The sequence below is a fragment of the Nocardia sp. CA-135398 genome (assembly GCF_050955845.1).
Taxonomy (GTDB): domain Bacteria; phylum Actinomycetota; class Actinomycetes; order Mycobacteriales; family Mycobacteriaceae; genus Nocardia.
This window is the reverse complement of the sequence record NZ_CP192084.1, coordinates 803588-859629: the sequence shown is the minus strand read 5'-3', so window position 1 is coordinate 859629 and position 56042 is coordinate 803588. Positions and strand designations below refer to the sequence as shown.

Below are 56042 nucleotides of genomic sequence, written 5' to 3'. Positions count from 1 at the left end.
GGGATTCCGTTTCGATTTCTTTACTTTGACGTTCCGAGCATTGATTTGCGAAAAAACTGACCGGTCAACGGCGGCCCGCCTCGGGGCCGAAGCGAGCAAGCACCAGATTTTCGATGACACCGACGATGGCGTACAGCAGCACCGAGACAATGGTCACGATCACGATCGAGGCCCACAGCTTGCTGTATTGGAAGGTCGGAATGGCGCGAATCAGACTGGCCCCCAACCCCGTTCCACTGCCCAGCCATTCACCGAGCAATGCGCCGATCAGCGCACCGGGCACCGAGATGCGCGCCGCCGCGAAGACCGAGGGCAGCGCGGCGGGCACGGCGACCATACGCAGTCCGGTCCAGCGGGAGCCGCCGTACGCGGCCACCAGATCCATCGCCTGCCGCGGCGCATTGCGCAAACCGGCCATGATCATGACCAGTGCCGGGAAGAACACCACGATCGCCGCGAGCACCGTCACACCGGCCAGTCCGCGTCCGAATACCAGCACGATGATCGGGGTCAGCGCCACCAGGGGCACCGAACGCAACAGCATGGCGACCGGCATGAACGTCTGCTCGACCACCGAGAACGAGACGAACAGCGCGGCGACCACGAGTGCCGCCAGCATGCCGACGCCGAAGCCGATCGCGGCGTCGCGCAGGGTGATCTGCAGGTCGTCGAAGATCGCCTGACGTGCCGTATGTGCGCCGGCGGAACTGAACAGGTACTTCCAGATATCGCTGGGTGTTTTGCCTACTCGCGGGCCGACTTGGGGGAAGGCCTTCAGGAAGACGTACCAGATCACCAGCATCAGCAAGAGTGCGGTGACCAGGGGGAACAGGAAGCGGCCGATGCGGGTGAGGAGATTGAGCATTCCGGCGGCGGCGCTGCGCTGGGGCCGCGTGCTCGCCTCGACGGGCGGCGGCGCGGCGGCGGTCATGTTGTCCATCGGCACAAGTTCGTCAGTCATCGCACTCCTCCAACCCGGCCGCGCGCGGTCTCGCCCGGCGCGCACTGCTTTGCCCGACGCACACCAACTCGCCGCCCACTACCGGGCGACTGCGCACGCGGACGTCGAGTGCCGCGATAGCTTCGGCCGTATCGAGCTCGGCCCAGGCAGTTCCCCCTGAGCGGAGTCGAATGGTGGTCGCCAATGCCGCATTCGACCGCCCTATCACTACCCTCGGCGAGCAAGCTGTCCGCATGAGAGGCGCGGCTCATGTCGGCTCCTGCGCGGTCCAGGGGGTGACCAATCGGGCGATCAGGGCGACGATTGCGTAGCCGAGTCCGGCGAGTGCGGCCGCGGCCAATGCCATCCCCCAGGTACGCGGCACGTTGTAGGCGGTCTGCGCGGCGGTCAGCGCGACGCCGATGCCGCTGTCGACACCACCGAGGTATTCACCGATGATCGCGCCGAGCACGGCGGACGGCGCGGCAATCTTCAACGCCGCGAACATATTCGGCAGCGCGGCGATCGCCTGCACCCGGTAGAGCTGTTGCCAGCGGCCGCCGCCGTAGGCCCGCACCAGATCGAGGCTGGTGACATCGGCCGAGCGGAGTCCGGTGACCGTGCCGACCATGGTGGTGAAGAAGCAGTACATCGCCGCGAGGAAGACCGTCGGGGTGCGTCCGCCGAAGACCACCAGAATGATCGGCCCGAGCGCGAGCAGTGGGATGCAGTAGCTGAGGATGGCCAGCTGGGTGGCGAGCGGTTCGATCCACGGGATCAGCACGATCAGGAACGCCAGACCGATGGCCAGCGCATTACCCCAGATGAATCCCTTCAGCGCGCCGAGCGCCGTGATCCGGAAGTTGGGGCCGTACAGATCCCAACCGTCGCTGTACATGTTGTGCAGGACAGTCCACGGACTCGGGATCGTGCCACCCGCGACCTCCAGCGCCGCCAGCACCCACCAGATCGCGATCAATCCCAGTACGCCGATCAGTCCGCCGATCCGTTTCATGCCGCATCCCCTCGACGTCGGCGGCATGCCACCGACGGTCGCGGCTGATCCTGTCCGCTGACCCGCCGGTACCCCTGGCGTGTGATTCGCTCGCTCATGCGACACCGCCCTTGCCGGACTTTCCGAACAACAGCTCGGAGAGGTAATCGTGCAACTTGTGGAATTCCGGTGTGCGCATCATCTCCGGCGTGCGCGGGCGCGGCAGATCGATCTTCACCAGTTCCAGCACCCGGCCCGGCCGCGGACTCATCACCGCGACGACATCGGAAAGAAATACGGCCTCCGCGATGCCGTGCGTGACCATCAGTGTGGTCGCTGGTTTCTCGGTCCAAATCCGCAGCAATTCCAGATTCAGCCGCTGCCTCGTCATATCGTCGAGTGCGCCGAACGGCTCGTCGAGCAGCAGCACGGTCGGCTTCACGACCAGGGCGCGCGCGATCGAAACACGTTGGCGCATACCGCCGGATAGCTGCGCCGGTTTGGCCTTCTCGAAGCCTTCGAGGCCGACCAGCCGGACCAGATCCGCGATCAGTCCCTGATCCGGCGAAATGCCCGCGACCTGCAGCGGCAGCTTGATATTGGATTCCACCGAACGCCACGGCAGCAGCGCCGAATCCTGGAAGGCGATGCCGAGTTCGTGGCGGCTGCGCAGTTGGGCCGGGGTCTCACCGTCGATGAGCGCCCTGCCGGCGGTCGGTGTCTCCAGTCCGGCCAGGATGCGCAGCACCGTCGATTTGCCGCAGCCCGATGGGCCGAGCAGGGACAGGAATGCGCCCTGTTCGGTATGCAGCTCCACTTCGTCCAGCGCCTGCACCGTCTTCCGGCCGACCCGGAATGTCTTCGTCAAACCGCTGATGTGGATGCCCGTCCCGCCGGTGGGCTCCTCGGTACCGCTCGCCGTCATGACCAAAACACTAGGAGCAGGTCGTTGCACGGATATTGCGAATCGCGATCCCAGATTGCGCAATCGTTACGCGGCCCGCTTCGCAGACCTTTTTCAGACCTCGCAGATCGACTCGCCGCGCGAAACGCCGTCGCCGGAACGCGAAGGTATGCGTGAAGGGCAGTGGCTTGGGATGAGAAGCCGGGGTGGGCGGGTTGTAGCGGGGGTGAGCCCTTTGGTTGCGTTGCTCGACGCCAAGTTGGATGTCGGGGGGTCGGAGATTCTCTGGCGGGAGGTCATCGGCAATGGGTTCGGGCTGGCGTCCGCGGTCGGCGGTATGCGGCGGCGGGTGTGGGCGTGGCCGATCGGGATCGCGGGCAATGCGCTGTTGTTCACCGTTTTCGTCGGTGGGATCTTCAACACGCCACAGCATTTGAATATGGCCGGACAGGCCGGCCGTCAGCTGATGTTCATCGCGGTCAGCGTGTACGGCTGGTGGAGTTGGTATCGGCATGCGCGCACCGAAACCGGACTCGAGCACCGCGGTGTCGCGCCGCGCTGGGCGAGCGGGCGGGAACGGCTGGTACTGGTGGCCGCCATGTTGGTCGGCACGGCCGCATTCGCTCGATTGTTCGCGTTGATCGGTTCCTACGGGCCGTGGGCGGAGGCCTGGATCTTCACCGGATCGGTGCTGGCGACCTACGGGATGGCGCGCGGGCTCGCCGAATTCTGGCTGATCTGGATCGCGGTCGACCTGGTCGGCGTGCCGCTGCTGCTGAAAGCAGGCTATTACCCATCCGCGACGCTCTATCTGATCTACGCGGGCTTCGTAGCGTGGGGCTTCGCTGTCTGGGTTCGCACCCTGCGCAAGGCTCCGATCGTCGCTGATCTCGCGCCTTCGCGTCCCTAGAAACTTTTTTCGCAACCTCCGATGAATCGGCACGGTGACGCCGGTATGTACCCGCACAACCCATCGGAGGAAGCAATGAAAATGACCACGGGGCAGCGCTGGGTGCTGGCGCTGACGTCACTGGCGGGCTTGATGATCGTGCTCGACGCGCTGGTCGTCACGACCGCGATGCATGCGATCCAGCTCGATCTGCACGCATCGATCGGCGAGCTGGAATGGACCATCAACGCCTACAACCTGAGTTTCGCGGTGCTGTTGATGGCGGGCGCGGCACTCGGTGACCGCTACGGTCGCAGACGGGTGCTCGTCGGCGGGCTGGCATTGTTCAGCGCGGCATCGGCCGGATGTGCACTGGCACCGAATCTGGGTCTGCTGATCGCCGCCAGGACGGCGCAGGGCATCGGGGCCGCCGCCATCATGCCCGTCGCGGTGGCCTTGCTCTCGGCGGCGTTCCAGCCGGAGCAGCGGACCAAGGCGCTCGGATTATTCGCGGCGGCAACCGGATTGGCCACCCTCGGCGGGCCACTCGTCGGCGGTGCGGTTGTGCAAGGACTGGCCTGGCAGTGGATCTTCTGGCTGAACCTGCCGATCGGTGCGGTACTCATCCCGCTGGTGCGCACGCGGCTGGCCGAAAGTGTGGGCGAGGCGCGCAGATTGGACTTTCGCGGGATCGCGTTGGTGAGCGTCGCCGCGTTCGGCATTGTCTGGGGACTGATTCGGGGCAATGAATCCGGCTGGGCCAGTGCCGAAGTCGTGGCCGCCTTCGTTGCGGGGGCGGTGGCACTGATCGGATTCGTGCGCTGGGAACTGCGCACCACCGCGCCGCTGATTCCGATGCGCTTCTTTGCCTCGCGCGCGTTCTCCGCGGGCAATGCGGTCGGATTCCTACTGGCCGCCTCGATTTTCAGCGGTGCGTTCTTCTTCGCGCAGTTCCTGCAGATCGTGCAGCAGCAGGGTCCGCTCGGCGCCGGACTGCGTTTGGCGCCGTGGACGGTCACGCTGTTCCTGGTGGCGCCGATCGCGGGCAAACAGGTCAACCGGTTCGGTGAACGTCCGCTCGTTATCACCGGCTTGCTCATGCAGGCCGTCGGCTACGGGTGGATCGCCCTCACCGCAGGACCGGACCTGTCGTACGCCGCGATGATCGCACCCTTCGTCATCTCCGGCGTCGGTGTTTCGATGGCGATTCCCGCCGCGCAGAGTGCGGTACTGCGGGCCGTTCCGATGCCGGCCATCGGGGCCGCATCCGGGACCTACAACACTCTGCGCCAACTCGGTGGCGCCTTCGGAATCGCCGTACCGGCAGCTGTTTTCGCGGCCGTGGGCTCCTTCGCAAATCCGCGGGCGTTCAGTGACGGTTTCGCCGCCGCCATCGGGACCGCGGCCCTGCTCGCGCTCCTCGGTGCTGCGATCGGCTTGCTGATCCCGGCCGGGGCGCCCGTACCCGCGCCGAACACCGCCGAGCCGGTTTCGACCGACCCGGCGGAACCAGCGAGCGACTGGTTGGCTTCAGCCCCTGCGGTCACACCGAGCGACGGGTTGACCTCCGACTCGGCAAGTCGTGACGACCGCACCGGGGTGCAGGCATGACCAGCGCAACAGATTCCTCGGTAGGTTGTGCACCCATGACGGTCAGTGCGGATTTCGCGGCGCGCACCGCGCCCTACCGGCCCGAACTGCTCGCGCACTGCTATCGGATGCTTGGGTCGATCCACGATGCCGAGGATCTGGTGCAGGAGACGATGCTGCGGGCCTGGCGCTCGGCCGACCGTTATGACGAGGACCGGGCGTCGCTGCGCACCTGGCTGTATCGGATCGCCACCAACGCCTGCCTGACCGCGCTCGAACAGCGCGGCAGGCGGGCGCTGCCCACCGGACTTGTCGGGCCGAGCGATACCGTGGTCACCAAACCGCATCGTCATCCCGAAATCCCTTGGCTGGAACCGATTCCCGACGCGCTGCTCGGCACCGCCTCCGACGATCCGGCAACCGTGGTCGCAGCCCGCAGCGGCATTCGACTCGCATTCATCGCGGCCCTGCAATACCTACCCGCCCGTCAGCGCGCGGTATTGATCCTGCGCGACGTACTCGCCTGGTCCGCGGCCGAAGTCGCCGACCTGCTCGAAACCTCCACCGCCGCAGTCAATAGCGCACTGCAACGCGCCCATGCCCAATTGGAGAAAGACGCCCCCATGCTCGACCGCATATCGGAATCGTTGAGCCCGGACGAACGCGCGATGATCGACCGATACGTCAGCACCTTCGGCAACGCCGACATGGCTTCTTTCGCCGAGCTCCTGCGCGACGATGTGGTCCTCGAAATGCCACCCGCCCTGCTCTGGTTCGCGGGCCGCGCCCACGTCGTCGCCTTCTTCACCGACAAATGCGGGTCCACCCCCGACATCTGGCGCGCAATCCCGACCTCCGCAAACACCCAACCCGCCATCGCCTACTACCGCCGCGACGAAACCGACACCTACCAGGCACATTCCATCCACCTCCTCACCCTCCGCGACGCCGCGATCGACCGAATCACGGTCTTCCTCGACGCCACCCTCTTCCCCGGCTTCGGGCTCCCCGCCTCCCTCTGAACAGGGACGCGAAGAACTGAGGGGTAAGCGGGTGCGAAATTGGTGGTGGCAAACGGTGACCGTCAAGCGGTGCATCTCGCACGGTCGCGAAGCGCCGTAACAGCAGGAAGGACGCGAGTCGCGGTATTGCGCAGCGCGATTCCCGCCTTTGTCGCCGGAATGAGCATCGATGCCGCGGTGGCAACGCCGTTGAGTTTGGGGTCGACCAGCACGCGGTGCCGCGTCTCGTAGCGCTGGAACGCCGTTTCGTGGTCCTCGGGTGTAGCCGCCAGTTCCTCCGCCAACGTGTACGCCCCCGCGATCGCGAGGGTGGAGCCGTCGCCGAACAGTGAGACACAGGATGCGGCGTCACCGAGCAGCGCGATGCGTCCGTCCGACCAGCTCGGCAGTTCGCCCTTGCTGACAGAGTCGAAGAACAAGTCGTCGGTATCGCGCACGCGGTCCAGCAATTCGGGGACCCGCCAGCCCTGGTCGGTGAAGGCCTCGATGACCAGGCGCTTGTGCAGTTCGGTGTCGCGATGGTCGAAACCGGGAACACCGTTGTGGCGGAACATGAATGCCGCGAGGGCGCGACCCTTCGTCGGGTGCACCGACAGTGCCCGTCCCGGCGTGTTGTAGATGAGGACTTCGCTGTCGCTGCCGAATGGTGCATCGATCCGAATGGTGGCGATGTAGATGCCCATATGCCGGACGAATTCGGATTCATCGCCGAAGGTCAGGCGGCGCACGACGGAATGCAGTCCGTCCGCGCCGATCACGAAGTCGAAGCTGCGCGGATCGGCGTGTTCGAAGGCGACGTCGACGCCGTCGGTGTGCTGGCTCAGGCCGGTAATGGTGTCGCCCCACAGGAATTCGGCGCTCTCACGGCTGGCGTCGAGCAGGATCGCGGCGAGATCGGCCCGGGGGATCTCGACCTCGCGGTCGCCCGCCGATCCCTGGAAGGCCTTCAGATCGACCCGCGCGACGCGGCGGCCGCTGGCGTTGACGAAATTCATCTGGGACACAGCGGAGTTCGCGGCGCGCAGCTGCGGCATGATGCCCATGCGCTCGACCACATCGATGGCAGGTCCCTTCACGTCGACCGGGTTTCCGCTGGAGCGTTTGTCCCTCGCCCGCTCGACCACCGTGACTCGGAAGCCACGGTCGGCCAGCCAGTACGCCAGGGTCGCACCGCCGATGCCCGCGCCGGAGATCAGCACCGTCTTGTTCATGACAACACCCTTCGACTAAGTGGACGAATTTCGTCCGGTTAGAGGGAGGGTACAGTAACCGGAAGGATTTCGTCCACTTAAATTGGAGGTGAGGACGACGACCGGTCCGAAGAGGGCTGATGCCAGGAACAACCGGGATCAGATCATTGCCGCGACGCTGGTGACCTTCCGTGAGCAAGGTGTCGATGTGCCGATGAAGGAGATCGCGGATCGGGCGGGTGTGGGTGTCGGCACGCTGTATCGGCACTTCCCGGATCGGGATGCATTGATCGCCGAAACTGCCCAGTCCTACCTCGCGGAGCTGGCTCAGTTGGCGGCGACCGCATTGGCGGAGGAGGGGGCGGCGTGGCCCGCGCTTTCGCGTTTTCTGCACGAGTGTGCGCAGCGGCGGGTCGGAGCGCTGGCATCGGCGATCGAGCCGAATCTGCATGCCGAGATTCAGGCCGATCCGCGGTTGCACGAGGTGCGGGGGCGGATTGTCGAATCGGTCTCGCGGATGACCATGCAGGCGCAGGAGGCCGGTGTCATGCGCGCCGATATCGAGCCGGGCGAGGTGGCCGCGCTGATGACCCTGCAGATCTATGCCCGGACCGGTGAGTCGTACGCGGACGCGGTCCGCCGGGTGGTCGATCTGGTGCTCGATGGATTGCGGGCGCGGTGATGAAGGTGTCCGACTTGGTAATACGGCGGCCGAATCTCTACGGTCGGGCACGTGCCTGTGCTCAGATTGTTCGCGTGCATGGAAAAACAGCAGGTCGCTCGCGTGGACGGGAAGGTTTGACATGACCGCACCGACGGACCGGCCGCAGCGATGGAACCGCCTGCTGGAACTGCTCGCCGACACCGGGCGGCTTTCGGTGGAGGAGGCCGCCGAACGCCTCGGGGTTTCCCCGGCGACGGTGCGCCGCGACTTCACCGCACTCGCCGAACAGCAGTTAGCGACCAGGACACACGGCGGTGTGGTCGCGACTTCGGTCGCCTACGACCTGCCCGCGCGCTACCGGCAGGGTGCGGATGAGCCGAAGCAGCGGATCGCCGAACACGCTGCGGGACTTATCGAACCGAGTGCGGTAGTCGGAATGAACGGTGGCACAACGACGACCGCCGTCGCACGCGCACTGGCCGGGCGAACCGATCTGGCCAATGCCGCCGGTGACCCACTGACCATCGTCACCAACGCGCTCAATATCGCGGGCGAGATGGTGTTGCGGCCACATATGCGCACCATCGTGCTCGGCGGGGTGGCGCGCCGGGAGTCCTATGAGTTGCATGGACCGTTGGCCGAGCGCGCGCTGGCCGAATTGCGTTTGGACGCACTGATTCTCGGCGTCAATGCGATATCCGCCGAGGGCGGCGCGCAGTGTCGGCATATCGACGAAGCCGGGGTGACCACCGAGATGGTCCGGCGGTCCGGTCAGGTGCTGGTCGTCGCCACCGCGGACAAACTGGAGCGCTCAGCACTGGCCCGGATCTGCGGGATCGAGCAGGTCGATGTGCTGGTGACGGATTCGGATGCGGATCCGAGTGCGGTGGCGACGATTCGGGCGGCCGGGGTTCGGGTGGACGTGGTTTAGCGCATATCAGAGGAACGCCAGGAGGTGGCGAGCGGTCTCCTCCGGGGCTTCCTCCGGTAGGAAATGTCCGACGTCGAGCGGTCCACCACAGACATCGTCCGCCCAGCGGCGCCATACCTCCAGCGGCCGATGCCAACTGCCGACAGCGCCTGTGGCACTCCACAATACGAGAACCGGACAGGCGATCCGCCGCTCCCCCCGGTCGGCTTCGTCATGCGCGTAATCGAGGGTCGCGGCGGCCCGATATTCCTCGCAGATCGCATGCACGGTATCCGGGTCGCGGAATTTCTCGATGTATTCCGCACGGATGTCATCCGAGAACACGCTGGGATCCTCGGCCCAGGTATCGAGCATATGGTTCACCAGAATCGCCGGGTCACCGGCAATGAGCTGTTCCGGAATCGGTTCCGGTGCGGCGAGGAACGACCACACCCAGAATCCGAGGCTGAAGTCCATATCCGCCGCACGGAAGCTGTCCGCGGTCGGCACGATATCCAAAACCGCCAACCGCGTGATGCTTTCCGGATGATCCAGCGCCATGCGATACGCGCACCGCGCGCCACGATCATGACCGGCCACGCTGAACCGATCATGGCCGAGGCTCGCCATCACCTCGACCTGTTCGGCGGCGATGGCTCGCATGCTGTGTGGACTGTGGTCCGGGCGACTCCGCGGCGAGGCGCTGTCGCCGAACCCCCGCAGATCCGTTGCCACGACGGTGAACCGCTCGGCCAATCGCGATGCGACCTTATGCCACATGAGGTGCGTCTCGGGTATCCCGTGCAGTAGCAGGACGGGCGGCCCGTCACCACCGCGCCGCCCATGCACGCGACCTTCGGCGGTCTCGATATCGAACTCGACGAATCCCTCGAACACCATCTCTCCCACCATAGCGTTTGGGCCCGAACCATTTCGGTCCGCCGGTCAGGTCAACGCAAGTCCGGAATTCACGAAATACGCGATCTCCTCGCATATTTCGTCGAGCGACACCTCGGCATCGGGATGTGTGGTCCGCACCAGCTCCTGGGCCAGCGAATTCACCGCACCGATTACCGCGAGCGCGAACAGATCGAACCGCCGCGATTTGGTCTCGCCGCGCTCAACAGCTCGCTCCGCCTCGCTGATCAGCAGCGATGACAGCAGGCGGCGCTGCTGACTGCGCCAATCCTCCACCGCTGGACTGACGCCGACCAGTTCGACGTAACACACTCGCGCCGACCGGTGATCGGCACAGGTCACCTCGAGATAGGCCCGGAAAGCATCGACTACCCGGATGGAAAGCGGTTGCCCCGCGGACTTCGCCATACTTTCCAGCGCACGTTCGACCGCGTGCGAGGTAATGCGATTGACCAGTGCGATCAACAGTGCCTCGCGGCTGCCCATATCCTCGTAGAAACTGCGCGTGGAAACATTCGCGACGGTACACAGCCGTTCGATCGAGGTGGCCGAATAGCCCTGGGTGCCGAATAATTCGAGCGCCGCATCGATGAGTCGTGCCTGCCGCTGGGCTACCCGCTGTTGCTTGGACAGCCCGCCGTAACTGCGGCCCTCCTTGGTTTCGTCATCCCGCCGTGCCACGGTTTCGATGCTACCGGTCGGAAGCGCCTACCCCGGGGCGCGGACATCCGAATGACCGCCACTGCTGTGCGCTGACTGCCTGCCCGGACCAGGGCTTGCGCCAAGGGCGGCAACAGTTTCGAGAGCGGGCGGCACCATCGCCACCCGCGTCTCCTGGGCGATTACTTGACGCTGCCCGCGGTAAGCCCCGCGACCAGGCGCTTCTCGATGAACGCGAACAAGATGACCACCGGAACGATGCCTACCGTCGAGATCGCGAAGACGTATTGCCATGCGGTGTCGTACTGCCCGACGAATTTGGTCAGCGCCACCGACAGCGGCTGATTCTCCGGGGTGGTCAGCACCACCAGGCTCGCCGCGAATTCGTTCCAGCAGGCCACCACCACGAAAATCGTCGCGGTGACGATGCCCGGCCAGACCAGCGGCAGACTCACCCGGACCAGGATCTGCCAGCGACTCAGACCGTCGAGCTGCGCGGCCTCCTCGATCTCTACCGGAATGGCCGCGAAGAAGCTGTGCAGAATCCACACCGCGAACGAGAGGTTGAACGCGGCGTTCACCAGGATCATGGCCAGCCAGGTGTCATTGATGCCGAGGGTGAAGAACTCCCGGATCAGGCCGGTCACCAAGACCGTCGGCTGCAACATCTGGGTGACAAGCACCAGCGCGAGGAATATCGCGCGGCCCGGAAACTTGTGCCGCGCCGTGTAATACGCGGCCGGAATGGCCACGAAGAGCACAAGCACGGTGGCACACACCGAGATGATGATCGTGCTCGCCAGGTTGTAGGGCAGCGGCGTCTCCGGGGTGTCCCACATGGTGGCGTAATTGTCCGGATGCCAGGTCTCGGGCAGATATGTCGGTGGGATGCGCAGGATTTCGGCGCGGCTCTTCAACGAGCCGAGCACCATCACCACGAACGGGGTCAGGAAGATAACGGCGAGCACCACCCCCACCGCGGTGAGTTCCCAACGCCGCCGCCGCGGTCGCCCGCTCGGCGGCTCGGCGACCGCCGTGTCCGGCGGGATCTGCACACCGTCGATGCGAATTTCGGCCTGCGTCGTCATGCGTCCACCTGCTGGGTCGGCTTGATGACCTTCACATAGATCGCGATGATGACCACGATCAGCGCGAAGTTCAACACGCTCATGGCGGCTGCGGTGTCGAGCTGCTGATTCTGCCGAATCAGCTTGAACGTCAACGTCGTTGTCGTATCCGCGCCGAAGCCCGCGATACTGCCGGTGATCACCTGGAGAATGGGCAGTGAATTGAATACATTGATGATGTTGATGATCGTGGCGACCGCGATCGCCGGACGCAATTGCGGCAGTGTGAGATGCCGATAGCGCTGCCACGCACTCGCGCCGTCGACCCGACCCGCCTCATCGATCTCGGCCGGAATAGATTGCAGTCCGGCCAGAATCGTGTAGGTGGTGAACGGGATCGAGACGAAGACCGCGACGCCGATCGCCACCAGGAAGGCGGGCGTCGGCTGTTTGGTGAAACCGTAGCCGCGGTCCAGCAGCCCGATATCGACCAGGAACCGGTTGGCGATGCCGACATCGGGATCGAGCATGTAATAGAAGATGGTCGTCGTCATCACCACCGAGGCCGCCCACGGCACCAGAATCGCCATGCGCACCGCGGTCCGTCCTGGGAAATCCTTGTTCAGGAACTGCGCGAGGCCCGCCGAGAGCACCAGGGTGATCAGCACGACGCTGACCACCCAGACCACGGTGTGCGCCAATACCGATCCCAATTCGCTGATATCGAACAGGTTTCGGTAATTGGCCAGTCCGGCGGGACCGCGGTCCTGGCCGTAGGCGCTCAGGTCCCGGGTGCTGGTCCAGACCATATAGCCGACCGGGAATGCGACGATGGCCGCGATCAGCACCAGGGACGGCCCGATCCAGGGGACGGCCCGCAGTGTCGAATTCTTCCCCGCTGATACCCGGGTCCCTGTGCGCCCCACGCTATTTCGCTGCTTCCTGGATCCGCTGCAATACCTGAGCCGGGTCCGCGCCCTGTGCGATGGTGCCCATCTGCTGATGCATGGCACCCTGCGCCGCGGCCCATTTCGGGTTGTTGCTCGGATAGAACTTGGCCACCGGCAGGGTCGCCGCGAACGCCTTGGTCACCGGATCGTCGGCGAGCACCGCGGTGGCACTGGTCGTGATCGGGATGAAATGCTCGTTCTTGACGAAGTTCGCGTATACATTCGCCGAGTAGAAGAAGTCGAGAAACTTTTTGATCGTCTCGGCCTTCTTGCCATCCTTCTTGAATGCCATCAGATGATCGGCCACGCCGAGCGTGACCGGCGCACCGTCCTTGGTCGGCGAGGGCGCGGTGGCGTACTTCAGACCCGGATTCTTATCGGCGATCTGGGCGATGGTGGGCGGCAGCCCCTCGATCATCCCGATCTTGCCCTGGATGAACGAATTGATGACGTCCTTGCGATTGGTCGCACCCGGATTCGGCTGGGTGACACCGGCATCGAAGATCTCTCGCATGGCCTTGACACCCTCCAGGTTCTGCGGGGTATCCACGGTGATCTTGTCGCCATCGGACCAGTTGCCGCCCGCGCCGAAGGTCCACAGCGACGTCTCGGCCTGCGATTCCTCACTGCCCAGCGGCAGACCGTAGCCGGAGACACCGCCGCCGAGTGCCTGGATCTTCTTGGCGGCATCGGTCAGCTCGGCCCAGGTCTTCGGCGGCGTGCTCACCCCGGCCTTCGCGAAGAGGTCGGTGTTGTAGAACAGGGTGCGGGTGGAGGCGAACAGCGGCATCGCATACTGCGTGCCGTTGAGCGAAGCGTTCTTGGCGAAGCCGGGCTGCACGTCGGCCAGCACATTCGGGGAGACGACCTCGGAGACCGGATAGAGCATGCCGTCACCGGCGAAGCTGGCGTAGGCGTCGATATTCAGCAGATCCGGGGTGGTCGACTTGGACTGCAGTTTGGTCTTGACCACATCGTTGATCGACTCCCATGACTCCATCTGCAGGTTGACCTTGTAGTCCGGATTCTGCTTCTGGAAGTCATCGATGATGTGATCCCACAGCGCCTTCGTGCCATTGGCACCGTCGCTGTAGGTGGGGGCCAGGAAGTTGATCGTCTTATCGGAGTCGGCCGAATCCTTGGAGCCGAAACCACAGGACGAGACGGCGAGCGCGAGGCCGGTGACCAGCGCGATCCCCGCGAGGACGCCGTGCAGGGGTCTTTTCACGAGCAGAACCTTTCAAATTTTCGCTCCGAGCGCTACCGCAGCGCCGATGATGGAGCGAACGAATCGCTTGTGCCGATCCTTTCGACCGACCTGCAAGCAGTCGCTACGGATAAGGCTAGACCCAATCGTGATCGTATGTGACTGATTTGCTCGTAAATTTGACATGAACGATCACGCGGGGTGATTCTGTTGTTGTGCCGATCTCCGCTCACCCCACCCCCGTGCCCCATCTGGCCGCCGAAGTCGCCACCCAGCCGGACGACTGGGTGCGCGCCGACGCCACCGCCGCCCGACACCGCGCCGTACTGCCCCAACCGGGCGAGCGCGTCGCCGTTATCGGCTGCGGCACTTCACTGTTCATGTCCCGTGCCATCGCGGCACTGCGCGAGAGTTCGGGCCAGGGCATTACCGACGCCTGGCCCGCGAGTGAGGTCCGCGCCGGTCGCGATTACGACCGCTACCTCGTCATCTGTCGCTCCGGCACCACCACCGAGGTGGTCGATGCCATGCGTGCGATCCCGGCGCACATTCCGCGCACCGTCATCTGCAGCAGTCCGGGCACCCCGGTACTCGACCTGGGCGATCCGATCCTGATCGACGAGGTCGACGAACAGTCGGTGGTGCAGACCCGCTTCGCCACCACCGCGCTGGCGATCCTGCGCTGGCATCTCGGCGAGGAGCTGCGTCCGGCCATCGAACAGGCCAGGGCGGTACTCGCCGAAGACCCGGCGACGGCACTGGCCGCCGTGCGGCGTGCCGAGCAGATCAGCTTCGTCGGGATGGGATTCGCGGCCGCGATCGCCGAGGAGGCGGGGCTCAAGCTGCGCGAATCCTGCCAGTCCTGGACCGAATCGTATCTGCAGACCGAATACCGGCACGGTCCGATCAGCATCTCCACCCCCGGCCGCGCCGTGTGGGCGTTCGGACCGCTGGTTCCCAATTTCGCGGAAGATGTGGCCGTCACCGGCGCGCATTTCGAACACCGCGATATCGATCCGATGGCCGATCTGGTCCGCGTGCACCAACTCTGTGTGCTGCGCGCCGCCGACCAAGGACTCGACCCGGACCATCCGCGCAACCTGAACCGTTCCGTCGTTCTGGATCGGTGACCGGTCGCTACCAGGAACTACTGTGCGGATATGGGTACCGAACAGCCCCCGACCACCGCGCACCGCGACGATTTCGCGGAACGCACGGGCGTGGCGAACTCGGCGTTGACCGATGACCTACTGGTGCTCGGCCTCGATGTCGGCGGCACCACGATGAAGGGCGAGGTCACCGATGCGGCGGGCACGGTGCTCGCCTCGGGTGTGGTGGCCACACCGCAGGGCGAGGCGGCCTTCGGAACCATGGGGGCACTCGGTGATCAGCTGCTCGCCGAGTTGACCGATGACCAGCGCGACCGCGTCGCACGCGCGGCCGTCCTGCTGCCGGGCATTGTCGATCCGGTCCGTTCGATCGCGGTATTCAGCAGCAATGTCGGTTGGCGCGATGTGCACATCGGTGATCGGTTCACCGCTCGCTGGGGTATGCCGGTGCTGATCGAACACGACGTCGCGGTGGCGGGCTGGGCCGAATGGCGCTTCGGCGCCGGGCGCGGCCACGATGACGTCTGCGTGGTCATTCTGGGCACCGGCATCAGCGGCACCCTTTCCGTCGGTGGCCGTCTGATGCGCAGCGCCTATGGACAGACCGGCGAATACGGACACATCCCGGTTCGGCACACGGACGGATTGCGTTGTCCCTGCGGCAATATCGGCTGTGTGGAGACCGTGGCATCGGGTGCGTCCATCGCCCGCGCCTACGCGAAGCGAACGGGCCACGAAACGGCCAGCGCGGCCGATGTCTTCGCGATACTCGATACCGATTCGGACGCCAAAGCCGTTGTCGACGAAGCGATCAGCGCACTCGCCGACGGGCTGCTCGGCCTCATCCACGCGGCCTGTCCCGAACTGATCATTCTCGGCGGCGGCCTGGCCGGGGCCGGTCCCGCGCTCACCGAACCCCTGCAGCACACCATTGCCGAACGTCTGCGCGTGGTGCCCGCGCCGCGGGTGGTGCTCGGCGAATTCGGTGCCCGCGCGGGGCTCATGGGTGCGGCCCTGTTCGCCAGACAGGGAGAGCTGGCATGAGGCGCGAGATTCGCGGACGGATCGTTTCGGCGACAGCCGAATTCGACGACGGCGTAGTGTCCGTCCGCGCGGGCCGAATCGATCGGGTGCGGTCACTCGCGGACTGGACTGCCGCACACCCGGATTCGACCGTGCCGCCGTTCTCCGGCACCGTACTGCCCGGCCTCGTCGATATCCACAACCACGGCGGATTCGGCCACCGGTTCGACACCGTCGACGGGGACGAGGCGCGCGCAGCCGCCGAATTCCATCACACGCACGGCTCGACCACCGTGCTGGCCAGCGTTGTCACCGGCGCCCCGGCCGACATGATCGCGCAGGTCGCGACGCTGCGCGCGTTGGCCGCGGACGGCACCGTCGCCGGAATCCATGCCGAGGGACCGTTTCTGGCCGCCGCACGCTGCGGTGCGCAGGATCCCCGGTATCTGCGCGATCCCGACCTCGAGCTGACCGAACGCCTGCTCGCCGCCGCCGACGGCCATCTTCGGGTCATGACGCTAGCCCCGGAGCTGCCGGGATTCGACAAGGTCGCCCAACGTCTTTCCGATAGCGATGTGGTGGTGTCGCTCGGCCACAGCGATTCCGATTTCACCGGGTTCCGACAGGCCCTGCGACCCAATGGATTCGGTGGTCTCGTCACGCACTTGGCGAATGGAATGCCGCCACTGCATCATCGAACACCCGGTCCGGTGGCCGCCGCACTCGTCGCCGCGGCGCAGCGCCGGATCGTCGTCGAGCTGATCGGTGACGGGGTACACGTCGACTCCGGTTTCGGCGCATTGGTTTTCGCGGCCGCGCCCGGACAGGTCGCGCTGATCACCGATGCGATGCAGGCCGCGGGCATGCCCGACGGCGAATACCAGCTGGGTCCGCAAGTCGTCCACGTCGCCGATGGCGTCGCCCGGATATCCAATGGATCCATCGCGGGCGGCACCGCTCACCTTCTGCGTTGCCTCGCCTGGGCGGTTCGAGAATGCGGTGTGCGCTTGCGCGAGGCCGTGCTTGCCGCCACTTCGGTACCCGCCGCGGCGGCCGGACTGACCGATGTGGGCGACCTCAGGACCGACTATTTCGCCGACCTGCTGATTGTCGATGACAATCTACAGTTGCGCCGAGTGCTCAGACGTGGACAGTTGTTGACGTGATCCTCACCGTGACAATGAATCCCGCTTACGACATGACCTACCGGGTAGAGCATTTCGAGCGCGGCCAAGCCCATCGGGTCCGTTCGGTCGAGCAGCGCATCGGCGGTAAGGGCATCAATGTGACGCGGGTGCTCAATCAGATCGGAAAATACGCCAGGGCAACAGGTTTCTCCGACCATGCCTACGCCGCCGCCGCCGAGCTGGAGATGCCGGTCGACTTCGTGCACGCACTGCCCTGGGTCCGGCGCACGGTGGTGATCAGCGAATCCGGTGACGGCACCGCGACCGCGCTGTGGGAGCCAGGCGCGCGGGTCTCGAATCCACATGCCGCCGAGCAACTCTCGGTCCGCGTGGCGGGCATGCTGACCGATATCAACGGCCTGGTCATCTCCGGATCACTGCCCGGCGGTATCTCCCATAGCCTGCCCGCCGACATCGCGCGCACCGCCATCGCCGCCCGTGTCCCGACCATCTGCGATGTCGACGGCGAGGCATTGCGCCTGGCCGCGCAGGTTCCCGGCATCGTGCTGATGCCGAATACCGAAGAGCTGGAACGGCTCACCGGACGCGTTCCGGTGACCCCGGACGAAGTCGTCACGGCCGCACTGCCGCTTATCGAACGCGGAGTGCGCGCCGTCGTCGCCACCCGCGGCGCCGAGGGCATGGTCGTGGTCACCGCCGAGGGCGCGTGGTCGGCGGTGCTACCCGAACCGCTCGCCGGAAACCCCACCGGCGCGGGCGATTCCGCGACCGCCGCGGTGATCGCGGCACTATCGGATGCGAAGGACACCCCGGACTGGCCCGCCGTGCTGGTCGATGCCGTCGCCACCTCCGCCGCCGCGGTCGTCATCCCGGTCGCCGGTGAAATCGACCGCCGCGTACGCACCCAAATCGCACCGACGGTGATCGTCGACCGACTAGCCACCCCGCAGGAGACCTCCCCATGACCTCGAGACCCGTCGCGGACCTGATCACGGCCGCCCGCCCGGGCGGTCTCGGCGCCTTCAATGTGATCACCATCGAACACGCCGAGGCGATCGCCGAGGCCGCCGAGGCGGCGAAACGGCCTGTGCTGCTCCAGCTTTCGCAGAATACGGTGCACTACCACGGCAACCTGGCCCCGATCGCGCTGGCCTGCTTGCGCATTGCCGCCGACAGCAGCGCCGATATCGCCGTACATCTGGACCATGCCACCTCGTTCGAACTCATCCGCACCGCGGCCGACCTCGGTATCGGTTCGGTCATGTACGACGGTTCCACCCTCGACTACGCCGAAAATGTCGCCGCCACAGCCGATATCGTGCGCTGGTGCCACGAGCGGGACGTCTTCGTCGAAGCCGAACTCGGCGAGGTGGGCGGTAAGGACGGTGCGCACGCACCCGGCGTCCGCACCGATCCGGACGAGGCCGTCGAATTCGTCGCGACGACCGGCGTGGACGCCCTCGCCGTTGCCGTCGGCTCGTCGCACGCCATGCAAACCCGCACGGCCGAACTCGATAACGACCTGATTGCCCGACTGTCCGCGAAAGTTCCCGTCCCCCTTGTGCTGCACGGCTCCTCCGGGGTCCCCGATGCGGGTCTGCGCGCCGCCGTCGCGCACGGCATGACCAAAATCAACATCGCCACCAGGCTGAATGTCCTTGCCACCGGGGCGATCCGGACCGCGCTCGCGGACAGTCCCACCATTGCCGATCCACGCAGGTACCTGCGGGACGCGCGGGACGCGATCCGCGCCGAGGTCGAACATCTGCTGCGGGTGCTCGCCGGGTAGTTTCGCCAGCCCCGGGAAAGTTGGGCAGCCGACGGTGAGCAGCGATGTTACGATGGATTGCCTTTAGTTTAGCTAAGGATTTGCTGTCCGCTCGAGCTGTATCACCTGATGAAGGAATAACAACTCCATGGCTGTCATCCTGCAAACAGGAGAACAGCGCGCTGCCGGTGTGGGGACGCAGCCCAAGGTCTCGCACAAAATAACGCTCAGTGCCGCAATCGTATTCGCCTCCCTGTCCATCGGCGCCTGGCTGCTGTTTCTGCGGCCCAACTGGCAGATGTACTGGCACCAGGTCGATCTTCAGGTCTATATGTGGGGCGGCGCGGCCGCGGCGACTCATCCCGCGCTGCTGTATGACGGCCGCGGACCGCTCGGCCTGCCTTTCCTCTATCCCGTCTTCGCCGCCTGGATCTGCGCCGAACTGTCGCGCTTCCCGATCAACTACATCGGGACCGGCGTCACGGTGCTCACCATGGTGTCGCTGTTCGTGAGCGTCTGGAGCGCCGCAAGGCTTCAGCGAATCCGCCGTGGCACGGGTCTGCTGGCATTGAGCATCGCCGTCACCGGCGCCGCGATCTGGTTGGAGCCCGTCCAGCAGACATTCCGGTTCGGTCAGCTCAGCGCGATCCTCATGGCATTGGTTCTGGCCGATCTCGCCATGCCCAAGGAAAGCCGGTATCGGGGCATCCTCATCGGCATCGCGACCGGACTGAAGCTGACCCCGGCGGTTTTCATCGTCTATCTACTCATCACCCGCCAGTTCCGCGCCGCGGCGACGGCCGCCGCGACCTTCGGCGCCACGGTGGCGATCGGCTTCTGGTACCGGCCGGACCAGGCGCTGCAGTTCTGGACAACGACCACCACCTCGCAGAACCGGATCGGCTTCGCCTACGTGCAGAATCAGTCGATCAACGGCATGTTCGGCCGCCTGGAATGGTCGACCTGGAACGACACCACCTCCTCGCTCGTCTGCGCCGGATTGCTCGGACTGGCCGGAATGGCGGCGGCGCGGATCGCGTACCTGCGCGGTGACGAATTGCTCGGCGCACTGCTCGCGGCCACGGTAATGCTGCTGGTCTCGCCGATTTCCTGGACCCACTACTGGGTGTGGATCGCGCCCGCGCTGCTGTGGGTGATCCACGTACTGCGCCATCGGCCGCTGGCCGTCCGGATAGCCATACCCGCGCTCATCTATCTGTTCGTATTCGCCTGGCCGCTGCGGGCCGACCGGTTCGGCGCATGGGATCCGGATCTGCCACTGCTGCCGCAGGGGCTGATCTGGCAGGTACCGCAGACCGAGGGCCGCGAATTCCGTTGGACGCTATGGCAATTCCTGCTCGGTGATGCCTACGCCCTGCTCGCCACCATCGCACTGATCGCCGCGATCGTCTGGCTGATTCCGCTCCGACCGAACGCCGCGCAGCTGCCCGACGAGGGGTTCGCGGACCGGCGGCGCGAGCGAGGGGTGGGCGCCGCCGGTCGGCGAGAAGACGGTCCGAGCAGTGAACCGCCGGGGTCGAGCGAATTGGAAGCCGTGGGGTAGGCCTCAGTCTCACTGGAAGCCGCTTCTGGTTCGCCGACAACCTCATCCTGCTCCGGTCACCTCGAGAATGCCGGCAATCCAGCTGTGAATCGGCTGGGAACCGCTCAGCCCGCACTACCGGTGGACGGGCGGGCCTGCCGCCGCCGCTCACACTCCGCGTGGTCGGCGTCCGGGCGGTCGTCGCCGGTCAGGCTGCAACCCTGTCGGTCGTATCCGGATTCGTCACGACCGGACCGGTTGTAGCCCCAGAGGTCGTAGCCGTCGCGGTCGTACCCGAACTTGTCACGACCGGCGTGGTCGTAGCCCCATGCGTCGTAACCGCTGTGGTCGTAACCGAACCGGTCGCGGCCCGAGCGGTCGTAACCCGAATGGTCGTAACCGGAGCGGTCGTAGCCGCCACGGTCGTATCCGAAGCGATCGCGGCCGAAGCGGTCGAACCCATCGGGACCGTATCCGTCCGGGCCGTAGATGTCGGGCGGCGGGGTCGGACTCTGGGTCGGTGGGAGTGTCGGGGCCTGCGTGGGAGCGGGTGTGGGGATCGGCGCGGGAGCAGGTGTCGGGACCGGGGCTTGGGTGAGGGTTGGCGTCCCGGTGCCCGGGATAGCGAATGCGGGTGCGACAACCGCCGCGGGAGCGAGTGCCAATGTCGCGGCCACAACGGTTTTCGCCAGCGTCCGTCGTACCGTGTGCGAACTCGTCGTCCACAGCGTCATGATCGACCTCCTTCTCGAAACGAAGCGCCGCGTCGCGCTCCGATCGGACTATCGGTCGGTCGACCAGGATCGGTACAGGAAGAGATCTATGCCACAGCGAATGCCGTTCCGTCCGAACGGAACTCGGTTAAAACTGCGCTAATCGGCTGTCGGATCAGCGGATTCGGGATCGTTCAGTGGAGTCGCCAGCGGCCAGCCGCCGGCCGCCAGATGTGAAGCGACCCTGGCGATATCGTGCGCGTCCGGCTGCTCCTTGGCCATCCGCGCGATCGCCGCCTCGATATCGGCGTGGCTGATCTCGCTGTCCGGATTGGAGTCGACCAACTCCTCGGCGATCGCCACCACCTCGTAGTCGGTCAGATGGCGGTGCAGCACCGCGAACAGGGCGACGTAGTCCGAGCGCGGAATCCCCTGTGGATAACCGGCCCGCAGCCAGCCGATGACCCGGCCGAGCAGATTCGGACGAACCTGAGCGGATTTCGCTGGATCAGTCACGGGTCACCCTTCTCACGCTCCGAACAGATGAATACCGAATCTAGCGGCCAGGAATGCCTTCGCGGTGTAAACAATTCCCGTAACAATCGCGGCGATGATCAGCGCGAAGCAGGCGTACGCACCGGCCAGGGCCGGGTAATTGCGGTGCACGGGACCGCCTTCCGCGGGCACGGTGTCGGCGATCGACCAGAGCCGGACGCCGACGGCGAAGACGATCGGCAACCCGGCCCCGAGCAGCAGACCGGCGACGGTCACCTGCCACAGCGCATTCAGATTCGTAACGAGTGTGTGCACGATGCGCCTCCTCAGACCTGGGCCGAACGACTATTGGTTCCCGGCGCGGGCGATCCGTTGGGCGGCGAACCCCTGTCCTCCGCGGCCGGCGCGGCGTCCTTCGCAACCTCGGTACCCGAGTTCGGCGTGTCGCCGGGCCACTCGTTGACATTGCCGGTGTCCACCGGATCGCGCCGCGACCGCAGATACATCACCGACGACAGCGCGATCAGCAGCGCGAATACCACCAGCACACCGGGCAATCCACCGATGACGTGCGCGATGGCCCAGCAGATCGCCCCGGCCACACCCGCGAGCGGCAGCGTCAACAGCCAGGCGACCGTCATCCGGCCCATCACACCCCAGCGCACCTCCACGCCCTTTCCCAGTCCGGTGCCGAGGATGGATCCGGTCGCGGTCTGCGTGGTCGAAAGCGGCAGCCCGAAATGGGCCGAGGTGAGGATGATCGCGGCGGAGGAGGATTCGGCGGCCAGCCCCTGCGGCGAGTCGATCTCGACCAGCCCCTTGCCGAGGGTGCGGATGATCCGCCAGCCGCCGAGGTAGGTGCCCGCCGCGATGGCCACGGCACAGGCGGCCATTACCCAGAGCGGCATTTCGTCGTTCTTGGTCAATGTGCCGTGCGCGACCAATGCCAGGAAGATCACGCCCATGGTCTTCTGCGCGTCATTGGTGCCGTGCGCCAGCGAGACCAGTGATGCCGAACCGACCTGGCCCCAGCGGAAGCCCGCGTTCACCTTGTCGGGATCGGACTTTCCGGTGATCCGGTAGACCGCCCAGGTGCCGATGGCGGAGACCAGTGCGGCCACGATCGGCGCGAGCAGGGCGGGCAGCACGATCTTGGTCAGCACACCGTCCGCACCGTGCGCCCAGATCACCCCGCCCCAGCCGAGTGCGGCGATGGTGGCGCCGATCAGGCCGCCGAACAGTGCGTGCGAGGAACTCGACGGCAGGCCGAACAGCCAGGTCAGCAGATTCCACAGAATGCCGCCGACCAGACCCGCGAACACGATGATGAGCAGCGCCTCGCCGTGCACGGCGTCGAGTCGGACGATGCCCTTGGCCACCGTCGCGGCGACCGCGACCGACAGAAAGGCGCCGAGCAGATTCAGGACCGCGGATACCGCGACGGCGACCCGTGGCCGCAGTGCGCCGGTGGCGATCGAGGTCGCCATGGCATTGGCGGTGTCGTGGAAGCCGTTGGTGAAATCGAATGCGAGTGCCGTGACGATGACGATCAGGAGTACCAATAGGTCCGCGGTCACCCCTCCAGTGTGCGGCACTCGCGATCCGGATTGCCATGCACTGCCGCTTGTCGGGACGCCTTTCCGATCGGTTACCGTGGAACTTCGCTCTACCTGTTGATCTTCGCGCAGCCCGTCGGTGCGGGTGCCCCCGCGAGGCGTTGATCGATCCAGGAGTTGGCGGCCGAAACCCCGGCGACGCTGACGATCAGATGCTCGCCGAGGTAGGCCTCGAACCGCACCGGAACGCCCAACCGGCACCAATCGTCGTAGAGGTGTTCGGCCCCGGCGAAGGGCAGCCAGAACTCGTTGATGCCGTGATAGAGGAAGACCGGTACCCGTGGCGCGGCGGTGCCGAGGCGGTTCTCGGCCAGGATCTCCCTGATCATCGGCAGCTTCGTCGGGTGAGCCACATCGGTGAGCGTCTCCGCCGGTATGGGCGCGAGCGCGCCGAGCAGCGCCGCGTCCAGAAAGCAGAGATCCTTCGCGAATTGCGATAGCCGCCAACCGTTGTCATTGAACAGCCCCATCATCTCCGGGTACTCCCTGGCCAGCCCGAGGGTTGCGGCCAGGAATACCCCGGACGCGGCATTGGCGCCGTTCATCGTGTTGATCAGCATGCCGAAGTCGGCGGGAACGCCACCGACCACGGCACCGACGAGGTTCAGCTCCCCCGCGTATTCCGGTGCGAGTTGCGCCGCCCAGCCGGAGGCGATGGCACCTCCGGAGTAGCCGGACACAACGGTGGGCGCATCGGGCGACAGACCCAACTCGGGCGTCTGCACGGCGGCGCGTATCGAATCCAGCACGGCATGTCCGGCCATGCGACCGGCCGCGTATGCCTGCCGCGGGCCCTGGTGATCGGGCACGAGCACCGCATAGTTCTTCGACAGCGGCACCTGCACCGAGCGGAGACCGGCCGACAGACCCAGCTTGAGCTGCTGTGAAGGCGCACACAGGTTGCCGAGTGAATCGATCGCCACGTTGTAGGCGACGAGGGGGCGCGATCCCGAACCCTGCCATGGCGCGATGGGCACGAGCAGGTTGGCGACCACCGGCACCGGGCGGCCCTTGGCATCGGTCGATCGGATCAGCAGTTCGGTGGCGGTGACCGGTGTCGGCTTCAGCCCGATATCGACGGCACGCGCCGCGACCACCGCGCCCGGACGCAGATTCTCGAAACCCCGCGGCGGTGTATAGAACGGGTCGTCCAGCGGCGACGGCATGACGGCGGCGGGATCACGTGCGGGGTGCAGGATATCGGCGACCGGATTCGGGTCCGCCGCAGCCGTTCCCGGCACCGCAACACCGACCGCCGCCATCGCCCCGAGACAGGTCACCGCACCGAGCACCGCCGCCTTCCGCATCGGCCGACCGATGGCCGACCACGATCCCATCCATCGTTTTCCTGCCGTACCGAGCAACGCCGAGCCCCCGTTTCCGAGCGTGTACTGGACCGAATCGGAGTCAGTCTGGCCTATGACCAGCACAAATGCCGGGAACAGACCGTCGAGCCCGGATAACGATTCGGTCGCCCCTCCGCGGGCGCGCGGTTCGGCGACTCGATCAGGGCAGCAGCGCGCGGACCGTTTCGATGGTGTCGGCCTCGGCGGCGGACTTATCGGGCCGATAGCGCACAACCCGGGCGAAGCGCAGCGCGACACCGCCCGGATAGCGCGGGCTGACCTGAACGCCGTCCAGGGCGATCTCGACCACGAGTTCCGGCCACAGGTAGACGGTGTACTCGTCGCGGGCGCGCTCATGCCGCGGGAATTCCGCGGTCTGCCACTGCAACAGCGCATCGGTGAGGCCCTTGAAGGTCTTGCCGACCATTACCGGATCACCGGTTTCCGGATCGCGCGCGCCGAGATGCAGATTCGACAGGTATCCGGTACGGCGGCCGTAACCCCATTCCGCGCCGAGCACCAGCAGGTCCAGGGTGTGCGTCGGCTTGATCTTCTGCCAGGACCGGCCCCGGCGTCCCGCGGCGTACGGCGCGGTCAACGACTTGACCATGACGCCCTCGTGCCCGGCGGCCAGCGCGCCGTCGAAGTACTCCGCGGCCGCCTCGGCATCCGGGCGGATCAGCGCCGGGATGCTGTGCGCGGCCGCCACCTTCGTCAGTGCCGCGCGGCGCTCGTGCAGCGGGGCGTCGAGCAGGTCCGCACCGTCGAGATGCAGACAGTCGAAGAAGTACGGGTGCAGCAGCAATTCCCTGGTCGAGCTGACCTCGGCGAAGCGGCTCATCGTCTCCTGGAACGGACGCGGCCGTCCGGAATCGTTGAGCGCCAACGTTTCTCCGTCCAGCACCACACTCGTGCAGTCGAGCTGGGCGACCAGATCGACCAGTTCCGGCACGCCGGCGGTGATATCGCGCAGCGTCCTGGTGAATACCCAGACCCGCGAACCCTCGCGGTGCACCTGGATGCGCGCGCCGTCCAGTTTGTGCTCGACGCTCACCTCGGCACCGAATTCGGCCATCGCCTCATCCAGCGTCGCGCCCGGCGAGGCGAGCATGGGTTGGATCGGGCGACCGACCTCGAGCCGGAATTCGCTCAGCGCCTCGGCCCCACCGGTCAGCGCGGCGACGGCCGTCACCGGCAGCTGCCCGGAAAGCATGTACGCCCGCCGGACCAGCTCGATCGGCACCGCCCCGGCCACCGCGACCGCCTCGGCGACGATCGCGGTGAGCGCGCCCTGACGCAACTCGCCACCGAGCAGGCGCATCAGAAAGGCCTGCTGGTCGGCGGTCGCGGCGGTCCACAATCCGCGCAGCAATTCCCTGCGCCGGTTGGTCGAGCCGGGGCCGGATGTGGTGGCCAATTCGCTGAGCGTGTTGTCCACCGACGAAACCGACAGCGTCGCAAGCTCACTCGGCTCACATTCGAGTGCGGTCAGGGTGCGCCAGCCGGTGCCGATGCGCCCCTGTCGCAGTTCACCGGAAACCCACGCGACCACCGGCTCCAGCTCATCCGGGGCGGCCGCGGACAACAGCGCGGCCAGGGTCGAGATTTTCGTCTTCCGGGAGCGGGTCGCACGGACGGTCTCCGAGGCCTGCACGACGTCCGAGAACAGCATCACTCGACGGTAACCCGACCCTGTGACATATCGCTCAGCTCTGCTGCTAATTACCCATTGGCAGGTTTGCGAATCCACCCATAAACTGGACATATGGCCAAGACTTACGTCGGGGCGCGGCTTCGTCAGCTGCGGACCGAACGAGGGCTGAGCCAGGTCTCACTCGCCCAGAAGCTGGAGATCTCGGCGAGTTACCTCAACCAGATCGAACACGATGTGCGCCCGCTCACCGTACCGGTACTGCTGCGCATCAGCGAAGTGTTCGGCGTCGATGCGACCTTCTTCTCCTCCCAGGACGACACCCGGCTCATCGCCGAACTCCAAGAGGTCGTGATGGACCAGGAGCTCGGCATAGAGGCCGATACCCAGGAGATCGCGGATATGGTCTCCGCGCATCCGAGCATGGCGCGCGCACTGGTCAATATGCACAACCGGTACCGCAATACCTCCGCGCAGCTGGCCGCCGCCACCGAGGACCGCTTCGCCGACGGCTCCGGCAGCGCGACGATCAGCAAACCGCACGAGGAAGTGCGCGACTTCTTCTATCAGCGGCAGAACTACATCCACGAATTGGATACCGCCGCAGAGGAACTCACCGCCCGCATCCGCTTCCACGGTGGCGATGTGAACAGCGAGATCGCCCGTCTGCTGCGTGCGCACGATGTGAGCATTGTCGAGCGCATCGATCTCGGCGAGGGCGTATTGCACCGCTACGATCCGCAGACCCAGCGGCTCGAGATCGCGCCGCATCTGTCCGGCGGCCAGCGCACCTTCAAACTCGCCGCAGAACTCGCCTACTTCGAATGCGGCGATCTGCTCGAAAAGCTGGTCGAGGAAGGCAATTTCGCCGCCGAGGACACCCGCAAGCTGGCCATGCTCGGCCTGGCGAACTACTTCGCCGCGGCAACCGTATTGCCCTACACGCACTTTCACGAGGTCGCCGAGGATTTCCGCTACGACATCGAGCGACTGTCGGCCTTCTTCACCCAGAGTTACGAGACGATCTGCCATCGCCTCTCGACTCTGCAGCGGCCCAAGCTGCGCGGCGTTCCGTTCTCCTTCGTGCGCGTCGACCGCGCGGGCAATATGTCGAAACGCCAGTCCGCCACCGGTTTCCACTTCTCCTCGAGCGGCGGCACCTGTCCGCTGTGGAATGTCTACGAGACCTTCGCCTATCCGGGCAAGATCATGACACAGATCGCCCAGATGCCCGACGGCCGCAAATACCTCTGGGTCGCGCGTACCGTCGAACGTCGCGCGACCCGATATGGCCAGGCCAGCAAGACCTTTGCGATCGGTCTCGGATGCGAACTGCGGCACGCCGCTCGCGTCGTCTACGCCGACGGCATCGATCTCGACGAGGCGAAGGCCACGCCGATCGGTGCGGGCTGCCGGGTCTGCGAACGCGCCAATTGCCCACAGCGCGCATTCCCGCCGCTGGGCAAGGTGCTCGATATCAGCGAGCATCGAAGCTCGGTTTCGCCGTACGTCCTCAAGTGACGCGGTGCCGCCGACGCCGCCCGGGAACGCTCGCAGTCCAGCGGAGGCGTCGGGCGATTGTCGGGTATGCATACGCAGACACCGGGGACGTACGTCCGTCGCGCGTCGTTCGCGAGCTCTGTGCGGCCGCTTGCACCGGAATGCGCCAGGCCGACATCGGCGACTCCGATGTCGGCCTGGCGCTTTCGGTTAAGCCGGTAGCGCCGAGCGCTGGATCCGCACCCCGAGCAGGGTCAGGCCGAGCGCCGCGACCAGGAGGATGGCCAGCGTCCAAGCCAGCACCGAAAAGCCGTGCGGCGCAGCGGCCGCGGCCACCAGTGGTCCGGCGGTGGCGCCGACATAGAAGCTGAACATGGCGACCGAGGACGCGGCGGCGCGAGCCTCACCACCCAACTCCCCCGCGGTTTGCAGGACCGCGGGCGCGATGACGCCTAGCCCACCGACCAGCACGGCGAGCAGGATGGTCAGCATCGCGAGGTGGGTGCCCTCGAAGGTGGCGATCACCATGGCGGTCGCGGCGACCAGTACGCCCAGCACCATCTGGCCCGGCTTGGTCAGGCGGGAAAGCGGGATGGCCAGCAGCGGCAGTGCGAACATGACCGGCAGCGCGCCCGCGCGCAGCGCAAGCAGTTCACCGGAACCCTTGACCAGACCGGTGATTTCGATGCCGGTGTACACCCCGACCATGACCACCATGGCCAGCGCGCCCGCGGCCAGCATCGGCAGCAGCGCCTTGATGCGCAGCACCGCGGGAATCGCGGCGTAGCTGTGCACGAGCGGCTTGTCGCGACCGGTGGGCGCGTCGTCGAGCATCACCGCACGCAGCACGAATGCGAGCGCCACGAAGACGACGGCCGAGCCGATGAACATGGTGCGCCACGGGAACGCGGCGACCACGGCCTGCGAGGCGATCTGCGCCAGCACGGTCGCGGCCAGGAAGGAGGTGGCCACCGACATGGTGACCACCGCCCGATGCGCCGGCGCGATGCGGGTGGCGATATAGGCCATGATCGCGGGCGGTATCGAACCGACGACCAGACCTTGCGCGACGCGCAGGCCGACCGCGATCGGCGCACTGAGCGATAGGCCGGTCAACAGTGTGACCACCGCGGCGACGATCATGCCGGTGACCAGTACCCGGCGGTGGCCGTAGCGATCCGACAGCGGGCCGAACAGCACGAAGCCGCCCGCATAGCCGAAGGCGAAGGCGCTGATGATCCAGGTCATGACGCCCGCGCCCACGTGCCAATCGGCTTTCATGGCGGTGAACAGCGGAATCGGGATGTACATCTGACCGGTGGCCAGCAGGGCGGACAGGACGAAAACAGGAAGGGTACGCCCGGTGTGCGCGCGTGGTGAGGCGCTGCGAGTGCGCGCCAGAGCCGGGATACCGCCCGGAAGCTGAAGAGTCGGCGTTGCCATGTGGACGAAGTTAGGCCCGTTGCACCCCAGCTGTCAACCAAATAGTTGGTTTAATGAGATGGTAAAGTCGCGGTCATGACGGTCACGATGAAACGCAGTGACGCGACCAAGCAGGCCCTGCTGCGCGCCGCGCGCGACGAATTCGCCGAATACGGCCTGGCGGGCGCGCGGGTGGACCGGATCGCGGAGGCGGCCGGGGTGAACAAGGAGCGCATCTACGGCCTGTTCGGCAGCAAGGACAAGCTCTTCGACGTCATCTTGATCGACACCATGCGCGAATTCATGGATGTGGTCCAACCCCTGGCCGAGAACGACCCCGGCGAGTACGTGGGCAAGCTGTTCGACTACCACCGCGAAAATCCGCAATTGCTACGGCTTTTGCTCTGGGAAGGGCTGCACCGTGGCACCGACGCACACGATATCGATGGCTGGCGCGCCCAGCACTACCTGCGGAAATTCGATAGCGCCAAGGAGCAGTTCGATGTCGACGCCAGCCACGCGGGCCGACTGCTGCTCGCCCTGTGCGGCCTGTCCAACTGGAGCCTCGCGGTCCCGCAGACCACCCGCCTACTGCTCGGCGCGGATGCCGAGAACCAGGGTGCGACCCGGGAATTCATGATGGAGTTCGCCAGGGCCGCGCTGCGAGCGGACAAATCGATACCGCACCGCGAGCCGGTCAACAAGTTGACCACCGAACCGGCCAGCGGGGTTGACAGCGCTGCCACGAACGGCCCGATCGATCCCGTCGACCGCGCCGCCCAACGCGTACGCGAGGCCCAAGCCGCCGCCGATGCGGCCCGCGACGAACTCGCCGCCGCGCTGCGCGACGCGCACGCCGAAGGCACCAGCGCCAATCAACTCGCCCGCCAGGTTTCGGGCACCCTGTCCCGGCCGGTCGTTCTGAAGCTCCTCACTGATTGACTGCCTTTTCGCCGCCCATGGCATCGACGTTGCTCGGGTTCCGCGTAACGCGACCGCTGGCCGAAGCGTCAATCCCGCACGGCGCGTGAGAGTTTGGTGAACTCGATCGCCTGCTGGGCACGCGCGAGCACGTGCTTTCGCGAGCTACCGATGTGTGCGGTGAGCGTGCGCAGCGCGGCATCCGGAGCACCGGCGAGCAGGTGTTCGGCGATCGCGATGTGCTCGGCGGTCATAGTGGCGATCCGCTCCGGCGTCGGCAGGTCCAGGGTGCGGACCGGGCGGACCCGGACGTACACACCGGTGAGTGCGTCCGCCAGCGCCGTATTGCCCGCCGCCGCGAGCAGAGTCGTGTGGAACTGCTCGTCCGCGGCGACCAGTGCGGGTCCCGGCTCGGGTGGATCGTCGCGGAATCCGCGCCAGATATCGAGTTCCGCACGCACCAGCGCCGAATCGTGTGCCGGTGCGGGTTCACCGACGATACCGATGCCACGCTGAATTCCCCTGGTCTCCAATACAATTCGCAACTCGAACAGATTGTCCAGCTCCTCCAATCGCGGTCGATACGGATACAGCCCATCGGCGTGCCGCTCCACCAGTCCGTCGGCCTGCAGCCGTGCGAGCGCCTCCCGCACGGGGGTGCGCGAAACCCCGTAGATCTCGGCAAGGCGTTCCTCGCCGAGCCGTTCGGTGGGCACGATCGCCCCCGTGGCCAAGTCCCGCCGGAGCGATTCGTAGACCCGCTCGCTGAGCGGAACCCGACCCCTGCGCGTCATGGCGGCCAGCTCAGATCGCCATCGCCGAGCGGACCGAGGTCTCCGCGCCCGCTCCGCCGTCACCGGTGGACGTGACGCGGCCGGACTGCAGGACGTAATAGCGTTGCGCCGCTTGCAGTGCGAACCCGATGTGCTGTTCCACCAGCAGCACGCTGAGTCCGCCGCGCCCGGTCAAATCGATGATGGTGCGCTCGATTTCGGCCACCACGGACGGCTGGATGCCCTCGGTCGGCTCATCGAGAATCAGCAGCTTCGGCTCGGTGATCAGCGCCCTGGCGATGGCCAATTGCTGACGCTGGCCGCCGGACAGCAGGCCCGCCTTGCGATTCAACAGTTCGCGCAGCGCCGGAAACAGGTCGAGCGATTCGTCGATCAAGGCCTTACCGCGTTTGCGGCCGTCGGCGACGACCTGCAGATTCTCGGCCGTGCTCAGCTGCGGGAAACTCTGCTGTCCCTGCGGCACATACGCGATACCGCGTTTGACCCGACGCGACGGCGACATCTTGGTGATCGACTCACCGTTGAAGTTGATCTGTCCGGATTTGGTGCCGATCAGCCCGACGGCCGTACGCAGCAGCGTGGTTTTGCCCGCGCCGTTGTGCCCCATGATCGCCACCACGCTTTCGTCCGGAACGGTGATCGAGACGCCGTGGATCACCTCGGTCCGGCCGTAGCCCGAATGGATGTCGATGAGCTCAAGCATCGGCGGACTCCTTTGCGGTCAGCTCCCGCGCGGTCTGCGCGTCTTCGAGTTCGGTGCCGATGGCCGCGGCGGTGCCGAGGTAGACCTCCTGCACCTTCGGATCGGCCTGTACCTGTGCGACGGTGCCCTCACTGAGTACCTTGCCCGCGGCCAGCACGGTGACCGAGGTCGCGAAGGACCGCATGAAGTCCATATCGTGCTCGACCACAACGACAATGCGTTCACCGCCGATGCGCCGCAACAGATTTCCGGTTTCCTCGCGCTCCTCGGCGCTCATGCCCGCGACGGGTTCGTCGAGCAGCAGCACCGAGGCGTTCTGCACCAGCAGCATGCCGATCTCCAGCCACTGCTTCTGCCCGTGTGCCAGCACACCGGCGGGCTTATCGCGCAGCTCGCCGAGACCGGTGATCTCCAGCGCCTCTTCGATACTCGGCAAAACCGATTTGCGGCGGCGCAGGAGAGTCAGAGCAGAGCGACCCGCGCCCGCCGCGATATCGAGATTCTGCAGCACAGTGAGTTGCTCGAAAACGCTTGCCGTCTGGAAGGTTCGGCCGATGCCGAGCCTGGCGATCTGATGCACCTTCTTGCCGAGCAATTCGACGCCGGACTTCTGCGCCGATCCGGTGGCGGGCACCAGACCGGTGATCGCATCGATGAGGGTGGTCTTACCCGCGCCGTTGGGACCGATCAGGAACCGCAGATCACCTTGTAGCACAGTGAGATCCACATCTGAGACGGCCTTGAATCCGTCGAAACTCACCGAGAGACCGCGGATTTCGAGGTATTCGCTCGACATGCCCGCATTGCCGCCCGGCTTCGGGTCGTGTGCGTTCATCGGGATTCCACCTTCTCCTCGATCACGACTTCGGGCAGTGGTTCGTCGGCCACCATCGGCGCATGCGCGGTGGTCTTGCGAAACCTGCTGTCCAGCAACCCCTTCAACATCGGCCACACCCCGGCGAGACCCGCCGGAATGAATCCGACGACCACGATGAACAGCACACCCTGCAAATAGGTCCAGCTGGACGGGAACTCCTCCGAGAGCGCCGTCTGCGCCCAGGCCACGCCGATCGCGCCGAGCACCGGCCCGAGCAGCGTGGTCCGTCCGCCGATCGCGACACCGATTATGAATGCGATGGACGGTACGACACCGATATCGGCGGGCGAGATGATGCCGACGATCGGGGTGAACAGCGCACCCGCGATACCCGCGAAGAATGCCGCCGCGACATAGGCCACGATCTTGATATTGGCCGGATCGTAGCCGAGGAAGCGCACCCGCTCCTCCTGATCGCGCACGGCGACGAGCAATTCGCCGTAGCGGCTGTGCATGAGCTGGCGCACCGCGGCGACCACCAGGAGCAAGGTGCCCGCCGCGATGAAGAACAGCATCTGCCGGTTGACCGGATCCGAGAGCTTGAAGCCGAAGAACGCACGGAAGTCCGACAATCCGGTGAATCCGCCGATCTTCTGCTGTCCGGTCAACAGAATCGCTAGCGCCGCGGCCAAGGCCTGGCTCAGGATCGCGAAATACGTGCCCTTGACCCGGCGCTTGAATACGCCGTAACCGAGTGCCGCCGCGATCAGCGCGGGCAGCACCAGAATGCCGATCAGGGCGACCGGAGCGGACGCGAAAGGACGCCAGAACGAGGGCAATTCGCGAATTCCGGCGATCTCCATGAACTCCGGAACCTCATTGTGCAGCCTGGCCGCATCGGCCATCTGCAGATGCATCGCCATGATGTATGCGCCGAGGCCGAAGAACACTCCCTGTCCGAGCGTGAGCATTCCGCCACGGCCCCAAGCCAATCCGATTCCTGCCGCCACGATCGCGAAGCACAGGAATTTGGCGAGCAGATTGAGCCGGAAATCGCTGAGCACGGCGGGCGCGACCGCGAACAGTAGGATCGCGGCGACGACGAAGCCGCCCCACGCGGTCACGGAAGGATATGCGCGCCAACGTTGTCCGAGTGTGGTCATGCCAGACTCCTCGTCCGAACGGTGAATAGGCCCTGCGGACGAACCTGCAGGAAAATGACGATGATGACGAAGACGATCACCTTCGCGATCGAGGCCGTCGTGGAGTACTCGATATACGAATTCAGCAGGCCCAGTGCGAAGGCCGCGATCACGGTGCCCTTGATCTGCCCGAGTCCGCCGATCACGACGACCAGGAAGGCATCGATCAAATAGCTCTGCCCGATGGTCGGGCTGGTCGAACCGATCAGGGTCAGCGCGACACCCGCGACCCCGGCCAGGCCGGAGCCGATGAAGAAGGTGCTGATATCGGTGACACGGCTGGAGACACCGCTGGTCTCGGCCAGACCGCGGTTCTGCACGACCGCGCGGATGCGCCGACCGAGCGGGGTCGTTCTGAGCACGGTGGCCAGCGTGGTCACGGCGACGACCGCGAGCACCAGGATGAAGATGCGGGTCTTCGGCACCACCGCACCGAGAATGGTGACACCGCCGCTGAGCCAATCGGGGGCGAGCACGTTCTTGGCGGGCGCGCCGAAGATGTCACGCGCGGCCTGTTGCAGCACGAGTCCCACGCCGAAGGTGACGAGCAGGGTGTCCAGCGGCCGGTCGTACATCCACCGAATCAGACCCATTTCCAGGGCCGCCCCGAGCAGACCGCCGACCAGGAAGCCGATCAGCAATGAAACGACCAGCGATACCCCGGCCGACGAGATGACCTTCTGCACAACATAAGTCGTGTAGCAACCGGCCATGATGAATTCGCCGTGCGCCATGTTGATCACGCCCATCTGACCGAAGGTCAGCGAAAGGCCCAGCGCCGCGAGCAGAAGAATGGATCCCAGACTCAGCCCGGTGAAGAGCTGGCCGATCAGCACGTCCATATTCGGATTCCTAACGGGTCGGCCGAATGCGGGCTCCCCCTCACAGAGCCCGCATTCGGCGCCGGTCGACTACTTGAGGCCCTTGGCCCAGTCGTAGGACGTCAGGTACGGGTCCGGCGTCACGGGCTTGCCCGAGTCCCACACCGTGTAGATCAGTCCGTCCGGGCGGATTTCGCCGATGCGGGCGGTCTTGGTGATGTGGTGGTTGGCTCCGTTGACGGTGACCGGGCCCTCCGGGGCCTCGAAGGTCACGCCGTCGGCCGCGGCCTGAATATCGGCCACCTTGAACGACTTCGCCTTTTCCACGGTGTTCTTCCAGAGGAAGACCGAGGCGTAGGCGGCCTCCATCGGGTCCGAGGTCGGCTTGTCGGCACCGAATGCGGCCTTGTAGTCCGCGACGAACTTCTTGTTCACCGGGGTGTCGACCGTCTGGTAGTAGTTCCACGCGGTCAGCTGTCCGGCGATATTCTGCGCGCCGATACCGGCGACCTCTTCCTCGGCGATCGATACCGAAACCACCGGCATATCAGCGGCTTTCAGACCAGCGTTGGTGTATTCGCGGAAGAAGGCCACATTCGAATCGCCGTTCAGGGTGTTGAATACCGCGCCCGCCTTGGCATTGCGGACCTTGTTCACGATGGTGGAGAAATCGGTGGAGCCGAGCGGGGTGTAGTCCTCACCCTTGATTTCGATGCCGTTCGCCGCCGCGTAGGCCTTGATCTCCCGGTTGGCCGTCTGCGGGAAGACGTAGTCCGAGCCGACCAGGTAAAGGGACTTGATGCCCTTCTGCTTCAGATAATCCAGCGCGGGCAGGATCTGCTGGTTGGTGGTCGCGCCGGTGTAGAAGATGTTCTTGCTGTCCTCCAAGCCCTCGTACTGGACGGGGTAGTACAGCAGCGAATTCAGGCTTTCGAACTTCGGCTTCATGGCCTTGCGGCTCGATGAGGTCCAACCGCCGAATACCGCTGCGACACAGTCGGAGCTGATCAGCTTCTCGGCCTTCTCCGCGAACGTCTTCGGATCCGAGGCGCCGTCCTCCAGCACCAGGTCGAGTTTCTTGCCGAGTACGCCGCCTGCGGCATTGATCTGGTCGACGGCCAGCTTGGTCGAGTTGGCGACGGTGACTTCGGAGATCGCCATGGTGCCCGACAGCGAGTGCAGCGAGCCGATCTTGATCGAGTCCTTCGAGGTGTCGACGCAGGACGAGGCGTTGGAGCCGCTGGACGAGGCGTCATCCTTGGCGCCACAGCCGGTCAGCAACAGACCGGCTAGTGCGACGGCCGTCGGCGCGACCAGCGCCTTGCTGACGCGGCGCGAACGCGATCGACGGATATCACGGGATTCTGGCATGGAGCGCCACCCTTCTCACTTCATCAGGTGTTCGGCGGCGCTGCGTGCGCCGCGTCGAAATACACCCGCCTTTGCCCCGGTCACGCCGCCGTAGCGACTGCTTGCAGGTCGCTCGAGAGGACCTGTAGACCGGGTTGTATACAGCGGCTGTATTCGTGCTGGGAACGTTAGACAGAAGTTGTTGCGCCGGAATATCTCTCGGTGACGAGTCCGTTGCACACGTTTCCGTCGTGTGAACGTTCGCAGAAATCGCTCGGCAAACCGCTGTGAGGACCCCCACTTGCCTACGGTTGCGTAGCAAGACAGCGGTACGGCAGGCTCTTTTTGTACAACGTCAAAACGCCGATTCCGCGGCTGCCCGGTCGTGGAGGCGTGAGTCCGAGGAGGACCGGTGGGTCACTACAAGGCGAACGTTCGGGATATCGAGTTCAATCTGTTCGAGGTATTAGAACTGGACAAACTCCTTGATACGGGTGCCTACGGCGATCTCGATTCGGAAACCGTGCGGGAGATCCTGGCCGAGGTGAAGCGGCTGGCCGAGGGACCGGTGGCGGAATCGTTCGCCGCGGCCGACCGTGATCCGGTCGTCTACGATCCGGCCACCTTCTCGATTTCGGTGCCCGAACCGCTGCGCAAGACCGTGCAGGCGGTGCACGAGGCCGACTGGAGTCGACTCGGCATGCCGGAGGGGATGGGCGGCACGCCCGCGCCCGCCGCGGTGGTCTGGTCGGTCAACGAGATGCTCACCAGTGCGAACCCGGCGGCGAGCTTCTTCAATATGGGGCCGGTGATGTCCTCGGTGCTGTTCAATGTCGGCACCGAAGAGCAGAAGCAGTGGGCCACAAAGGGTTACGACCGCGGCTGGGCGGGCACCATGGTGCTGACCGAGCCGGATGCCGGTTCCGACGTCGGCGCGGGACGCACCAAGGCCATCAAGCAGGAGGACGGCTCCTGGCACATCGAGGGCGTCAAGCGTTTCATCTCCGGCGGTGATGTCGGTGAGACCGCCGAGAATGTCTTCCACCTGGTGCTGGCTCGGCCGGAGGGCGCCGGTCCGGGCACCAAGGGCCTCTCGCTGTTCTACGTGCCGAAATTCCTGTTCGACCACGAGACGCTGGAGCTGGGCGACCGCAATGGCGTCTATGTGACCGGCGTCGAGCACAAGATGGGGCTGAAGTCCTCGCCCACCTGTGAGCTGACCTTCGGCGCGACCGATGTGCCCGCCAAGGGCTGGCTGGTCGGCGAGGTGCACAACGGCATCGCGCAGATGTTCCAGGTGATCGAGAACGCCCGCATGGTGGTCGGCATCAAGTCCACCGGCACCCTGTCGACCGGTTACCTCAATGCGCTCGACTACGCCAAACAGCGCGTCCAGGGTGCGGACCTGACGCAGATGACGAATAAGGCCGCTCCGCGCGTCACCACTACCCACCACCCGGATGTGCGGCGTTCGCTGGCGATGCAGAAGGCCTACGCCGAAGGTCTGCGCGCGGTATACCTCTACACCGCGGCCCATCAGAATGCCGATGTTGCGCAACTGGTTTCGGGTGCCGATGCCGAATTGGCGCACCGGGTCGACGATCTGCTGCTGCCGATCGTCAAGGGCGTCGGTTCCGAGCGGGCCTACCAGTATCTGACCGAATCGCTGCAGACACTGGGCGGTTCGGGCTATCTGCAGGACTACCCGATCGAGCAGTACATCCGCGATGCGAAGATCGACTCGCTCTACGAGGGCACCACCGCGATCCAGGCGCAGGACTTCTTCTTCCGCAAGATCATTCGGGATAAGGGTGTGGCGCTCGCGCACGTCAACGGACAGATCGCGGCTTTCCTGGAGGCGAAGACCGGTCGCTTCGAGACCGAGCGGGCGCTGCTGGCCACCGCGGCCGAGGATGTGCAGGCGATGGCTGCGACGCTGACCGGCTATCTGATGGCGTCCCAACAGGATCCGAAGGAGCTGTACAAGGTCGGACTCGGTTCGGTGCGCTTCCTGCTCGCGGTCGGCGATCTGCTCATCGCCTGGCGACTGCTGGTGCAGGCCGAGATCGCGGCCGCCGCGCTGGCCGCCGAAGCACCGGAGAAGGATCGGGCGTTCTATTCCGGAAAGGTCGCCGTCGCAAGCTTCTTCGCGAAGAACGCACTGCCGGAATTGACCGCGGCGAAGAACATTATCGCCGCGATCGATAACGACATCATGGAGCTGGACGAAGCCGCGTTCTGAATCAGCAGTTGGTCTGCAGGGGCCAGCACTCGGTCGGATGGTACGGCGGCGGCGAGGGCGTCACGCTCGTCGTCGAGGTATTCGGTTCGCGGGCCGGATCGGCCGAATCGTGCGCGAGCGAACTCGCGATCACGATGAGGACCACCACCATTCCGACCAGGGCGGCCGCGAAGACCACCCACCCCGCCGCCGTCTGCCGCCTACTCGGCGGCAGCGGCGCGGGAATGACATGCTGGCGCATCTCCCGCGCCGAGGGCGACGGTGCTTTCGGCTGCACCTCGTCGAAACCGTCGGCGAGTAATTCGGCGCGGGAAGGCTTTTCGGTGGCGCCGAGCGCATCGCAGGCGGCGACGACCCGATCCGCGGTCCAGCTGCGCGGTCCGGCGGAGAAACCCTCGAGGTAGATGCGGAGTTCGGTCGCGTCACGGGCATTCGACACGAGGATATCCATGCCGGGACGCAGGTTGGTCCGGGCAGGCCGCACCGCGACGCCGCGGAACGGCACGAGCACGACGGCGCCGCAGATGTGGCCGGGATCGATCAGCGCGCGCTCCAGCCGGGTCTTCACCGCATACACACTGTGTTCCAGCTGATCGACCGGATTGCCGGAGATCTCCTCGTCCAGGTCGGCGGGCTCCGCGCTGATCGTCCATCGACCGTCGCCGGGAATGTTCAGAATCCCGCTCTGGCGGCGCCGGAAACCCTTGATATCGGTCACGGTAATGCCGCGCGGGGTCAGGATGACCGCATCGACCCGACGAGATCCGTGCTCGCCGACCTCCAAGCCGATCAATGCGACGGCGGTCGTCGGATACAACCGCAGGCATTCCACGAACTCCTGTTCGGCCCCGGACAGATTCGTTCCGGTCTTGATCTTCACCAGCATCGCGTATTTCCTACCCTCATCCGGTTCACCCCAGCGCCCCACATCCACCGCGCCGGTACTGATGATGACCCGCCGTCGCGACGAAGACCACCGGAAAGCACAACTCGGTGGCATCGACCCGCCGATCGTGGACCTACCCACTAGTACGCTCGGACTCGGTCCGGCAGGACAGATCACGCCACCGGCGGCGGACAAGGAGGCACAGGCATGGTTTCGGCGTTGCAACCACGCATCTCACCCGGTCGGCTCCGGGAGCTCGGACCGATCAATTGGGTTGTCTGGCAGATACTTTCGCGTGCGGCGGGCACCGACGACGCACATCTGTTCAGCACACTCGGCCGCACCAAGGGACTGTTCCGCGGCTGGCTGCACTTCTCCGGACGCTTGATGCCGGGCGGCCGACTGCCCAGACATGAATCCGAGCTGGTCATCCTGCGCGTCGCCGAGCTGCGCGACTGCGCCTACGAGATGGACCATCACATTCGCCTCGGCCGGCGGGCGGGCGTCACGCCGGAAATCCTGGACCGAGTTCGCACCGGCCCCGCCGCCGAAGGGTGGTCGGACAAGCATCGCGCACTGCTCACCGCGGTCGACAAGTTGGTCGAAACCCGCGATATCGACGACACCACCTGGTCCGCCCTCGCCGAGCATTACGACGAGCGCAGCCTGATCGAAATCGTGCTGCTCATCAATCAGTACGAGGGGCTGGCCGCGACCATCACCGCGCTGCGGATCCAGCGCGACGGCATCTGAGCTATCGCGGCGTCGGCGCACAGTTCGCCCTCGCCAACGCCGCCCATTCCAGATTTAGCAATTCCAGAGCGATCGCCCCCGAAAGCCCCTAAACTGAAACGCGACACGCACAGAGTGACGATTTTCGTTTCCTTCGTCATGCAGTACCACAGCTTTCGAGACATCAACCGACGTGTGTCGCACGCCATAGTGTGACGACACCAGGATCGGAAACCCCTCCATCAACTAGCTGACAATTAGCTGTCGGCTCGATAGGAGAAAGGGGCGCCGTCATGACCGTCAGCCTCGTGTTGATCGTGGCGGGATTCATCCTTCTATCCATCGTGATCACCAGCTTCATGCTTCCCAGCGGTCCGGACGCCGCACGGCATCCGAAACCGCACAACGAGACCGGCGATCAGTAGCCCTGCGGCTCAGCGCTTTTCGATGAGCCGGGCCAGTCCGTCCAGGACTCGCGCCAGGCCGAATTCGTAGGCATGGTCGGCGCTGTAGGCGGAGTCGTGCGCCTGTCCCGCGACCGCGCCGATGCGAGCGGCGAGCGGATAGCGCTCGGCGTCGAAGAATTGGGCCAGTAGCGGGGCGGCGCGCTCCCACCATTGCCGATCGGACATGGCGCTCTCGGCTGCGGCGCGCTCGGTGTCGATGGCTATGCGAGCCACCGATGTGACGAAGCCGAGAACGTAGGTGACGGCCGCGTCCATCTCGAGATCGTCGAGGCCGAGGCCGTCGAAGGCGCGCAGTTCGTGTTCATATTTGGCGGCGATACCGGGGCCGAGCGGCGGCCGCGTGGTCGGCAGGTAGGCGACCCACGGGTGGCGGACCAGCATGGCGCGATTCTCGGCGGCGATCGTCGCGACGCGATCGCGCCACGGCAGATCGGTCAGATCGGCACGCGACATCTCCCGATAGACGGCATCGAGCATGAGGTCGACGAGTTCCGCCTTGCCCGGCACGTAGGTGTAGGTGGCCATGGGCGTCAGCCCGAGCTTGGTGGCGACGGCTCGCATGGTGAGCGCGCCGATCCCATCCGCGTCCGCGATTTCGATGGCCGCCGTGACCACGGCATCCACACTGCTGCGCTGCTTCGGTCCGCGCACCGACGCGGCGGGCACGCGCCACAGCAGTTCCAAGGTGCGCACGGGATCGCCCGCGCTGCTGCGGTCCCGTGACTGCTCGGCCATGCCGCCTCCTCGTTTCGCGAGATTCCTTGCGCGAAAGCCGATCGTATCGACGTGACGCGCGCAACAGTGCCGCGCGAGGAATTTCTGTACGAAGTACAGCGTACTATGTATAGTATTTCTGGTCGACCCAAGGAGGACCTTGTGAAAATCACCGCTTCCGCCATCTCGCTCAATGTCACCGATCCGCAGGCCTCGGCGAAGTTCGCCATCGACCATCTCGGCTTCACCGAGCAGATGTCGGCCGACGGTTTCGTCTCGGTGGCCCGCCCCGATGCCGGTTTCACCCTGTGCTACCTGCGCACCGGTCTCGACAGCTTCAAGCCGAAAGAAAAATCGGGGAGTGCTGGCGAGGGCCTGCTGGTCGCGTTCGTCGTGGACGATATCGATGCCGAGTACGAACGCCTCCAGCGCGAGGGCGTCCCGATCGTGACGTCGATCGAGACCGAGCCCTGGGGCGAGCGCTACTTCCAGACGGCCGACCCGAACGGCATCATCCTGCAACTGGTGCAGTGGGTCTGATGTGGTTCGAGGTCGGACGCCATGCGACCTCGGCTCGTCGGCCAGCCAGTACCTTCGACGTGACGCGACTGCACGCCGTGCCGCCATGTTGCGACGACGGCGTGCGAGCCGGTTGCACCCGCTCTTGGATGCGTCAGGCGAGGGCCGCGCGGAAGACGTCGACGGCGGGAGTCGACGGACGGCCGAGCAGTTTCTGGAGGTCGCCGGAGTCCACATCGAGAATGCCGTCGCCGACACCGGCGTCCGCGTCGGCGAGCACGGCGGCGTAGTTGCCGGGCAGACCGGCCTGCTCGAGCGCCGCGGTGTAGTCCTCCTTGGACAGGTTCTCGTAGCGCACCGGCTTGCCGGATGCCTGCGAAATCACCTGGGCGAGTTCGGCATAGGTGAGGCGCTCATCGCCGCCGAGTTCGTAAACCTGCCCCGCGTGGCCGTCGGTGGTCAGCACCTTGGCGGCCGCCTCCGCGTAATCGGCGCGCGCGGCACCGGCGACTCGCCCGGTACCCGCGGCACCGTGCAGCACGCCGGACTCGACCGTGTGCCCGAGCGCACCGAAGTAGTTCTCCCAGTACCAGCCGTTGCGCAGGAGTGTGTGCGGGACAGTCGATTCCGCCAGCACCTGCTCGGTGCCCCGGTGCTCCTGGGCCAGGATGAGCGGATTCTCGGTGGCGCGCGGAATGCTGGTGTAGGCGAGCAGCTTCACGCCCGCGCGCTCGGCGGCCCGAATTACGTTGGTGTGCTGGGCGACTCGCGCACCGAATTCGTTACCCGAGACCAGCAGCACCCGGTCGACACCGGCCAAGGCCCGGTCGAGCGCTTCCGCGTCGTCGTAGGAGGCCTGCCGGACCTCGACGCCCCGCTCGGCCAGATCGGCGATCTTCTGCGGATCACGCACGATCGCGACCACCGGCGTGGTCCCCTCGCGCAACAATGCCTCGACGACGAGACGGCCCAGCTGTCCACCTGCTCCGGTAACGGCGACGGTCATGACTTACCTCCATGGTCTGTACGTTTCATCAAGTACTAACTATTAGTAAGCACTATGCATTCCGTAGCCACTTTGGTCAAGTTGGGTACTATCGATTCCATGACCACTCAGCGCAACCCGTTGGTGGATACCGACGATCCGACGCTGGAAGCCGACGTATTCGCCCGAAACTGCACCTCACGGCCGGTGCTCCAGAATGTGATCAGCCGCTGGGGCACCCTGGCCCTTGTCGCGCTGCGCGAAGGGCCGTACCGGTTCAGCGCCCTGCGCCGCCGCGTCGACGGTGTCAGCGAGCGCATGCTCTCGCAGACTCTGCAGGCCCTCGAGCGCGACGGCATGGTCCACCGCGAGGTGCAGGAAACCATCCCCCCACGAGTCGAATACACCCTCACCGACCTCGGCGCCCAAGTCGCCGAACGCCTGGAAGGCCTCATCCAGATCATCGAAACCAACATGCCCCGAGTCCACGAGGCCCAAGCCGCCTACCACCGCACCTGACCCTCGAGGATGAGTATGGAAATTTCGTCGGCTGTTGATTTCGCGCGGACTACCAAGCGGTCCGTGCTCACTACGATTCGGCGTAATGGGCGGCCGCAGCTGTCCAATGTGCTGCATGTGGTCGGTGACGACGGGATCATTCGTATCTCGATCACCGCGGACCGGGCCAAGTACCACAATCTGGTGCGCGATCCGTGGGCCGCGATCCACGTCACCCGCGACGACTTCTTCGCCTATGCCGTCATCGAGGGCACCGTCGACCTGACGCCAGTGGCCGCCGACCCGCACGATCAGACCGTCGACGAACTGGTCGCCTACTACCGAGCGGGCTCAGGCGAGCACCCCGACTGGGACGAGTACCGCACGGCCATGGTCACCGACCGTCGCGCCCTCGTGCGCCTGACCCCTACCCACGCCTACGGCATGCTCTGATAGATCCTCAGTGCTTCAGCAGCTCCGACACGGTGACGAATTGGTAACCGGCGGAACGCAGTTCGCTGACGATGCGCGGAATGGCGGCAAGGGATTCGTTCCACTGCCCCATGACGTGCAGCAGGACGATGGAGCCCGGCCGCACCTTGGCGACGGTTTCGGCGACGATGGCGTCGGTGCTCGCCTGCTTACCCGAGTCGGGTTCCACATCCCAGGTGATCGTCGTGCGGTCGTGGTCGGAGAGATACTTCGGCAGTGCCCATAGCTTCTTGCCGTAGGGCGGGCGGAACGTGACCGGGCCCCGATAACCGGTTTTCGCGATTTCCGCGTCGGTTCGTTCGATCTCGTCGCGCACGGTATCGCCGGAGACCAGCACCATCCGGCGATGGTTGTAGGTGTGATTGCCGATTTCGTGACCGGCCTGCGCGATCGTCCTGCCGTATTCGGGATGCACCGCCAAGTCCCGGCCCATGAGATAGAAGGTGGCCGGAATCCCGGCTTCGGCAAGGACTTTCAGCACTTCGGGCGCTTTGTCGGTCGGCCCGTCGTCCAGCGTCAACGCGACCACCTTGTCGGTCGTGTCGACCCGGTTCACCAACCGCCCCGCCAACTGGAAGGTGCGCGAGTTCATCAGGTAATAGCCGCCGACCGCCAGCGCCAACACCACCACGAGAACCAGCGCGGCCCCGATCAACCCTTTGCGTCGCATCGTTGCGCTCCAATGAAATACGGTGGCGCCCGGACCTTTCGGCCCGAACACCACCGTCTTCGATACGGATCAGAAGTTGATCATGTGGCCCGCGAGGCCGTGGAACGCTTCCTGCAGGGCTTCGCTCAACGTCGGGTGGGTGTGGACGTTGCGGGTCAGCTCGTTGACGGTCAGGTCCCATTTCTGGGCCAGGGTCAGCTCCGGCAGCAGCTCGGAGACGTCCGGACCGATCAGGTGGCCGCCGAGCAGTTCGCCGTACTTGGCGTCGGCGACCAGCTTGACGAAACCGGTCGGATCGCCGAGGCCGTGTGCCTTGCCGTTGGCGGTGAACGGGAAGGTCGCGACCTTCACGTCGTAGCCTTCGTCGCGGGCCTGCTGCTCGGTGAGGCCGAAGCTGGCGACCTGCGGCTGGCAGAAGGTGGCGCGTGGCATCATCCGGTAATCGCCGAGGGTGACCGTCGGCGCACCGGCGATGGTCTCCGAGGCAACGACGCCCTGAGCCTCCGCGACATGGGCGAGCTGCAGCTTCCCGGTCACGTCACCGATGGCGTAGATATGCGGCACATTGGTGCGCATGTTGTCGTCGATGGCGATGGCGCCACGCTCGACCGCGACACCGGTGCTCTCCAGGCCGTAACCCTCGACCCGCGGCGCGAAGCCGACGGCCTGCAGCACCTTGTCGACGGTGACCGTCTCCAGGTTGCCGGTCTTGTTGTCCTTGATAGACACGGTGACCTTGGAACCGTCGTCGTCGATCGACTGCACGGCCGCACCGGTGGTGATGGTGATGCCGAGCTTCTTGTACTGCTTGGTGATCTCCTTGGAGACGTCGGCGTCCTCGTTCGGCAGCGCACGGTCCAGGAACTCCACGATGCGCACGTCGACGCCGTAGTTCTTCAGGACGTAGCCGAACTCCATGCCGATCGCGCCTGCGCCGACGATGAGGATCGAGCCGGGCAGCTCGCGGGTGAGGATCTGCTCCTCGTAGGTCACCACATTCGCGCTGAGCGAGGTGCCCGGCAGCAGCTTGGTGACGGTGCCCGCGGCGATGATGACATTGCTGAAAGTGATCGTCTCGGTGCCGCCACTGGACAGGGCGACCGAGAGGGTGTTCGCGTCGGTGAAGGTGCCCTTACCGTCGAACTCGTCGATCTTGTTCTTCTTCATCAGGAAGTGGACGCCCTTGACCCGGCCGTCGGCGACCTTGCGGCTGCGGTCGAACGCGACACCGAAGTCGAAGCTCACATCGCCGGAGATGCCGAAGGTCTTGGCTTCCTTGGTGAAGATATGCGCGAGTTCCGCGTTGCGCAGCAGCGCCTTGGAGGGGATGCAGCCCACGTTGAGGCAGACACCACCCCAATACTTCTGCTCGACGATCGCGGTACGGAGGCCAAGTTGTGCCGCGCGGATGGCGGCGACATAACCGCCAGGACCGGCACCGAGAACGACAACGTCGTAATGGGAAGTCACGCCGTCGAGCCTAACGCTGTCGGGCAAACTTCACCCACCGTCCCCCTGCAACTATGAGACGCGCGCCACCCGGCACGGCGGCTTTCTTGCGACCGAGCCGCTGTGCGGGGCCGCGACACCTTGACTGGTGGCCGCGACAGACGGCAGCGGTGAACTAAACCCCTCGCACCATCAGCAGCACTGATAGCGATCAGCTCTCGAAAAGGACGCGGCCGATCGGTGCGCGCACCAGGCGCGATCGTCGATCCGGTGAACATTATTTACACGACGGCGACCGCAGTCGGGTGGGCCGCATCGTGCACCTGGCGCTGTCCAACCGAGGCACGCTTTAGTCGCGCCAGACCTGCCGCGCGATTCGGGCGAAGTTGCCACCGAATACCGCCGCTCGGTCGGTCGCGCCGAATCCGCGCTCGGCGAGTGCCGCATCCAACCCGGGCAGCTCGTCGAGTCCGAGCAGATCCTCCGGTGGCACCCATTGCAGCGGCCCCCACTTCGTATACGCGTCGGAAAACGCCCCGGGGTCCTGGGCGAGCATGTCATTGAAATCCTCGGCATCGAAGGAGTAATCGGATCCGATGCCGATATGTTCGATCCCGACGAGTTCCGCGCCGTATTCGATATGCGCGGCCATTGCCGCGACCCGCTCGGCCCGGCCATCGATGGCGTTCTGCCCCAGGAAGATTCCGACGCCATTGATACCGATGACGCCGCCGGTCCGCGCACAGGCCCGCGCCTGCTCATCGGTGATATTGCGCGGATGCGACCACAGCGCCGCGAAATTGGAATGGCTGTAGATCATCGGAACTTCGGTGCATTCGGCCAGGTCCAGGCCGGTGCGCCGGGAGCAGTGCGAACCGTCGACGAATATGCCGACCTCGTTCTGTTTGCGCACCAGATCTCGGCCGTAGGCGGTGAGTCCGGTGTCGTCGGTATCCAGACAACCGCAACCGGCCGCATTGGCGTGGTTGTAGGTCGGCAACATTGAGCGGACGCCCAGTTCGTAGAACATTTCGAGGTTATCCGGATCGCCGCCGAGCGGTCCGGAATCCTCCAGGTCGAAGGCCAGCGAAATGGTATCGGCGGCACCGATATCGGCGAACCGCTCGACCAGCCGGAACCGACCGTCGCCCAGCGCATCCCGGCGGAACTTGTGTAGCAGCGCCAGTGAATCCTCGGTCGACTGGCGCGAATACCCTACGTTCACCGATAAATACGACCCGAGCGGATAGCGGGCCAGGTCCGCGATCCGCGCGGAATGCAGTAGTGGCAGGCAGCAGTGCTGCTCCCAGAGAAACTGTGGCAAACCAGCCACCTTCCGCCTCGGTTCGGTATCGGAGCAGCGATCCTACTGATCCGACCGGTACGTACGTCACGCTTTGATTCGATGTCGAGCAACCGGTAACAGGCCGCCCGAATTGCCCGATTCACCGAGTGATATCTCACCTTTAATGCCTCTCGGCAACAATGTGGACATGACGGGCGTTGAGCAAACTGTGACCGATCCTTACCTGTGGCTCGAAGAAGTAACCGATGAGCGGGCCCTCGACTTCGCCCGCGCGCACAACGAGGTGGTTGTCGAGCGTTTCGCCAGCTCCGATCGGTTCACCGAGCTCGAGCGTCGCATCCTGGACATGCTCGACACCGATACCAAGATCGCCTACCCGGGTCGGCGCGGCCGCTGGCTCTACAACTTCTGGCGCGACGCCGAACACCCGCGCGGGCTGTGGCGGCGCACCACCTTCGCCGAATACGCCAAGGAAGCGCCGGACTGGGATGTGCTGATCGACCTGGACGCACTCGGCACCGCCGAGGGCGAGAACTGGGTATGGGGCGGTGCCGCCGTGCTGCGGCCGGAACAGTCGCGCGCGCTCATCAGCCTGTCCCGCGGCGGCGCCGATGCCAAGGTCGTGCGCGAATTCGATATCGAGACAAGGGAATTCATCGACCCCGCCGACGGTGGTTACTTCCTGCCCGAGGCGAAGTCCGAGATCCGCTGGATCGATATCGACTCGGTGTATGTCGGTACCGATTTCGGGCCGGGTTCACTCACCGATTCCGGCTATCCGCGCATCGCCAAGCGCTGGCGGCGCGGCACCCCGCTCGCCGAGGCCGAAACGGTATTCGAGGGCGAGGCAGGCGATGTCGCGGTCTCGGCAGGCTACGACCGGACACCCGGCTATGAACGGCATTTCGTCGGTCGCGCCACCGACTTCTTCAACGAAGAGGTGTACCTGCTCGAAAACGACGGCAGCCTGCGGCATCTCGATGTGCCGACCGACGCCAGCGAGTCCTGGTACAAGGATTGGTTCCTGGTGCGACTGAAGTCGCCATGGGAGATCGGCGACAAGACCTACCCCGCCGGTGCGCTGCTGGCCCTCGACTTCGAGAAATTCCTTTCCGGTGCACGGGAATTCGAGGTGATCTTCACCCCCGACGAGCACACCTCGCTGCACGGCTACGGCTGGACCGAGAACCATCTGCTGCTGATCACCCTGGAGGATGTGCAGACCAAGCTCTACGTCCTCACGCCCGGTCCGGACGGCTGGCACAAGGAGCCGCTCGCCGACACCCCGCCGATGGCGACCACCAGCGTGATGAATCTGGACCCGCTCGAGGGCGGCGACGAATTCATGCTGACCACAAGCGGATTCACCACGCCCGCCACGCTGCTCGCCAGCGCGGTCGGCGGCCGGACCGAGCAGCTCAAACAGGAACCCGGCTTCTTCGACGCCGACGGCATCGAGACCGAGCAGTTCTTCGCGCGCTCCGATGACGGAACCATGGTGCCGTACTTCGTGATCCGCCACCGCGACCGCCAGGGCACCCCCGGTCCGACGGTGATGTCCGGCTACGGCGGCTTCGAGGTATCCCGCACCCCGGCCTACAGCGGCGCCTCCGGCATGGGCTGGCTGGAACGCGGCGGCACCTGGGTGATGACCAATATCCGCGGCGGCGGCGAATACGGCCCGCAGTGGCACACCTCGGTGCAGAAGGCCAACCGGCACAAGGTCTATGAGGACTTCTCCTCGATCGCCAAGGATCTGGTGGCCCGCGGCATCACCACGCACGAACAACTGGGTGCGGTCGGCGGTAGCAATGGCGGCCTGCTCATGGGCGTCATGCTGACCCGCTACCCGGAACTGTTCGGCGCCATCGTCTGCCAGGTCCCGCTGCTGGATATGCAGCGGTATCACCTGCTGCTGGCCGGTGCGTCGTGGATGGCCGAATACGGCGACCCGGACAAGCCCGAGGAATGGGAGTACATCAGCAAGTACTCGCCCTACCAGAACGTCCGCGCCGACGCGTCCTACCCGCCGATCCTGCTGACCACCTCCACCCGCGACGACCGAGTCCACCCGGGCCACGCCCGCAAGATGGCGGCGTTGCTGGAAGAACAAGGCCACACCATCTGGTACCACGAGAACATCGAAGGCGGCCACGGCGGCGCAGCCGACAACAAACAGTCCGCCTTCCAAGCCGCCCTCATCTACGAATTCTTCACTCAGATGTTGATGGAACGGTAGTTACGTCCAACCGGCCCGGTGCAGTCTGCACCGGGCCGTCTCCTTGCAGCGGTATGTCTACGATGTAGACTCGGTCTACGTCGTAGACAAGGAGCTGTAGTGGCCGAAACCGTCGTACGAATCGTCGAAACCGCTGGCGCGCGACTGCATACCGAAGCGGCCGGAACCGGGCCGGACCTGGTCCTCATTTCCGGAGGCGGCGGTGATGCCGGAATGTACGAAGCTGTCGTGCCGCTGCTGGCCGACAGTTTCCGCGTGATCACCTTCGACCGGCGCGGCAATTCGCGCAGCCCACTCACCGAGCCACACGCCACGATCGATGTCGCGACGCAGGCCGCGGATGTCATCGCGGTCCTCGACGCCTACGCGATCGAGCGTGCCCATGTCTTCGGCAGCAGCGGTGCCGCGATCATCACACTCGAACTGCTTGCCGCACATGCAGATCGGCTCATCAACGCGGTCGTGCACGAACCGCCGCTGGTCCAGCTGCTGCCCGTCGAAAGCCCTGCGCGGCAGGAGATCGCCGACATAGGCGCACTCGCCGTTGCAAAGAGTCCGATGCGGGCGTTCGCGGCATTCGGCGTTCTGACCATGCCGAATGTGCCATGGATCCTCCGGTCGAGTCTGGGACAAACTCTGCTGGCCGGTGCGAGTCGCGTATCGCTCGCGATCGGAGCCGCACTCCGCCGGATCACCCGAACTCAGCCCTCGACCATGACCCGCCAACTGAACAATGCCGACCTGCTGCTCCGCCAGGAACTGCCCGTCTTCTGCTTCGACTACCACCCGGACCTGGCCGCCCTCCGGAAGGTCGAGGTGCCGTGGCGGCTCGCGACCGGCCGCGAGAGCGTCGGTAAGCCGTACTACGTCGCCACCCATACACTGGCCGACGAACTCGGCCGGGACTGTGTGGAATTCCCCGGCGGACATGTGCCGTATCAGCTGCAACCGGACGCATTCGTCGATCGGCTCATCGAACTGTTCGACGAGATGGGTGAGTGAGCATTGCGATCTGCCGACCGAAGGACCTCGCTATGAGTCGAACCGGTGGGCGCAGGCAGCCGACCACCCGGATCACGCTGAATCGTGATTACATCGCCGGAGTGGCGTTGACCGTCATCGACACGGCGGGACTCGACGGCTTCACCATGCGGAAATTGGGTACGGCCCTCGGCGCGGACCCGATGGCCGCCTATCGGCATTTCGCCGATCAGCAGGACCTGTTCGACGGCATCGCCGAGGCGATATTCGACGAACTGGATATGGAAAACCTACCGTGGCAAGAGGATTGGCCGGAGCTGATGAGCGCTTATGCGCATCGACTGCGGTCCACCCTTCGGCGACATCCGAACGCGGTGCCGATCTTCGCCACACGGCCGGTCCGCAGCGCCGCAGCGATAGAGACCGGGAACTGGATGCTGGAACGCCTACAGGGCGTTGGCTTTACATCCGCCGTGGCCTTACAGTTCGCCCGCTGCCTACGCGAATACGTGGTCGGGCACATCCTCAGCCAAACGGTGGCCGCCGTCGCGGCACAGCGCAGCCGCAAGCCCGCTCCGAACGCCCCCGACTACAACAACCTCGCCGCAGCCGCCGACGCCACCGCCGACACCGACCACTTCGAAATCGGCCTCACCGCAATGCTCGACGGCTTCGGCAAGCACCTCGGCGAAATCGCCGACCATTCTTAGCACCGTCGGCCGGGGCGGGCACTTGATTCAGCGCCGCCTCGGCAGAAGACTCTCGAAATCGCTGTCCACCAACGCCTTCCGGCATTCCAGAAGATCCAGATGCAGTTGCCGCCGTTGCTCATTCGCCACGGTCACAAGCGTAGCCCCGCATCCAGATCGCTTTGCTGCGCCATCTGCCTCCGGCCGCTCGCCGAGCGTAGTGATACGGCGGTCGAATTCGCTGTGTGCGACCACCATTCGACTAGGTTCGATGGAACGCTGGGTCCCGCGCGGCGCTGGCCGTGCCCGGGGTCGATGAGCGCCGAGCTGACAGGCACCATCAAGGGATCAGCGGTCCCGTAGCCACTTCTCGATTTGATCGACCGTGCTGCTGTATCGACGGATCCAACCGTTGTGTCCCAATGGTTGGGGGTGCAGCCAGGTGGTCACCTCGGCGTTGGGCATCTTGGCCAGGAGGTGGGCGGCCGAACTGGTCGGGGCGATGTCGTCGCCGGTGATGGTTATGGATAGCACCGGGAGCTTCAGTCTGGAGATCCGCTCCTCGTAGTCGATGTCCGCGTCGACCGGCACGAAGCGGCCGGTGCGGGCCAGGCGGGCCCAGTCCGACAGCAGTACCTTCGACTGGCGTCCGAAGCCGCCCAGCGAGATCCGGTCGCCGGGCCAGAAGCCGGTCAGATTGGCCGTCAGCGACATGGCCGCGGTGCCCACCAGCATGCCCGGCCCCGAAATGCCCCGGAACCCACGGTGATACGGGGTGCCGGAGGCGATCAGGATCAGACCGCCCAAGCGGCCGCGGATCCGCGACGCGTACAGCACCGCGAGCTGGCCGCCCATGCTGTGGCCGAGCAGATACGGGGTGCTGTCCGGGAACCGGTCACGCACCACCGAGAAGATCGCCGGGAAGTCGACCGAGACCAGTTCGTGGTAGCCGAAGGTGCTCGCGGCGCTCGGACGCGGACGACTGTCACCCACGCCGCGCAGCTCACCGATCGCGACATCGAAACCACGCGCGGCCAACTCCTGGGCGAACAGTTCGTAGTACCCGGCCGGGACACCGAGGCCGGGCACCATCACCACCACCGGACGCGGCGCATCGGGGCGCACCGGATGCCGATGCGCACCGGTCGCCGGGAACAGCCGCACCGGCACGGTGGTGCCGTCCGGCATCTGGATGGGGACCGTCTCCATGAGCGCACGCTAGCCGACGGGTGCCGGAACTACGCGCCGACCGCACCCATGATCACTCGGCTGAGCACCCGGATCACGTCGTCTAGTGGCGGGCGCGGATCCGAACCGCTCCAGGAATCCACCACGTAGTTGACCGCGCCGATGATGGCAAGCACCCGCATCTCGTAGTCGCCCGTTGGGATTTCGCCGTGTAGGGCGGCATCCTCGGCGGCGCTGGCGAGTAGCGAACCCCAGACGCGGCGCAGCTCCAGCCGGAACTTCTCCACCTTCGGGCCGGCGCCGACGACCTCTACCAGCGCCACCCGCGCCTTGCGCGGATCGGAGCCGATGGATTGGACGTAGGCGCGCACCGCGGCATCGATGATCTCCAGCGCGGTCGCATCGGATTTCTTCTCGAGGGCGGCGGTCACCGCTTCGCGCGATTCCTTATCGATCTGCTCGTAGAGCTCGAGTAGGAGAGACTCGCGGCCGGTGAACTCCTCATAGAACTGCCTCGAGGAGAGTCCGGCGTCCTTACAGATAGCGCCGACCGAACTATTGGCGTAGCCGTCGCGTGCAAAGACCGTAAGGCCCGATTCCAGAAAACGCGCACGCCGCTGACGTTGCCGGTCCTCTACGGGTTGCCCGGCATACATTCGTCCCGTATTCGCATCCTGTGACATTGGGGCAGACAATACCGAAGGGCCCGATCCCCTCGTCATGGATCGGGCCGTTCGTCTCAACCTTCGGCGGAATAGGCGTTAGCCGAAAGTTGGCCGCTCGGTTGCTATTGCGCTTGCCGGCTACCGCTCTCCGATCTAGTTGCCACCACGATGGTCGTCACTGACTGTTTGCCGCAACGGAGGATACCGAGAGGTTCGGCACGCCGAAAGTGTTTTGAAGGACTTTTTTTATAATTATTCTTTCGGCCGGACTTTCAACAGCGCGGGCAGTTCCGCCACTGAATCGATGACGTGATCCGGTGCGGTCGATGCCGCCGCCAGAACGGCGGCCCGGAATTTGCCGGTGCGCACCAGAACTCCGGTCATACCGACCTGTTGGGCGGCGAGCACATCCGATTGCAGATCGTCGCCGATCATCAGCACCTCGGCCGGATCGAGGCCCATAAGGTCCGCGCAGGTGTGGAATCCGGCCGCCGCGGGCTTGCCGACCACCGCGATCTCGGCATTGCCCGCCGCCTCCAGACCCGGCAGGTACGCGCCCGCGTCGATGCGAAGCCCGGTGTCGGTGGCCCAGGTCAGGCCGCTGTGCATCGCGACGACCGGTATACCGTCCAGCATCAGCTCGGCCACCCGGCTCAGCGCGGCATGGGTGAATTCCGCACCGGCGCCGCCGATTACGATGACGTCGGGGTGTTCGTCGTCGAGAGTGAGCTCGGCGAGGTCGGCCTCGATATCGCCGTGATTGAGCACCCAGACTGCCGCATCCGGGTAGTGGCGGCCCACATATTCGCCGGTGAGCCGGGCGGCGGTGACGATCTCCGCGGTATCGACATCGAATCCGGCGTCGCACAGCCGCTCGGCGATCTCGGCGCAGGTGCGGGAGGTGGTATTGGTGAGAAACCTTCGACGCAAACCACTTTCACGCACACGACGCACGGCGTCGACCGCACCGTCGATCTCGTGCCAGGAAGTCACCAGCACGCCGTCGATGTCGTAGAGCACACCGCGTATGTCGCCAGACATGGGTTCAGCCTACGACCGTCGAACGGAGCCGTCGCCGCATCCGTTCGATACGGCGGGTCAGCGGACGAAACCGCGGGCCGCGCGCGCGAGCATCCACGGCACGAGCCGACGGTGGAATGGGCGCACGACGGCGAAATACCTTCGACCCCAGCGATTTCGATACTTGACCAGCGACGTGATGGTGACCGTTCCGTGCTCGACCAGAACCGAAACGACGAAGTCGAGAACCGCCGTCTCATCGGCGGTCACATGCTCGTGCTCGTCACTTTCGCGATCGGGAAAAGGCTTGCCGAAGAATATCTTTCGCGTCCATTCCCGAGGATCGATAGGAGCGCCGGGCGGTAGCGTTATTTCGTAGGAATCGACGTAATCCCAATCGGTCCGGGACGAGCGCGCCAGGGTGGCCCGTTCGGGAATCTCATAAGTCGGCATCGCATTCCTCCGGCACTCCATACGGCAGCGTATGGAATGACCATACGATAGCGTACGGCAATGGCACAAGGGGATGCGAAGGCACGGCTCAGCGCCGACGATTGGGCACAGGCCGCCCTGAACGCGCTGGCGGAGGGCGGCTTGGCGGCAGTGGCCGTCGAACCCATCGCCAAGCGGCTCGGCACCACCAAGGGCAGCTTCTACTGGCATTTCAAGGACCGTGCGGCCCTCATCGATGCGGCGCTGGCGCGTTGGGAGCAGCGCAGCACCGACGATGTGATCGCCGAGATCGCCGTCGAGACCGACCCGGCCGAGCGGTTGCATCGACTCTTCGCCCAGGTCATCGATTACGCGGCCACCGGACGCATCGAATTGGCGCTACTGGCCTCCGCTGACCAGCCGTCGGTCGCCGCGACTTTGCGCCGAGTCGCGGATCGGCGCATCCAATACGTCGCGGAATTGCTACACGAATTGGGGCTGACCGCCGGGCAGGCGCGGACCAGAGCGGTTGTCGCCGTGAGCATTTACCACGGTTTCAATCAACTGGCCCGCGTCTCCCCCGACACGCTCCCGACCACCGAGAAGCAGCGAAGGGCGTTGGTGGACAGCGCATTCGAGAGTCTGCTGCCGACACGGAACTGACTCAGCTGCCACCGCCGCAACCGCCGCCGCCTCCGCCACAGCCGCCACCGCCTCCGCCACAGCCGCCGCCACCGCAGCCTGAGCCGCCGCCACAGCTGGATCCACCGCCGCAACCGCCGCCGCTGTCACCGCCGCTGCCCGCGGCCCATCGACTTCGTCTGCGGCGGTTGCGGTGCCCCCGACTGTCGCGATTCGCGTACTTGATGATCGTCAGCGTGCCGAACAGCACTAGGAAACCGATCACGATCGCGACAAAGATTCCGTTCATTGTCCCCACCCCTGAGTGACGTTCGAGGCTTGTCCTCGCACCAAGTGCACCTGCTACCGGACCGCCGGTAAAGCCAATACTTTTGGGGCGTTTGAACCGGTCGACGGACGCAGCCAGCGGGCACCCGGCACGCCGAGGCTGGGCGAATGAATCGGATCAGGATTGCGAGCCGTTGACGATCGCGTCGAGCAGGCCTGGGAAACGTTCGTCCAGATCGTCGCGCCGCAGTTCGACCAGCCGATTGCGGCCGGAGACGTAGGTGGTCGTGACACCCGCGTCGCGCAGCACCTTCCAGTGATGCGATGCGGTCGCGGCGGTGATTTCGACGTCGAATTTGTCGATGGCGCAACTGAGCGGCTCGCGGACCCCGGCGAGCGCGCGGATCAGCTCCAGCCGGATCGGATCGGCGATGGCGCTGAGCACCCGGATCAGGTCCAGGTCGCCGGTGCTCGGCTGCGGTAGCTGACGCACGTTCATCCTCCGATCGTTTGACAACTATCGAATTATATCCCAACATCATAAGATGCTTCGACAACCATCGAACAATCTGTATCGATCCCTGATCCCACTCGCCGTCGGCACCTTCGTGCTCGGTACCGATGGCTTCGTACTCAATGGCATGCTCCCGCTCATCGCCCACGACCTGGACGTTTCGGTGGCCACCGCGGGCCAGCTCACCACCATGTTCGCCTGGACATACGCCATCGCCTCGCCGATCATCGCGGCCGCCACCGGATCCTGGGACCGGCGTTGGGTATTGGGCGGCGGTGCGATCCTTTTCGTCCTCGGCATGATCGGACAGGCTGCGGCGCAGGACTTTTCGGTGATGGCCGGGGCGCGCATCGTCGCCGCGATCGGCGCGGCGGCGTTCCAGGCCAATGCCTTCGCCGTGGCCGGGGTGGTCGCCGACGACGCGCACCGCGGCCGGGCACTCTCCGTCGTCACCGCCGGAATCACGCTATCCGCGGTCGCGGGCGTGCCGATCGGCATATTCGTGGAGCGTTGGATCGGCTGGCGCGGGGTGCTCTGGGCGATCGCCGTCGGCGGCGCCATCGCGGCCGCCCTCGTCGTACTGCTGCCGCGCGTCACG

57 protein-coding genes (1 of these 57 cut by a window edge) are annotated in these 56042 nt (G+C 65.4%); 24 read left to right on the top strand and 33 right to left on the bottom strand.

Annotated features, from left to right (window positions below):
• Window positions 1-64 precede the first annotated feature (64 nt).
• From ACQP1T_RS03980 to ACQP1T_RS03970, 3 genes are all read right to left on the bottom strand, one after another.
• The gene (locus tag ACQP1T_RS03980) at window positions 65-865 is read right to left on the bottom strand and encodes an ABC transporter permease (protein WP_433761962.1); all 801 of its coding nucleotides are present in this window, start codon (window positions 863-865) and stop codon (window positions 65-67) included.
• 343 nt (window positions 866-1208) lie between these two features.
• Window positions 1209-1955 carry an ABC transporter permease gene (locus ACQP1T_RS03975; protein ID WP_433758601.1) on the bottom strand — a complete coding sequence of 249 codons (747 nt, stop codon included), beginning with the start codon at window positions 1953-1955 and terminating at the stop codon, window positions 1209-1211.
• Between the two features lie 94 nt (window positions 1956-2049).
• Window positions 2050-2859 carry an ABC transporter ATP-binding protein gene (locus tag ACQP1T_RS03970; RefSeq protein ID WP_433758600.1) on the bottom strand — a complete coding sequence of 270 codons (810 nt, stop codon included), beginning with the start codon at window positions 2857-2859 and terminating at the stop codon, window positions 2050-2052.
• Between the two features lie 205 nt (window positions 2860-3064).
• Here ACQP1T_RS03970 and pnuC point away from each other — a divergent pair, with 205 nt between their 5' ends.
• From pnuC to ACQP1T_RS03955, 3 genes are all read left to right on the top strand, one after another.
• On the top strand, window positions 3065-3748 hold the full coding sequence (gene pnuC, locus ACQP1T_RS03965) for a nicotinamide riboside transporter PnuC (protein WP_433758599.1): 684 nt from the start codon (window positions 3065-3067) through the stop codon (window positions 3746-3748).
• Between the two features lie 75 nt (window positions 3749-3823).
• Window positions 3824-5338 carry an MFS transporter gene (locus ACQP1T_RS03960; protein ID WP_433758598.1) on the top strand — a complete coding sequence of 505 codons (1515 nt, stop codon included), beginning with the start codon at window positions 3824-3826 and terminating at the stop codon, window positions 5336-5338.
• A gap of 35 nt (window positions 5339-5373) precedes the next feature.
• The gene (locus ACQP1T_RS03955) at window positions 5374-6339 is read left to right on the top strand and encodes a sigma-70 family RNA polymerase sigma factor (protein WP_433758597.1); all 966 of its coding nucleotides are present in this window, start codon (window positions 5374-5376) and stop codon (window positions 6337-6339) included.
• Window positions 6340-6401: 62 nt separating this feature from the next.
• On the opposite strand, the gene ACQP1T_RS03950 is transcribed toward ACQP1T_RS03955, so the two are convergent.
• Window positions 6402-7550 carry an FAD-dependent monooxygenase gene (locus tag ACQP1T_RS03950; RefSeq protein WP_433758596.1) on the bottom strand — a complete coding sequence of 383 codons (1149 nt, stop codon included), beginning with the start codon at window positions 7548-7550 and terminating at the stop codon, window positions 6402-6404.
• An 88-nt stretch (window positions 7551-7638) separates the two neighbouring features.
• Here ACQP1T_RS03950 and ACQP1T_RS03945 point away from each other — a divergent pair, with 88 nt between their 5' ends.
• Window positions 7639-8211 carry a TetR/AcrR family transcriptional regulator gene (locus ACQP1T_RS03945; RefSeq protein ID WP_433758595.1) on the top strand — a complete coding sequence of 191 codons (573 nt, stop codon included), beginning with the start codon at window positions 7639-7641 and terminating at the stop codon, window positions 8209-8211.
• A gap of 121 nt (window positions 8212-8332) precedes the next feature.
• Window positions 8333-9124, top strand: a complete 792-nt coding sequence (locus tag ACQP1T_RS03940) for a DeoR/GlpR family DNA-binding transcription regulator (protein WP_433758594.1) — start codon at window positions 8333-8335, stop codon at window positions 9122-9124.
• A gap of 6 nt (window positions 9125-9130) precedes the next feature.
• Here the strand turns inward: ACQP1T_RS03940 and ACQP1T_RS03935 are convergent, their stop codons facing one another.
• The 5 genes from ACQP1T_RS03935 to ACQP1T_RS03915 form a co-directional block, all read right to left on the bottom strand.
• A complete protein-coding gene (locus ACQP1T_RS03935; protein ID WP_433758593.1) occupies window positions 9131-10003 on the bottom strand; it encodes an alpha/beta fold hydrolase in 873 nt (290 codons plus the stop codon).
• A 45-nt stretch (window positions 10004-10048) separates the two neighbouring features.
• Window positions 10049-10702, bottom strand: coding sequence for a TetR/AcrR family transcriptional regulator (locus ACQP1T_RS03930; RefSeq protein ID WP_433758592.1), 654 nt, complete (start codon window positions 10700-10702; stop codon window positions 10049-10051).
• A gap of 161 nt (window positions 10703-10863) precedes the next feature.
• A complete protein-coding gene (locus ACQP1T_RS03925) occupies window positions 10864-11769 on the bottom strand; it encodes a carbohydrate ABC transporter permease (RefSeq protein WP_433758591.1) in 906 nt (301 codons plus the stop codon).
• Window positions 11766-12674 (bottom strand): carbohydrate ABC transporter permease, encoded by a 909-nt coding sequence (locus tag ACQP1T_RS03920; protein ID WP_433758590.1) that lies wholly within the window; start codon window positions 12672-12674, stop codon window positions 11766-11768. Before ACQP1T_RS03920 ends, ACQP1T_RS03925 begins: the two co-directional genes overlap by 4 nt.
• 1 nt (window position 12675) lies before the next feature.
• Window positions 12676-13926: an extracellular solute-binding protein gene (locus ACQP1T_RS03915; protein WP_433758589.1), complete on the bottom strand. Its 1251-nt coding sequence runs from the start codon at window positions 13924-13926 to the stop codon at window positions 12676-12678.
• Window positions 13927-14120: 194 nt separating this feature from the next.
• Between ACQP1T_RS03915 and ACQP1T_RS03910 the strand changes: the two genes are divergently transcribed.
• From ACQP1T_RS03910 to ACQP1T_RS03885, 6 genes are all read left to right on the top strand, one after another.
• On the top strand, window positions 14121-15035 hold the full coding sequence (locus ACQP1T_RS03910; RefSeq protein ID WP_433758588.1) for an SIS domain-containing protein: 915 nt from the start codon (window positions 14121-14123) through the stop codon (window positions 15033-15035).
• 30 nt (window positions 15036-15065) lie between these two features.
• Complete coding sequence (locus ACQP1T_RS03905) at window positions 15066-16058, top strand: ROK family protein (protein WP_433758587.1); 993 nt, start codon at window positions 15066-15068, stop codon at window positions 16056-16058.
• Complete coding sequence (locus ACQP1T_RS03900; RefSeq protein WP_433758586.1) at window positions 16055-17203, top strand: N-acetylglucosamine-6-phosphate deacetylase; 1149 nt, start codon at window positions 16055-16057, stop codon at window positions 17201-17203. Before ACQP1T_RS03905 ends, ACQP1T_RS03900 begins: the two co-directional genes overlap by 4 nt.
• Window positions 17200-18150 (top strand): hexose kinase, encoded by a 951-nt coding sequence (locus ACQP1T_RS03895; RefSeq protein WP_433758585.1) that lies wholly within the window; start codon window positions 17200-17202, stop codon window positions 18148-18150. Before ACQP1T_RS03900 ends, ACQP1T_RS03895 begins: the two co-directional genes overlap by 4 nt.
• Window positions 18147-18974 (top strand): class II fructose-bisphosphate aldolase, encoded by an 828-nt coding sequence (locus ACQP1T_RS03890; protein WP_433758584.1) that lies wholly within the window; start codon window positions 18147-18149, stop codon window positions 18972-18974. Before ACQP1T_RS03895 ends, ACQP1T_RS03890 begins: the two co-directional genes overlap by 4 nt.
• A gap of 127 nt (window positions 18975-19101) precedes the next feature.
• Entirely contained in the window at window positions 19102-20517 is a 1416-nt protein-coding gene (locus tag ACQP1T_RS03885; protein ID WP_433758583.1) for a glycosyltransferase 87 family protein, read from the top strand.
• Window positions 20518-20621: 104 nt separating this feature from the next.
• On the opposite strand, the gene ACQP1T_RS03880 is transcribed toward ACQP1T_RS03885, so the two are convergent.
• From ACQP1T_RS03880 to ACQP1T_RS03855, 6 genes are all read right to left on the bottom strand, one after another.
• A complete protein-coding gene (locus tag ACQP1T_RS03880) occupies window positions 20622-21230 on the bottom strand; it encodes a hypothetical protein (RefSeq protein ID WP_433758582.1) in 609 nt (202 codons plus the stop codon).
• Between the two features lie 138 nt (window positions 21231-21368).
• Window positions 21369-21725: a DUF3349 domain-containing protein gene (locus ACQP1T_RS03875; RefSeq protein ID WP_062983496.1), complete on the bottom strand. Its 357-nt coding sequence runs from the start codon at window positions 21723-21725 to the stop codon at window positions 21369-21371.
• 12 nt (window positions 21726-21737) lie between these two features.
• Complete coding sequence (locus tag ACQP1T_RS03870) at window positions 21738-22019, bottom strand: hypothetical protein (protein ID WP_433758581.1); 282 nt, start codon at window positions 22017-22019, stop codon at window positions 21738-21740.
• An 11-nt stretch (window positions 22020-22030) separates the two neighbouring features.
• On the bottom strand, window positions 22031-23281 hold the full coding sequence (locus ACQP1T_RS03865) for an anion permease (protein WP_433758580.1): 1251 nt from the start codon (window positions 23279-23281) through the stop codon (window positions 22031-22033).
• A gap of 89 nt (window positions 23282-23370) precedes the next feature.
• A complete protein-coding gene (locus tag ACQP1T_RS03860; RefSeq protein ID WP_433758579.1) occupies window positions 23371-24657 on the bottom strand; it encodes a lipase family protein in 1287 nt (428 codons plus the stop codon).
• A 169-nt stretch (window positions 24658-24826) separates the two neighbouring features.
• Complete coding sequence (locus ACQP1T_RS03855) at window positions 24827-26338, bottom strand: ATP-dependent DNA ligase (protein WP_433758578.1); 1512 nt, start codon at window positions 26336-26338, stop codon at window positions 24827-24829.
• Between the two features lie 93 nt (window positions 26339-26431).
• Here ACQP1T_RS03855 and ramB point away from each other — a divergent pair, with 93 nt between their 5' ends.
• Entirely contained in the window at window positions 26432-27838 is a 1407-nt protein-coding gene (ramB, locus tag ACQP1T_RS03850; protein WP_433758577.1) for an acetate metabolism transcriptional regulator RamB, read from the top strand.
• Window positions 27839-28027: 189 nt separating this feature from the next.
• Here the strand turns inward: ramB and ACQP1T_RS03845 are convergent, their stop codons facing one another.
• The gene (locus ACQP1T_RS03845; protein ID WP_433758576.1) at window positions 28028-29260 is read right to left on the bottom strand and encodes an MFS transporter; all 1233 of its coding nucleotides are present in this window, start codon (window positions 29258-29260) and stop codon (window positions 28028-28030) included.
• A 75-nt stretch (window positions 29261-29335) separates the two neighbouring features.
• Between ACQP1T_RS03845 and ACQP1T_RS03840 the strand changes: the two genes are divergently transcribed.
• Complete coding sequence (locus ACQP1T_RS03840; protein ID WP_433758575.1) at window positions 29336-30181, top strand: TetR/AcrR family transcriptional regulator; 846 nt, start codon at window positions 29336-29338, stop codon at window positions 30179-30181.
• Between the two features lie 68 nt (window positions 30182-30249).
• Here the strand turns inward: ACQP1T_RS03840 and ACQP1T_RS03835 are convergent, their stop codons facing one another.
• From ACQP1T_RS03835 to urtA, 6 genes are all read right to left on the bottom strand, one after another.
• Window positions 30250-30954 (bottom strand): GntR family transcriptional regulator, encoded by a 705-nt coding sequence (locus ACQP1T_RS03835; protein WP_433758574.1) that lies wholly within the window; start codon window positions 30952-30954, stop codon window positions 30250-30252.
• A gap of 10 nt (window positions 30955-30964) precedes the next feature.
• Window positions 30965-31657 carry an urea ABC transporter ATP-binding subunit UrtE gene (gene urtE / locus ACQP1T_RS03830; RefSeq protein ID WP_433758573.1) on the bottom strand — a complete coding sequence of 231 codons (693 nt, stop codon included), beginning with the start codon at window positions 31655-31657 and terminating at the stop codon, window positions 30965-30967.
• Window positions 31650-32492: an urea ABC transporter ATP-binding protein UrtD gene (gene urtD, locus ACQP1T_RS03825; RefSeq protein ID WP_433758572.1), complete on the bottom strand. Its 843-nt coding sequence runs from the start codon at window positions 32490-32492 to the stop codon at window positions 31650-31652. Before urtD ends, urtE begins: the two co-directional genes overlap by 8 nt.
• Window positions 32489-33637, bottom strand: coding sequence for an urea ABC transporter permease subunit UrtC (gene urtC, locus ACQP1T_RS03820; protein WP_433758571.1), 1149 nt, complete (start codon window positions 33635-33637; stop codon window positions 32489-32491). Before urtC ends, urtD begins: the two co-directional genes overlap by 4 nt.
• Window positions 33634-34518, bottom strand: a complete 885-nt coding sequence (gene urtB / locus ACQP1T_RS03815; protein ID WP_433758570.1) for an urea ABC transporter permease subunit UrtB — start codon at window positions 34516-34518, stop codon at window positions 33634-33636. Before urtB ends, urtC begins: the two co-directional genes overlap by 4 nt.
• A 69-nt stretch (window positions 34519-34587) precedes the next feature.
• Entirely contained in the window at window positions 34588-35868 is a 1281-nt protein-coding gene (gene urtA, locus ACQP1T_RS03810; RefSeq protein WP_433758569.1) for an urea ABC transporter substrate-binding protein, read from the bottom strand.
• A 391-nt stretch (window positions 35869-36259) separates the two neighbouring features.
• Between urtA and ACQP1T_RS03805 the strand changes: the two genes are divergently transcribed.
• Window positions 36260-38089, top strand: coding sequence for an acyl-CoA dehydrogenase (locus ACQP1T_RS03805; protein ID WP_433758568.1), 1830 nt, complete (start codon window positions 36260-36262; stop codon window positions 38087-38089).
• A 1-nt stretch (window position 38090) separates the two neighbouring features.
• Here the strand turns inward: ACQP1T_RS03805 and ACQP1T_RS03800 are convergent, their stop codons facing one another.
• A complete protein-coding gene (locus tag ACQP1T_RS03800; RefSeq protein ID WP_433758567.1) occupies window positions 38091-38975 on the bottom strand; it encodes a nuclease-related domain-containing protein in 885 nt (294 codons plus the stop codon).
• 219 nt (window positions 38976-39194) lie between these two features.
• Between ACQP1T_RS03800 and ACQP1T_RS03795 the strand changes: the two genes are divergently transcribed.
• On the top strand, window positions 39195-39728 hold the full coding sequence (locus ACQP1T_RS03795) for a carboxymuconolactone decarboxylase family protein (RefSeq protein WP_433761961.1): 534 nt from the start codon (window positions 39195-39197) through the stop codon (window positions 39726-39728).
• A 272-nt stretch (window positions 39729-40000) separates the two neighbouring features.
• Entirely contained in the window at window positions 40001-40132 is a 132-nt protein-coding gene (locus ACQP1T_RS03790; RefSeq protein ID WP_433758566.1) for a hypothetical protein, read from the top strand.
• A 9-nt stretch (window positions 40133-40141) separates the two neighbouring features.
• Here ACQP1T_RS03790 and ACQP1T_RS03785 read toward each other — a convergent pair whose 3' ends face one another.
• Complete coding sequence (locus ACQP1T_RS03785; protein WP_433758565.1) at window positions 40142-40909, bottom strand: TetR/AcrR family transcriptional regulator; 768 nt, start codon at window positions 40907-40909, stop codon at window positions 40142-40144.
• A 141-nt stretch (window positions 40910-41050) separates the two neighbouring features.
• Between ACQP1T_RS03785 and ACQP1T_RS03780 the strand changes: the two genes are divergently transcribed.
• Window positions 41051-41428: a VOC family protein gene (locus ACQP1T_RS03780; protein WP_433761959.1), complete on the top strand. Its 378-nt coding sequence runs from the start codon at window positions 41051-41053 to the stop codon at window positions 41426-41428.
• Between the two features lie 133 nt (window positions 41429-41561).
• Here ACQP1T_RS03780 and ACQP1T_RS03775 read toward each other — a convergent pair whose 3' ends face one another.
• On the bottom strand, window positions 41562-42413 hold the full coding sequence (locus ACQP1T_RS03775) for an SDR family oxidoreductase (RefSeq protein WP_433758564.1): 852 nt from the start codon (window positions 42411-42413) through the stop codon (window positions 41562-41564).
• Between the two features lie 99 nt (window positions 42414-42512).
• Here ACQP1T_RS03775 and ACQP1T_RS03770 point away from each other — a divergent pair, with 99 nt between their 5' ends.
• Window positions 42513-42911 (top strand): winged helix-turn-helix transcriptional regulator, encoded by a 399-nt coding sequence (locus ACQP1T_RS03770; protein WP_433758563.1) that lies wholly within the window; start codon window positions 42513-42515, stop codon window positions 42909-42911.
• Window positions 42912-42926: 15 nt separating this feature from the next.
• Window positions 42927-43343, top strand: a complete 417-nt coding sequence (locus tag ACQP1T_RS03765; protein WP_433758562.1) for a PPOX class F420-dependent oxidoreductase — start codon at window positions 42927-42929, stop codon at window positions 43341-43343.
• A gap of 7 nt (window positions 43344-43350) precedes the next feature.
• Here the strand turns inward: ACQP1T_RS03765 and ACQP1T_RS03760 are convergent, their stop codons facing one another.
• The 3 genes from ACQP1T_RS03760 to ACQP1T_RS03750 all read right to left on the bottom strand — a co-directional run bounded on the left by ACQP1T_RS03760 (window position 43351) and on the right by ACQP1T_RS03750 (window position 46825).
• The gene (locus ACQP1T_RS03760) at window positions 43351-44052 is read right to left on the bottom strand and encodes a polysaccharide deacetylase family protein (RefSeq protein ID WP_433758561.1); all 702 of its coding nucleotides are present in this window, start codon (window positions 44050-44052) and stop codon (window positions 43351-43353) included.
• A gap of 69 nt (window positions 44053-44121) precedes the next feature.
• The gene (gene lpdA / locus ACQP1T_RS03755) at window positions 44122-45522 is read right to left on the bottom strand and encodes a dihydrolipoyl dehydrogenase (protein WP_433758560.1); all 1401 of its coding nucleotides are present in this window, start codon (window positions 45520-45522) and stop codon (window positions 44122-44124) included.
• A gap of 328 nt (window positions 45523-45850) precedes the next feature.
• Window positions 45851-46825, bottom strand: a complete 975-nt coding sequence (locus ACQP1T_RS03750) for a dipeptidase (protein ID WP_433758559.1) — start codon at window positions 46823-46825, stop codon at window positions 45851-45853.
• Window positions 46826-46994: 169 nt separating this feature from the next.
• Here ACQP1T_RS03750 and ACQP1T_RS03745 point away from each other — a divergent pair, with 169 nt between their 5' ends.
• From ACQP1T_RS03745 to ACQP1T_RS03735, 3 genes are all read left to right on the top strand, one after another.
• Window positions 46995-49046: a prolyl oligopeptidase family serine peptidase gene (locus tag ACQP1T_RS03745; RefSeq protein ID WP_433758558.1), complete on the top strand. Its 2052-nt coding sequence runs from the start codon at window positions 46995-46997 to the stop codon at window positions 49044-49046.
• A gap of 99 nt (window positions 49047-49145) precedes the next feature.
• Window positions 49146-50048 carry an alpha/beta fold hydrolase gene (locus tag ACQP1T_RS03740; protein ID WP_433758557.1) on the top strand — a complete coding sequence of 301 codons (903 nt, stop codon included), beginning with the start codon at window positions 49146-49148 and terminating at the stop codon, window positions 50046-50048.
• 32 nt (window positions 50049-50080) lie between these two features.
• Entirely contained in the window at window positions 50081-50737 is a 657-nt protein-coding gene (locus ACQP1T_RS03735; protein ID WP_433758556.1) for a TetR/AcrR family transcriptional regulator, read from the top strand.
• Window positions 50738-51064: 327 nt separating this feature from the next.
• Here ACQP1T_RS03735 and ACQP1T_RS03730 read toward each other — a convergent pair whose 3' ends face one another.
• The 4 genes from ACQP1T_RS03730 to ACQP1T_RS03715 form a co-directional block, all read right to left on the bottom strand.
• The gene (locus ACQP1T_RS03730; RefSeq protein ID WP_433758555.1) at window positions 51065-51925 is read right to left on the bottom strand and encodes an alpha/beta hydrolase family protein; all 861 of its coding nucleotides are present in this window, start codon (window positions 51923-51925) and stop codon (window positions 51065-51067) included.
• 29 nt (window positions 51926-51954) lie between these two features.
• A complete protein-coding gene (locus tag ACQP1T_RS03725) occupies window positions 51955-52587 on the bottom strand; it encodes a TetR/AcrR family transcriptional regulator (protein WP_433758554.1) in 633 nt (210 codons plus the stop codon).
• 234 nt (window positions 52588-52821) lie between these two features.
• Window positions 52822-53610: an HAD-IIA family hydrolase gene (locus ACQP1T_RS03720; RefSeq protein WP_433758553.1), complete on the bottom strand. Its 789-nt coding sequence runs from the start codon at window positions 53608-53610 to the stop codon at window positions 52822-52824.
• Window positions 53611-53667: 57 nt separating this feature from the next.
• The gene (locus ACQP1T_RS03715; protein WP_433758552.1) at window positions 53668-54042 is read right to left on the bottom strand and encodes a DUF2867 domain-containing protein; all 375 of its coding nucleotides are present in this window, start codon (window positions 54040-54042) and stop codon (window positions 53668-53670) included.
• Between the two features lie 60 nt (window positions 54043-54102).
• On the opposite strand from ACQP1T_RS03715, the gene ACQP1T_RS03710 reads away from it, so the two are divergent.
• Window positions 54103-54684, top strand: a complete 582-nt coding sequence (locus tag ACQP1T_RS03710) for a TetR/AcrR family transcriptional regulator (protein ID WP_433758551.1) — start codon at window positions 54103-54105, stop codon at window positions 54682-54684.
• Between the two features lie 424 nt (window positions 54685-55108).
• Here ACQP1T_RS03710 and ACQP1T_RS03705 read toward each other — a convergent pair whose 3' ends face one another.
• Window positions 55109-55429 (bottom strand): ArsR/SmtB family transcription factor, encoded by a 321-nt coding sequence (locus tag ACQP1T_RS03705; RefSeq protein WP_433758550.1) that lies wholly within the window; start codon window positions 55427-55429, stop codon window positions 55109-55111.
• Between the two features lie 46 nt (window positions 55430-55475).
• Here ACQP1T_RS03705 and ACQP1T_RS03700 point away from each other — a divergent pair, with 46 nt between their 5' ends.
• On the top strand, window positions 55476-56042 hold the beginning of the coding sequence (locus ACQP1T_RS03700) for an MFS transporter (RefSeq protein ID WP_433758549.1). It continues 615 nt past the right edge of the window; the window shows 567 of its 1182 coding nt (coding positions 1-567); it begins with the start codon at window positions 55476-55478; its stop codon lies beyond the right edge, outside the window.

Excerpts from the sequence above, each read along its gene's own strand:
- ACQP1T_RS03980 (WP_433761962.1), bottom strand. The coding sequence starts at position 865 with ATGCTCAATCTCCTCACCCGCATCGGCCGCTTCCTGTTCCCCCTGGTC.
- ACQP1T_RS03975 (WP_433758601.1), bottom strand. The coding sequence starts at position 1,955 with ATGAAACGGATCGGCGGACTGATCGGCGTACTGGGATTGATCGCGATC.
- ACQP1T_RS03970 (WP_433758600.1), bottom strand. The coding sequence starts at position 2,859 with ATGACGGCGAGCGGTACCGAGGAGCCCACCGGCGGGACGGGCATCCAC.
- ACQP1T_RS03960 (WP_433758598.1), top strand. The coding sequence starts at position 3,824 with ATGAAAATGACCACGGGGCAGCGCTGGGTGCTGGCGCTGACGTCACTG.
- ACQP1T_RS03955 (WP_433758597.1), top strand. The coding sequence starts at position 5,374 with ATGACGGTCAGTGCGGATTTCGCGGCGCGCACCGCGCCCTACCGGCCC.
- ACQP1T_RS03950 (WP_433758596.1), bottom strand. The coding sequence starts at position 7,550 with ATGAACAAGACGGTGCTGATCTCCGGCGCGGGCATCGGCGGTGCGACC.
- ACQP1T_RS03940 (WP_433758594.1), top strand. The coding sequence starts at position 8,333 with ATGACCGCACCGACGGACCGGCCGCAGCGATGGAACCGCCTGCTGGAA.
- ACQP1T_RS03935 (WP_433758593.1), bottom strand. The coding sequence starts at position 10,003 with ATGGTGTTCGAGGGATTCGTCGAGTTCGATATCGAGACCGCCGAAGGT.
- ACQP1T_RS03925 (WP_433758591.1), bottom strand. The coding sequence starts at position 11,769 with ATGACGACGCAGGCCGAAATTCGCATCGACGGTGTGCAGATCCCGCCG.
- ACQP1T_RS03905 (WP_433758587.1), top strand. The coding sequence starts at position 15,066 with ATGGGTACCGAACAGCCCCCGACCACCGCGCACCGCGACGATTTCGCG.
- ACQP1T_RS03900 (WP_433758586.1), top strand. The coding sequence starts at position 16,055 with ATGAGGCGCGAGATTCGCGGACGGATCGTTTCGGCGACAGCCGAATTC.
- ACQP1T_RS03890 (WP_433758584.1), top strand. The coding sequence starts at position 18,147 with ATGACCTCGAGACCCGTCGCGGACCTGATCACGGCCGCCCGCCCGGGC.
- ACQP1T_RS03885 (WP_433758583.1), top strand. The coding sequence starts at position 19,102 with ATGGCTGTCATCCTGCAAACAGGAGAACAGCGCGCTGCCGGTGTGGGG.
- ACQP1T_RS03880 (WP_433758582.1), bottom strand. The coding sequence starts at position 21,230 with ATGACGCTGTGGACGACGAGTTCGCACACGGTACGACGGACGCTGGCG.
- ACQP1T_RS03860 (WP_433758579.1), bottom strand. The coding sequence starts at position 24,657 with ATGGGATCGTGGTCGGCCATCGGTCGGCCGATGCGGAAGGCGGCGGTG.
- ACQP1T_RS03855 (WP_433758578.1), bottom strand. The coding sequence starts at position 26,338 with ATGCTGTTCTCGGACGTCGTGCAGGCCTCGGAGACCGTCCGTGCGACC.
- ramB (WP_433758577.1), top strand. The coding sequence starts at position 26,432 with ATGGCCAAGACTTACGTCGGGGCGCGGCTTCGTCAGCTGCGGACCGAA.
- ACQP1T_RS03845 (WP_433758576.1), bottom strand. The coding sequence starts at position 29,260 with ATGGCAACGCCGACTCTTCAGCTTCCGGGCGGTATCCCGGCTCTGGCG.
- ACQP1T_RS03840 (WP_433758575.1), top strand. The coding sequence starts at position 29,336 with ATGACGGTCACGATGAAACGCAGTGACGCGACCAAGCAGGCCCTGCTG.
- ACQP1T_RS03835 (WP_433758574.1), bottom strand. The coding sequence starts at position 30,954 with ATGACGCGCAGGGGTCGGGTTCCGCTCAGCGAGCGGGTCTACGAATCG.
- urtE (WP_433758573.1), bottom strand. The coding sequence starts at position 31,657 with ATGCTTGAGCTCATCGACATCCATTCGGGCTACGGCCGGACCGAGGTG.
- urtD (WP_433758572.1), bottom strand. The coding sequence starts at position 32,492 with ATGAACGCACACGACCCGAAGCCGGGCGGCAATGCGGGCATGTCGAGC.
- urtC (WP_433758571.1), bottom strand. The coding sequence starts at position 33,637 with ATGACCACACTCGGACAACGTTGGCGCGCATATCCTTCCGTGACCGCG.
- urtB (WP_433758570.1), bottom strand. The coding sequence starts at position 34,518 with ATGGACGTGCTGATCGGCCAGCTCTTCACCGGGCTGAGTCTGGGATCC.
- urtA (WP_433758569.1), bottom strand. The coding sequence starts at position 35,868 with ATGCCAGAATCCCGTGATATCCGTCGATCGCGTTCGCGCCGCGTCAGC.
- ACQP1T_RS03800 (WP_433758567.1), bottom strand. The coding sequence starts at position 38,975 with ATGCTGGTGAAGATCAAGACCGGAACGAATCTGTCCGGGGCCGAACAG.
- ACQP1T_RS03790 (WP_433758566.1), top strand. The coding sequence starts at position 40,001 with ATGACCGTCAGCCTCGTGTTGATCGTGGCGGGATTCATCCTTCTATCC.
- ACQP1T_RS03785 (WP_433758565.1), bottom strand. The coding sequence starts at position 40,909 with ATGGCCGAGCAGTCACGGGACCGCAGCAGCGCGGGCGATCCCGTGCGC.
- ACQP1T_RS03775 (WP_433758564.1), bottom strand. The coding sequence starts at position 42,413 with ATGACCGTCGCCGTTACCGGAGCAGGTGGACAGCTGGGCCGTCTCGTC.
- ACQP1T_RS03770 (WP_433758563.1), top strand. The coding sequence starts at position 42,513 with ATGACCACTCAGCGCAACCCGTTGGTGGATACCGACGATCCGACGCTG.
- ACQP1T_RS03765 (WP_433758562.1), top strand. The coding sequence starts at position 42,927 with ATGGAAATTTCGTCGGCTGTTGATTTCGCGCGGACTACCAAGCGGTCC.
- ACQP1T_RS03760 (WP_433758561.1), bottom strand. The coding sequence starts at position 44,052 with ATGCGACGCAAAGGGTTGATCGGGGCCGCGCTGGTTCTCGTGGTGGTG.
- ACQP1T_RS03745 (WP_433758558.1), top strand. The coding sequence starts at position 46,995 with ATGACGGGCGTTGAGCAAACTGTGACCGATCCTTACCTGTGGCTCGAA.
- ACQP1T_RS03735 (WP_433758556.1), top strand. The coding sequence starts at position 50,081 with ATGAGTCGAACCGGTGGGCGCAGGCAGCCGACCACCCGGATCACGCTG.
- ACQP1T_RS03730 (WP_433758555.1), bottom strand. The coding sequence starts at position 51,925 with ATGGAGACGGTCCCCATCCAGATGCCGGACGGCACCACCGTGCCGGTG.
- ACQP1T_RS03725 (WP_433758554.1), bottom strand. The coding sequence starts at position 52,587 with ATGTCACAGGATGCGAATACGGGACGAATGTATGCCGGGCAACCCGTA.
- ACQP1T_RS03720 (WP_433758553.1), bottom strand. The coding sequence starts at position 53,610 with ATGTCTGGCGACATACGCGGTGTGCTCTACGACATCGACGGCGTGCTG.
- ACQP1T_RS03715 (WP_433758552.1), bottom strand. The coding sequence starts at position 54,042 with ATGCCGACTTATGAGATTCCCGAACGGGCCACCCTGGCGCGCTCGTCC.
- ACQP1T_RS03710 (WP_433758551.1), top strand. The coding sequence starts at position 54,103 with ATGGCACAAGGGGATGCGAAGGCACGGCTCAGCGCCGACGATTGGGCA.
- ACQP1T_RS03705 (WP_433758550.1), bottom strand. The coding sequence starts at position 55,429 with ATGAACGTGCGTCAGCTACCGCAGCCGAGCACCGGCGACCTGGACCTG.